The organism is Bacillus massilinigeriensis, from assembly GCF_900111815.1.
In the GTDB taxonomy this organism is placed as follows: Bacteria; Bacillota; Bacilli; order Bacillales; family Cytobacillaceae; genus Mesobacillus_C; species Mesobacillus_C mediterraneensis.
In genome coordinates, this window is the sequence record NZ_LT630004.1 from 1,224,325 (window position 1) to 1,281,995 (window position 57,671).

Annotated in this window: 58 protein-coding genes, 1 tRNA gene and 2 pseudogenes (1 of these 61 running past the window's edge); 50 read left to right on the forward strand and 11 right to left on the reverse strand. The window is 41.7% G+C overall.

Going from position 1 to position 57,671, the window contains the following annotated elements; genetic code table 11:
* The first annotated feature begins 44 nt into the window (after nucleotides 1-44).
* The 29 genes from BQ5796_RS06515 (at nucleotide 45) to BQ5796_RS06645 (ending at nucleotide 32,021) form a co-directional block, all read left to right on the forward strand.
* Entirely contained in the window at nucleotides 45-1,142 is a 1,098-nt protein-coding gene (locus BQ5796_RS06515; protein ID WP_071459503.1) for a BMP family lipoprotein, read from the forward strand.
* 116 nt (nucleotides 1,143-1,258) lie between these two features.
* Nucleotides 1,259-2,788, forward strand: coding sequence for an ABC transporter ATP-binding protein (locus tag BQ5796_RS06520; RefSeq protein ID WP_071459504.1), 1,530 nt, complete (start codon nucleotides 1,259-1,261; stop codon nucleotides 2,786-2,788).
* Entirely contained in the window at nucleotides 2,788-3,846 is a 1,059-nt protein-coding gene (locus tag BQ5796_RS06525) for an ABC transporter permease (RefSeq protein WP_071461178.1), read from the forward strand. Before BQ5796_RS06520 ends, BQ5796_RS06525 begins: the two co-directional genes overlap by 1 nt.
* Before the next feature lie 3 nt (nucleotides 3,847-3,849).
* Entirely contained in the window at nucleotides 3,850-4,809 is a 960-nt protein-coding gene (locus tag BQ5796_RS06530; RefSeq protein WP_071459505.1) for an ABC transporter permease, read from the forward strand.
* A 136-nt stretch (nucleotides 4,810-4,945) separates the two neighbouring features.
* Entirely contained in the window at nucleotides 4,946-6,034 is a 1,089-nt protein-coding gene (locus BQ5796_RS06535; protein ID WP_071459506.1) for a GGDEF domain-containing protein, read from the forward strand.
* Between the two features lie 246 nt (nucleotides 6,035-6,280).
* Complete coding sequence (gene yfmF, locus BQ5796_RS06540) at nucleotides 6,281-7,558, forward strand: EF-P 5-aminopentanol modification-associated protein YfmF (protein WP_071459507.1); 1,278 nt, start codon at nucleotides 6,281-6,283, stop codon at nucleotides 7,556-7,558.
* Nucleotides 7,558-8,847 carry an EF-P 5-aminopentanol modification-associated protein YfmH gene (yfmH, locus tag BQ5796_RS06545; RefSeq protein ID WP_071459508.1) on the forward strand — a complete coding sequence of 430 codons (1,290 nt, stop codon included), beginning with the start codon at nucleotides 7,558-7,560 and terminating at the stop codon, nucleotides 8,845-8,847. Before yfmF ends, yfmH begins: the two co-directional genes overlap by 1 nt.
* A 46-nt stretch (nucleotides 8,848-8,893) precedes the next feature.
* On the forward strand, nucleotides 8,894-9,616 hold the full coding sequence (gene ymfI, locus BQ5796_RS06550; protein WP_071459509.1) for an elongation factor P 5-aminopentanone reductase: 723 nt from the start codon (nucleotides 8,894-8,896) through the stop codon (nucleotides 9,614-9,616).
* Between the two features lie 203 nt (nucleotides 9,617-9,819).
* Nucleotides 9,820-10,071 carry a DUF3243 domain-containing protein gene (locus BQ5796_RS06555; protein WP_071459510.1) on the forward strand — a complete coding sequence of 84 codons (252 nt, stop codon included), beginning with the start codon at nucleotides 9,820-9,822 and terminating at the stop codon, nucleotides 10,069-10,071.
* A gap of 222 nt (nucleotides 10,072-10,293) precedes the next feature.
* Nucleotides 10,294-11,085: a DUF3388 domain-containing protein gene (locus tag BQ5796_RS06560; RefSeq protein WP_071459511.1), complete on the forward strand. Its 792-nt coding sequence runs from the start codon at nucleotides 10,294-10,296 to the stop codon at nucleotides 11,083-11,085.
* A gap of 20 nt (nucleotides 11,086-11,105) precedes the next feature.
* Nucleotides 11,106-12,002: a helix-turn-helix domain-containing protein gene (locus BQ5796_RS06565; RefSeq protein ID WP_071461179.1), complete on the forward strand. Its 897-nt coding sequence runs from the start codon at nucleotides 11,106-11,108 to the stop codon at nucleotides 12,000-12,002.
* A 97-nt stretch (nucleotides 12,003-12,099) separates the two neighbouring features.
* Nucleotides 12,100-12,678: a CDP-diacylglycerol--glycerol-3-phosphate 3-phosphatidyltransferase gene (gene pgsA / locus BQ5796_RS06570; protein ID WP_071459512.1), complete on the forward strand. Its 579-nt coding sequence runs from the start codon at nucleotides 12,100-12,102 to the stop codon at nucleotides 12,676-12,678.
* A gap of 27 nt (nucleotides 12,679-12,705) precedes the next feature.
* Entirely contained in the window at nucleotides 12,706-13,953 is a 1,248-nt protein-coding gene (locus BQ5796_RS06575) for a competence/damage-inducible protein A (RefSeq protein ID WP_071459513.1), read from the forward strand.
* Nucleotides 13,954-14,216: 263 nt separating this feature from the next.
* On the forward strand, nucleotides 14,217-15,260 hold the full coding sequence (gene recA / locus BQ5796_RS06580; RefSeq protein WP_071459514.1) for a recombinase RecA: 1,044 nt from the start codon (nucleotides 14,217-14,219) through the stop codon (nucleotides 15,258-15,260).
* A 250-nt stretch (nucleotides 15,261-15,510) separates the two neighbouring features.
* Nucleotides 15,511-17,067, forward strand: a complete 1,557-nt coding sequence (gene rny, locus BQ5796_RS06585) for a ribonuclease Y (protein ID WP_071459515.1) — start codon at nucleotides 15,511-15,513, stop codon at nucleotides 17,065-17,067.
* Between the two features lie 108 nt (nucleotides 17,068-17,175).
* Nucleotides 17,176-17,973: a TIGR00282 family metallophosphoesterase gene (locus BQ5796_RS06590; protein WP_071459516.1), complete on the forward strand. Its 798-nt coding sequence runs from the start codon at nucleotides 17,176-17,178 to the stop codon at nucleotides 17,971-17,973.
* Between the two features lie 133 nt (nucleotides 17,974-18,106).
* Nucleotides 18,107-18,367 carry a stage V sporulation protein SpoVS gene (gene spoVS, locus BQ5796_RS06595; RefSeq protein ID WP_029281188.1) on the forward strand — a complete coding sequence of 87 codons (261 nt, stop codon included), beginning with the start codon at nucleotides 18,107-18,109 and terminating at the stop codon, nucleotides 18,365-18,367.
* Between the two features lie 439 nt (nucleotides 18,368-18,806).
* Nucleotides 18,807-20,543 carry a 2-oxoacid:acceptor oxidoreductase subunit alpha gene (locus BQ5796_RS06600; RefSeq protein ID WP_071459517.1) on the forward strand — a complete coding sequence of 579 codons (1,737 nt, stop codon included), beginning with the start codon at nucleotides 18,807-18,809 and terminating at the stop codon, nucleotides 20,541-20,543.
* A gap of 1 nt (nucleotide 20,544) precedes the next feature.
* A complete protein-coding gene (locus BQ5796_RS06605) occupies nucleotides 20,545-21,411 on the forward strand; it encodes a 2-oxoacid:ferredoxin oxidoreductase subunit beta (protein WP_071459518.1) in 867 nt (288 codons plus the stop codon).
* A 233-nt stretch (nucleotides 21,412-21,644) separates the two neighbouring features.
* A complete protein-coding gene (locus BQ5796_RS18650) occupies nucleotides 21,645-21,767 on the forward strand; it encodes a hypothetical protein (RefSeq protein WP_282956851.1) in 123 nt (40 codons plus the stop codon).
* A gap of 168 nt (nucleotides 21,768-21,935) precedes the next feature.
* Nucleotides 21,936-23,480: a tRNA (N6-isopentenyl adenosine(37)-C2)-methylthiotransferase MiaB gene (gene miaB / locus BQ5796_RS06610; protein WP_071459519.1), complete on the forward strand. Its 1,545-nt coding sequence runs from the start codon at nucleotides 21,936-21,938 to the stop codon at nucleotides 23,478-23,480.
* A gap of 2 nt (nucleotides 23,481-23,482) precedes the next feature.
* Nucleotides 23,483-23,917, forward strand: a complete 435-nt coding sequence (locus tag BQ5796_RS06615) for a YlbF/YmcA family competence regulator (RefSeq protein WP_071459520.1) — start codon at nucleotides 23,483-23,485, stop codon at nucleotides 23,915-23,917.
* Nucleotides 23,918-24,125: 208 nt separating this feature from the next.
* Nucleotides 24,126-24,674, forward strand: coding sequence for an outer spore coat protein CotE (locus tag BQ5796_RS06620; protein WP_071459521.1), 549 nt, complete (start codon nucleotides 24,126-24,128; stop codon nucleotides 24,672-24,674).
* A 62-nt stretch (nucleotides 24,675-24,736) separates the two neighbouring features.
* Nucleotides 24,737-24,922 (forward strand): hypothetical protein, encoded by a 186-nt coding sequence (locus BQ5796_RS17945; protein ID WP_141769927.1) that lies wholly within the window; start codon nucleotides 24,737-24,739, stop codon nucleotides 24,920-24,922.
* A gap of 195 nt (nucleotides 24,923-25,117) precedes the next feature.
* Complete coding sequence (locus BQ5796_RS06625; RefSeq protein WP_071459522.1) at nucleotides 25,118-26,122, forward strand: sensor histidine kinase; 1,005 nt, start codon at nucleotides 25,118-25,120, stop codon at nucleotides 26,120-26,122.
* A 17-nt stretch (nucleotides 26,123-26,139) separates the two neighbouring features.
* Nucleotides 26,140-26,763, forward strand: coding sequence for a response regulator (locus BQ5796_RS06630; protein WP_071459523.1), 624 nt, complete (start codon nucleotides 26,140-26,142; stop codon nucleotides 26,761-26,763).
* A 116-nt stretch (nucleotides 26,764-26,879) separates the two neighbouring features.
* Nucleotides 26,880-29,492 (forward strand): DNA mismatch repair protein MutS, encoded by a 2,613-nt coding sequence (gene mutS, locus BQ5796_RS06635; RefSeq protein WP_071459524.1) that lies wholly within the window; start codon nucleotides 26,880-26,882, stop codon nucleotides 29,490-29,492.
* 18 nt (nucleotides 29,493-29,510) lie between these two features.
* Nucleotides 29,511-31,433, forward strand: a complete 1,923-nt coding sequence (gene mutL, locus BQ5796_RS06640) for a DNA mismatch repair endonuclease MutL (RefSeq protein ID WP_071459525.1) — start codon at nucleotides 29,511-29,513, stop codon at nucleotides 31,431-31,433.
* A gap of 129 nt (nucleotides 31,434-31,562) precedes the next feature.
* The gene (locus tag BQ5796_RS06645; protein ID WP_071459526.1) at nucleotides 31,563-32,021 is read left to right on the forward strand and encodes a hypothetical protein; all 459 of its coding nucleotides are present in this window, start codon (nucleotides 31,563-31,565) and stop codon (nucleotides 32,019-32,021) included.
* Nucleotides 32,022-32,074: 53 nt separating this feature from the next.
* Here the strand turns inward: BQ5796_RS06645 and mreBH are convergent, their stop codons facing one another.
* Entirely contained in the window at nucleotides 32,075-33,082 is a 1,008-nt protein-coding gene (gene mreBH, locus BQ5796_RS06650) for a rod-share determining protein MreBH (RefSeq protein ID WP_071459527.1), read from the reverse strand.
* A 296-nt stretch (nucleotides 33,083-33,378) separates the two neighbouring features.
* Between mreBH and miaA the strand changes: the two genes are divergently transcribed.
* The 7 genes from miaA (at nucleotide 33,379) to glnA (ending at nucleotide 40,359) form a co-directional block, all read left to right on the forward strand.
* Entirely contained in the window at nucleotides 33,379-34,332 is a 954-nt protein-coding gene (gene miaA, locus BQ5796_RS06655; protein WP_071461180.1) for a tRNA (adenosine(37)-N6)-dimethylallyltransferase MiaA, read from the forward strand.
* A gap of 25 nt (nucleotides 34,333-34,357) precedes the next feature.
* Nucleotides 34,358-34,588, forward strand: coding sequence for an RNA chaperone Hfq (hfq, locus tag BQ5796_RS06660; protein ID WP_071459528.1), 231 nt, complete (start codon nucleotides 34,358-34,360; stop codon nucleotides 34,586-34,588).
* A 165-nt stretch (nucleotides 34,589-34,753) separates the two neighbouring features.
* Nucleotides 34,754-35,701 (forward strand): stage V sporulation protein K, encoded by a 948-nt coding sequence (gene spoVK / locus BQ5796_RS06665; protein WP_071461181.1) that lies wholly within the window; start codon nucleotides 34,754-34,756, stop codon nucleotides 35,699-35,701.
* Nucleotides 35,702-35,899: 198 nt separating this feature from the next.
* Entirely contained in the window at nucleotides 35,900-37,159 is a 1,260-nt protein-coding gene (gene hflX / locus BQ5796_RS06670; RefSeq protein WP_071461182.1) for a GTPase HflX, read from the forward strand.
* Between the two features lie 13 nt (nucleotides 37,160-37,172).
* Complete coding sequence (locus tag BQ5796_RS06675; protein ID WP_071459529.1) at nucleotides 37,173-38,444, forward strand: methionine gamma-lyase family protein; 1,272 nt, start codon at nucleotides 37,173-37,175, stop codon at nucleotides 38,442-38,444.
* Nucleotides 38,445-38,593: 149 nt separating this feature from the next.
* Nucleotides 38,594-38,995 (forward strand): MerR family transcriptional regulator, encoded by a 402-nt coding sequence (locus BQ5796_RS06680; RefSeq protein WP_071459530.1) that lies wholly within the window; start codon nucleotides 38,594-38,596, stop codon nucleotides 38,993-38,995.
* Between the two features lie 26 nt (nucleotides 38,996-39,021).
* Nucleotides 39,022-40,359: a type I glutamate--ammonia ligase gene (gene glnA / locus BQ5796_RS06685; RefSeq protein WP_071459531.1), complete on the forward strand. Its 1,338-nt coding sequence runs from the start codon at nucleotides 39,022-39,024 to the stop codon at nucleotides 40,357-40,359.
* Nucleotides 40,360-40,434: 75 nt separating this feature from the next.
* On the opposite strand, the gene BQ5796_RS18655 is transcribed toward glnA, so the two are convergent.
* The 3 genes from BQ5796_RS18655 to lexA all read right to left on the reverse strand — a co-directional run bounded on the left by BQ5796_RS18655 (nucleotide 40,435) and on the right by lexA (nucleotide 42,000).
* Nucleotides 40,435-40,557: a hypothetical protein gene (locus tag BQ5796_RS18655; protein ID WP_282956852.1), complete on the reverse strand. Its 123-nt coding sequence runs from the start codon at nucleotides 40,555-40,557 to the stop codon at nucleotides 40,435-40,437.
* Between the two features lie 243 nt (nucleotides 40,558-40,800).
* On the reverse strand, nucleotides 40,801-41,136 hold the full coding sequence (locus BQ5796_RS06690; protein ID WP_071459532.1) for a DUF4257 domain-containing protein: 336 nt from the start codon (nucleotides 41,134-41,136) through the stop codon (nucleotides 40,801-40,803).
* A 237-nt stretch (nucleotides 41,137-41,373) separates the two neighbouring features.
* The gene (lexA, locus tag BQ5796_RS06695; RefSeq protein ID WP_071459533.1) at nucleotides 41,374-42,000 is read right to left on the reverse strand and encodes a transcriptional repressor LexA; all 627 of its coding nucleotides are present in this window, start codon (nucleotides 41,998-42,000) and stop codon (nucleotides 41,374-41,376) included.
* Nucleotides 42,001-42,156: 156 nt separating this feature from the next.
* Between lexA and yneA the strand changes: the two genes are divergently transcribed.
* The 7 genes from yneA (at nucleotide 42,157) to BQ5796_RS06730 (ending at nucleotide 47,798) form a co-directional block, all read left to right on the forward strand.
* On the forward strand, nucleotides 42,157-42,471 hold the full coding sequence (gene yneA / locus BQ5796_RS06700; RefSeq protein WP_071459534.1) for a cell division suppressor protein YneA: 315 nt from the start codon (nucleotides 42,157-42,159) through the stop codon (nucleotides 42,469-42,471).
* A 32-nt stretch (nucleotides 42,472-42,503) separates the two neighbouring features.
* Entirely contained in the window at nucleotides 42,504-43,154 is a 651-nt protein-coding gene (locus BQ5796_RS06705) for a YneB family resolvase-like protein (protein WP_071459535.1), read from the forward strand.
* A gap of 104 nt (nucleotides 43,155-43,258) precedes the next feature.
* On the forward strand, nucleotides 43,259-43,492 hold the full coding sequence (locus BQ5796_RS06710; RefSeq protein ID WP_071459536.1) for a DUF896 domain-containing protein: 234 nt from the start codon (nucleotides 43,259-43,261) through the stop codon (nucleotides 43,490-43,492).
* A 225-nt stretch (nucleotides 43,493-43,717) separates the two neighbouring features.
* Complete coding sequence (tkt, locus tag BQ5796_RS06715) at nucleotides 43,718-45,721, forward strand: transketolase (RefSeq protein ID WP_071459537.1); 2,004 nt, start codon at nucleotides 43,718-43,720, stop codon at nucleotides 45,719-45,721.
* A gap of 201 nt (nucleotides 45,722-45,922) precedes the next feature.
* On the forward strand, nucleotides 45,923-46,363 hold the full coding sequence (gene sirA, locus BQ5796_RS06720) for a sporulation inhibitor of replication protein SirA (RefSeq protein ID WP_071459538.1): 441 nt from the start codon (nucleotides 45,923-45,925) through the stop codon (nucleotides 46,361-46,363).
* An 87-nt stretch (nucleotides 46,364-46,450) separates the two neighbouring features.
* Nucleotides 46,451-46,663: a YneF family protein gene (locus BQ5796_RS06725; protein WP_071459539.1), complete on the forward strand. Its 213-nt coding sequence runs from the start codon at nucleotides 46,451-46,453 to the stop codon at nucleotides 46,661-46,663.
* A 421-nt stretch (nucleotides 46,664-47,084) separates the two neighbouring features.
* Nucleotides 47,085-47,798: a tyrosine-type recombinase/integrase gene (locus BQ5796_RS06730; RefSeq protein WP_234969315.1), complete on the forward strand. Its 714-nt coding sequence runs from the start codon at nucleotides 47,085-47,087 to the stop codon at nucleotides 47,796-47,798.
* A gap of 18 nt (nucleotides 47,799-47,816) precedes the next feature.
* On the opposite strand, the gene istB is transcribed toward BQ5796_RS06730, so the two are convergent.
* On the reverse strand, nucleotides 47,817-48,536 hold the full coding sequence (gene istB, locus BQ5796_RS06735) for an IS21-like element helper ATPase IstB (protein ID WP_071459540.1): 720 nt from the start codon (nucleotides 48,534-48,536) through the stop codon (nucleotides 47,817-47,819).
* Nucleotides 48,536-50,038 (reverse strand): IS21 family transposase, encoded by a 1,503-nt coding sequence (gene istA, locus BQ5796_RS06740; protein WP_071459541.1) that lies wholly within the window; start codon nucleotides 50,036-50,038, stop codon nucleotides 48,536-48,538. The genes istB and istA overlap by 1 nt, the downstream gene beginning before the upstream one ends.
* Nucleotides 50,039-50,428: 390 nt before the next feature.
* Here istA and BQ5796_RS06745 point away from each other — a divergent pair, with 390 nt between their 5' ends.
* Nucleotides 50,429-50,869, forward strand: a complete 441-nt coding sequence (locus tag BQ5796_RS06745; protein WP_083413055.1) for a hypothetical protein — start codon at nucleotides 50,429-50,431, stop codon at nucleotides 50,867-50,869.
* Between the two features lie 662 nt (nucleotides 50,870-51,531).
* Here the strand turns inward: BQ5796_RS06745 and BQ5796_RS06750 are convergent.
* Nucleotides 51,532-51,840 carry a hypothetical protein gene (locus tag BQ5796_RS06750; RefSeq protein ID WP_071459542.1) on the reverse strand — a complete coding sequence of 103 codons (309 nt, stop codon included), beginning with the start codon at nucleotides 51,838-51,840 and terminating at the stop codon, nucleotides 51,532-51,534.
* A 68-nt stretch (nucleotides 51,841-51,908) separates the two neighbouring features.
* Between BQ5796_RS06750 and BQ5796_RS06755 the strand changes: the two genes are divergently transcribed.
* Nucleotides 51,909-52,961 (forward strand): hypothetical protein, encoded by a 1,053-nt coding sequence (locus BQ5796_RS06755; protein WP_071459543.1) that lies wholly within the window; start codon nucleotides 51,909-51,911, stop codon nucleotides 52,959-52,961.
* Nucleotides 52,958-53,299, forward strand: coding sequence for a hypothetical protein (locus tag BQ5796_RS06760; RefSeq protein ID WP_071459544.1), 342 nt, complete (start codon nucleotides 52,958-52,960; stop codon nucleotides 53,297-53,299). Before BQ5796_RS06755 ends, BQ5796_RS06760 begins: the two co-directional genes overlap by 4 nt.
* A 128-nt stretch (nucleotides 53,300-53,427) precedes the next feature.
* Here the strand turns inward: BQ5796_RS06760 and tnpC are convergent.
* Together tnpC and BQ5796_RS17320 are read right to left on the reverse strand one after the other, a co-directional pair.
* A pseudogene (gene tnpC / locus BQ5796_RS18660) lies at nucleotides 53,428-54,434 on the reverse strand (IS66 family transposase); the annotation flags it as partial.
* 217 nt (nucleotides 54,435-54,651) lie between these two features.
* Entirely contained in the window at nucleotides 54,652-54,825 is a 174-nt protein-coding gene (locus BQ5796_RS17320) for an aspartyl-phosphate phosphatase Spo0E family protein (protein WP_074033913.1), read from the reverse strand.
* 294 nt (nucleotides 54,826-55,119) lie between these two features.
* Here BQ5796_RS17320 and BQ5796_RS06770 point away from each other — a divergent pair, with 294 nt between their 5' ends.
* The 3 genes from BQ5796_RS06770 (at nucleotide 55,120) to BQ5796_RS06780 (ending at nucleotide 56,924) form a co-directional block, all read left to right on the forward strand.
* On the forward strand, nucleotides 55,120-55,827 hold the full coding sequence (locus BQ5796_RS06770) for a cytochrome c biogenesis CcdA family protein (protein ID WP_071459545.1): 708 nt from the start codon (nucleotides 55,120-55,122) through the stop codon (nucleotides 55,825-55,827).
* A gap of 171 nt (nucleotides 55,828-55,998) precedes the next feature.
* Nucleotides 55,999-56,355: a response regulator gene (locus BQ5796_RS06775; protein WP_071459546.1), complete on the forward strand. Its 357-nt coding sequence runs from the start codon at nucleotides 55,999-56,001 to the stop codon at nucleotides 56,353-56,355.
* A gap of 80 nt (nucleotides 56,356-56,435) precedes the next feature.
* Nucleotides 56,436-56,924 carry a CcdC family protein gene (locus tag BQ5796_RS06780; protein ID WP_071459547.1) on the forward strand — a complete coding sequence of 163 codons (489 nt, stop codon included), beginning with the start codon at nucleotides 56,436-56,438 and terminating at the stop codon, nucleotides 56,922-56,924.
* 66 nt (nucleotides 56,925-56,990) lie between these two features.
* Here the strand turns inward: BQ5796_RS06780 and BQ5796_RS06785 are convergent, their stop codons facing one another.
* A complete protein-coding gene (locus BQ5796_RS06785) occupies nucleotides 56,991-57,416 on the reverse strand; it encodes a DUF2621 domain-containing protein (protein WP_071459548.1) in 426 nt (141 codons plus the stop codon).
* Nucleotides 57,417-57,562: 146 nt separating this feature from the next.
* Here BQ5796_RS06785 and BQ5796_RS18070 point away from each other — a divergent pair.
* A tRNA-Sec gene (locus tag BQ5796_RS18070) sits at nucleotides 57,563-57,659 on the forward strand.
* A gap of 6 nt (nucleotides 57,660-57,665) precedes the next feature.
* Here the strand turns inward: BQ5796_RS18070 and BQ5796_RS06790 are convergent.
* A pseudogene (locus tag BQ5796_RS06790) lies at nucleotides 57,666-57,671 on the reverse strand (ATP-binding protein); its annotated part runs 506 nt beyond the window's last position; the annotation flags it as partial.

A 57,671-nucleotide genomic window follows, 5' to 3' on the forward strand; every position in this document is an offset into this window, starting at 1 on the left:
ATCATTTCTATTTAATCTATTATGAAATTGTAGGGGGTACAATCATGAAGAAGCGTAAAATTGGAATGGCGCTTTCACTAGTATTGGCTGCAGGCACGATCCTTGGAGCATGCGGGTCGAACGAAGGCGACAAAAAAGAAGGAACGGATAAGAAAGCTGAAAACTTCAAAGTTGGCCTTGTTACAGACACTGGCGGTGTCGATGACAAATCCTTCAACCAATCTTCATGGGAAGGCCTGAAAAAATTCGGTAAAGAATTCGGATTGGAAGAGGGTAAAGGCTACCGCTATCTGCAATCTGAAAAAGAAGCAGAATATATTCCAAACCTAGGTAAGTTCGCTGACGGCGGTTACAACTTGACTTTTGCAGCAGGCTTCCTTCTTGAAGATGCTGTTCAGACAGCTGCAGAGCAAAATACAGGTACAAACTTTGCCCTTATCGATAGCCTGCTAATGAACGAAAAATTTGAACCTGTGTTCCTTGACAATGTAGCAGCAGTTACTTTTGAAGAACATCAAGGGTCTTTCCTGGTCGGGGCTGTTGCGGCTAAGCAATCGAAGACGGGTAAAGTTGGATTCATCGGTGGAGTGGATTCCCCACTTATCAAGAAGTTTGAAAATGGCTTCAAAGCTGGTGTTAAGTCCGTTAACCCTGATATTGAAGTAATTGCTCAATATGCTGGTGATTTCAATAAACCAGAAAAAGGATCCAGCATCGCTTCTACAATGTACACTAAAGGCGCTGACATCATCTATCATGCTGCCGGCGGTACTGGAAACGGCGTATTCACTGAAGCTAAAAACCGTAAAAAGAATGGCGAAGATGTTTGGGTAATCGGTGTTGACCGTGACCAGCATGAAGAAGGTATGCCTGAGAATGTTACCCTTACTTCCATGGTAAAACGCGTTGATGTTGCAGTTTATGAAATTTCTAAAATGGCGATGGACGGAAAATTCCCTGGTGGAAAAGAATCTGTTTTTGGTCTTAAGGAAAATGCTGTAGGTATCGCTGAAACCAAAGACAACGTGAGCAAAGAGTCAATTGAACTTGTAAAGCAGTACCAAGATAAGATTCTAAAAGGCGAAATCAAAGTTCCGAAAACGGATGATGAGTTTGCTGCGTTCGAAAAAACTTTAAAATAAGGGTAATGAAGGCTAGTGTTTAAGCTAGCCTTCGCTTTCTCTAAACTGAAAAAACTTTTACATTAGGCAGCAAACGGCATGACCGATTTTACCTTTGCGATTTGGGAGTGATAGGAATGCAAGATTATGTAATTGAAATGAATAACATTCGCAAAGAATTTCCGGGAATCGTAGCTAACGATAATATAACCCTACAAGTGAAAAAAGGCGAAATACACGCGCTTCTTGGAGAAAACGGGGCCGGAAAATCTACCCTTATGAATGTGCTGTTTGGGCTTTATCAGCCTGAAAAAGGCGAGATTAAAGTAAAGGGCAAGCAGGTTAAAATAACCGATCCCAATGTCGCAAACCGCCTTGGAATCGGGATGGTGCACCAACACTTCATGCTAGTACACAACTTTACTGTTACCGAAAATATTATTCTTGGTAGTGAGCCGACAAAAGGCGGGAAAATAAACATTGAAGGTGCAGCTCAAAAAGTAGCAGAGCTATCGCAAAGATACGGCCTTTCTGTTGATCCGCACGCTAAAATAGAAGATATTTCAGTCGGAATGCAACAGAGAGTAGAGATTTTGAAAACGTTATACAGGGGAGCAGAAATCCTCATTTTTGATGAGCCAACTGCTGTTTTGACTCCCCAGGAAATACACGAACTCATTCAAATAATGCATAAACTCGTCGATGAAGGAAAATCCATTATTCTTATTACACACAAATTAAAAGAAATTATGGAAGTTTGTGACCGTTGTACTGTCATCAGAAAAGGCGTAGGCATCGGAACAGTGAATGTTGCCGAAACAAATCCTGATCAGCTGGCTGCCCTAATGGTTGGGCGTGAAGTGCACTTTAAAGTAGAGAAAAAAGAAGCAACACCGAAAGATGTTGTTTTAGAAATAGATCAGCTCGTTGTACATGACGCAAGGGACATTCCTAGTGTAAATGGATTAAATCTGCAGGTTAAAGCAGGTGAGATCCTTGGTATAGCCGGAGTGGATGGGAATGGCCAGACAGAGTTAATTGAGGGAATAACTGGACTTAGAAAGGTGAAGTCTGGCAGCATTAAAATTAACGGCAAGGACATTACGAACCTTCCTGCACGGAAGATCACCGAAACAGGGATTGGACATATTCCGCAAGACAGGCATAAGCATGGACTCGTCCTTGATTATTCAATCGGAGCGAATATGGTGCTTCAAACGTATTATCAAAAGCCGTTCTCAAACTCTGGAATTCTGAATTATAACAGAATCTATGAAAAAGCGAAGGCTTTAATTGCAGAGTATGACGTTAGGACGCCATCCGAATATACTCCTGCGAGAGCGTTATCCGGAGGAAACCAGCAAAAAGCTATCATCGCAAGGGAAGTGGATAGGAGTCCAGACATTTTAATTGCTGCACAACCAACTAGGGGTCTAGATGTTGGGGCAATCGAATTTATTCACTCAAGGCTGATTGAAGAACGAGACAAAGGCAAGGCTGTCCTCTTAATTTCATTTGAATTGGAAGAAGTTATGAATGTTAGTGACCGTATTGCCGTAATTTATGAAGGCCGAATTGTCGCCATTGTAAATCCAAAAGAAACAACCGAGCAGGAGCTTGGTTTGCTTATGGCTGGTGGCAAGCGGGAAAGAGAAGGTGTGAAATGATGCAGAATATCTGGAAAAATGAAAGACTATTCAATGTTCTTGTCCCAGTCATTTCCGCTGTGCTAGGTATGCTTGCGGGTGCTATTATCATGGTGCTTGGTAATTATGACCCGGTTGTTGGGTTTGAAGCGCTATTCAATGGAATGTTCGGATCCCCGAAAGCAATTGGTGAAACAATACGTGCTGCTTCTCCGTTAATCTTGTCTGGTTTGGCAGTTGGGTTTGCTTTTAAAACCGGTTTGTTTAATATCGGAGTAGAAGGACAACTGCTAGTCGGCTGGCTTGCATCAGTATGGGTAGGATATGCTTTTGACTTGCCAGGTGTTCTTCATGTGATTGTTTCTATTCTAGCTGCGGCGATTGCCGGTGGTTTCTGGGGGATGATACCAGGTTACTTAAAGGCAAAATTTAAAGTGCATGAAGTTATTGTAACCATCATGCTAAACTATGTTGCTCTGTATGTTACTGCAGATCTTATTAAAAGATATTTATACGCAGGCAATGAGAAATCATACCGTATTAAAGAAACTGCTTCCCTATCCTCTTCCTTCCTATCGGAAATTACCGAGGGGTCACGACTTCATTGGGGTATTGCAGTAGCAATCATTGCAGCCATTATTATGTGGTTCATTCTGGAGAAAACGGCGATGGGTTATGAATTAAAATCAGTTGGATACAATCAACACGCTTCGATGTATGCTGGCATGAATGTATCTAAAAACGTGGTTTTATCTATGACCATTTCTGGAGCTTTTGCAGGAATCGCTGGGGCGATGGAAGGGTTGGGAACTTTCCAGAACATGACAGTTCTCTCCTCTTTTACGGGTACCGGATTTGATGGAATTGCTGTTGCATTGCTTGGAGCAAATAATGCTTTTGGGATTATTTTATCTTCCCTTTTATTTGGCGGTCTTAACACAGCGGCTCCACAAATGAACTTTGATGCAAATGTACCTTCTGAGCTTATTAAGATTATCATTTCTTTGATTATCTTCTTTGTGGCCTCGGGGTATATTATCCGAGTCATCGCTGAGCGTTTCAGCAAGGAGGGGAAATAAACCATGAGTTTTTTGGACGTGTTGGCAATTATTATACCAGCAGCATTATATACAGCTGCCCCTCTCATCTATACTGCTTTAGGCGGAGTATTTAGTGAGCGTTCAGGAGTAGTTAATATTGGCTTGGAAGGACTTATGTTGTTTGGTGCTTTTACAGGTGTTGTGACAACGCTGACCATTCAGGATAGCATGGGTGCAGCATCGCCTTGGATTGCGATTCTTGTTGCAGCAGTTGGCGCGGGTATCTTTTCCTTGCTACATGCGGTCGCTAGTATTACCTTGAGAGCTGATCAAACTGTGAGTGGGGTAGCAATCAACTTTTTGGCTGCCGGGCTTTCTCTTTTTCTTATCAAGAAAATGTATGGAAAAGGACAAACAGATTTTGTTGACTTCCGCATTAATAAATCGGACGTACCCGGACTTTCAGATATTCCAGTGATAGGGGATATTTTCTTCTCAAGGATTCCTTATACTTCGTATCTTGCTATTTTAGCAGCAATTGTTGTATGGTATATCATTTACAAAACGCCATTTGGCCTACGGCTCCGTTCAGTCGGGGAACATCCAATGGCAGCAGATACGATGGGTATCAACGTTACAAGAATGCGCTACATTGGAGTTGTTCTTTCAGGGGTGTTTGCAGGAATTGGCGGTTCTATTTATGCACTATCCATTTCAGGGAACTTTACGGGAGGAACTATTTCAGGGCAGGGTTTCCTTGCGCTTGCTGCGATGATATTTGGTAAATGGCATCCACTTGGAGCAATGGGTGCAGCACTATTTTTCGGATTTGCACAGTCGCTTAGTATTACAGGCGCACAAATACCTTTCTTAAAGGATATTCCTTCGGTCTATCTGATAATTGCTCCATATGTTCTCACGATTCTAGCCTTGACAGGATTCGTAGGACGGGCAGATGCACCGAAAGCATCAGGTATCCCTTATGTTAAAGGAAAAAGGTAAGAAAAAGATACCCGGAACAAAAATGTTCCGGGATTTTCTTGTTTTAAAAGATAAATATCATATAACTTATTTCTGCTTGCTGTGATAAAATGGGAATAAAGAGGGATTAATTAAGGACTAAGAGGAGGATAGGCATATGAAGATTTCCTTATACATGGATGACCTTGAGACAGAAAGAATGTTTTCCTATTTAAGATGGCTCTTCCTTCTGCTTAGCATTTGTCTTTTTTACTCTCCCTCGCTAGCTGTCCTTTTTGGATTTCAACGAGAAACGTACCCTTTCCTTTTTGGAATTGGAATCGTTTACATGACAGCTGCACAAATTGCTCTCTGCAAAAAAAACTTTAAGCTTCATTATTTTCCTTTTGTTGCAAAAGCAGGAATTCTATTTGACTATATAGCAGTAATTTGGCTTCTTGCCATAAGTGGAGGTACAGGCAGTCCGCTGTTTCCGTTGTCTTTTCTAGTCATTATGCATTCAACGATATATTGGAGAACAAAAGGGGCAATCCTTTCATCTGCTGCTTTCACCGTTGGCATGGCGAGTCTTTTTATGACATCTGATCTATCTATTGAAAAGTTTTCAGGTTTAATGCTGGAATTGCTTTTTATTTGGACAGTTGGTGTTCTTGGGTCCATGATCGTTATAAGGGAGAGGCAACATAACTACCAAAAATTATTATACAAGCAACAGCTTTCAACAGACTACTTAACAGGATTATACAATCACAGGCATTTTCAGGAAGAACTGCGGAGTGCTTTCTCGGAAAACTCTGGGTTTGTCCTTATTTTCGGGGATATAGACCACTTCAAGTTTATCAATGATCGATATGGTCATATGGTGGGTGATGAAGTTTTGAAAGGGATTGGGGAAATATTCAAGGGGGTTGCTTCAGATTATGGTGGCCAGGCTTTTCGCTATGGAGGAGAAGAATTTGCTTTTATGCTTCCTCAAACAAATGATGCGGTTATTGGCCAATTCTTCGTTGATTTGTATGGAAGGTTATCGAGAAAAGTATTCACTCAGGACTTTCAGACCATTACAATGAGTTTTGGGGCTGCTTGGAGCAGGCAGACTGAACACCCAGATGATATATTACGTAAAGCTGATGAATTGCTGTATGCAGCAAAATCGTCCGGAAAGAACAGAGCATGTTTTGAAGATGGTTTTGTCTACTGCAACGGAAATTATAGCCAATCTCTCTCTGATGCTAATCATTTATGAACCCTCGTTTGATCACAAGCGGGGGTTCTTGCTTGGAATTTGAGATGACCTTGCTTGAAACAAGATCATCTTGAAAGGTATATTAAGAATATGCGATTTGTTTAAGGGGAAAAATAGAAAGTGCGGGGCTAGAAATTTTTAATTTTCTCCGAAACAGATACCTTGCCTAAACAATACATAAAATTAGTTTAAGAAGATTTATGAGCATGGAAGATTAGAGGAACTGCCAAAATTAGGAGGTTGCATATGTCGTTGATAAATGTTGCAGAGAAAAGACTCGAAGGTTTTAAGCTTCACATTGTAAAGACAAAGAAGTTCAAAACTAATACGATTGTTTGGCGAATGAAAACGCCGCTGAAAAAAGAAACTGCCACGCTCAGGGCACTTCTTCCGTATGTGCTACAAAGCAGCTGCAGAAAATTTCCAGAAACACCTGCATTAAGGTCTTATCTTGATGATCTGTACGGAGCGAGTCTGCATGTTGATGTTGCTAAAAAAGGGGAGTACCAGGTCATAAGTTTTACCCTTGAGATTGCAAATGAAAAATTCCTTGGACAACAAGATCCTCTCCTAAAGAAAGGAATGGAATTGCTCGCGAACATTATTATGGAACCGCTTGCTGTGAACGGTGCTTTTGACTCTTCAACAGTAGAAAAAGAAAAACGGACGCTCGAACAAAGAATTCATTCTGCCTATGACGACAAGATGAGATACTCAAGCTTGAGACTTATAGAGGAAATGTGTGAGGGAGAACCATATGCCATCAATGTCAATGGTTCCCTCAAAGATATCGGAAGGATTAGTGGTGTTAATCTTTATGAATATTATTTACAAGCCTTTTCTAGTGATGAAATGGATTTATATGTGGTAGGGGATATAGAAGAAGAGGAAGTAGAATCTCTCTCCAAGAAGCTATTTATCTTTAATGACAGAAACCCGGAAAGAATAGAAACATCATTAACAGAAAATAAGAAAGAGCAAGTTGTAAAAGAAGAACAGGATGTAAAGCAAGGGAAATTGAATATTGGCTGCCGTACCCATATCGCGTATGGCGACCCTGACTATGCAGCTTTGCAAGTTTTTAACGGAATTTTTGGTGGTTTTTCTCATTCAAAGCTCTTTTTAAACGTGAGAGAAAAAGAGAGCCTTGCTTATTACGCTGCCAGCAGGCTTGAAAGCCATAAAGGGATTATGATGATCATGGCTGGAATTGAATCGGATAAGTATAACCGTACTGTCGAGATTATTAAAGAACAGCTTGAGGAAATGAAACAAGGTTCCTTTAATGACGAGGAAATATCTCAGACAAAGCTTGTTATTGAAAATCAGATGCTCGAGACGATGGATACAGCAAGAGGAATTGTCGATATTTTGTATCACAGCGTGATTGCTGCCAAAGATGTTACAGCTGATGAATGGTTAAAAGCGATGGAAACGGTTAGCCGTAATGAAATCATTGCTGCAGCTAAAAAAATCGATCTCGATACGATTTATTTTTTAACGGGAAAAGAAGGTGATCAATAATGGAAAAGTTAATCTTTAGCCAACTTGATGAAAATTTGTTCCATGAACGCATGGATAACGGATTGGAAGTATATATTCTCCCTAAAAAAGGGTTTAATAAAACGTATGCCACTTTCACTACTAAATATGGTTCGATCGACAATACATTTAAACCCCTAGGCAAAGAAGAATATGTCCAAGTTCCTGATGGAATTGCTCATTTTCTTGAACATAAACTTTTTGAGAAGGCAGATGGGGACGTTTTTCAGCAGTTTAGTCGCCAAGGTGCGTCCGCTAACGCCTTTACCTCCTTTACTAGAACAGCGTATTTATTTTCCAGCACTTCAAATGTAGAGCGCAATCTTGAAACCTTAATTGATTTTGTTCAGGAGCCGTATTTTACCGAAAAGACGGTCGAAAAGGAAAAAGGCATCATTGGCCAGGAAATAAACATGTACGATGATAACCCTGACTGGCGACTTTATTTTGGGCTCATAGAAAATATGTATCATAGTCACCCTGTGAAAATTGATATTGCTGGAACAAATGAATCTATCGCAAGTATAACCAAAGACATGCTCTATGAGTGCTATGAGACGTTCTATCACCCAAGCAATATGTTGCTGTTTGTTGTTGGACCGGTCAATCCTGAAAAAATAATGGAACAGGTTAGGGAGAACCAAGCACAAAAGAATTACAAAGAAATGCCTGATATACAAAGAAAGTTTGAAAATGAAACTGTAGAGGTTGCTGAAAAGAAAAAAATATTAAAAATGAATGTCCAAACACCGAAATGCCTTATTGGAGTAAAAGCAGAAAACACGGAAATACAAGGACCTGAAATGCTAAAGCAAGAGCTAGCTGTAAACTTGGTACTTGATGTTCTGTTTGGAAAAAGTTCTGCAAATTACACCGAGCTTTATAACGAAGGTTTAATCGATGACTCTTTTTCTTATGATTATACACAAGAGAAAGGATTCGGGTTTGCTATGGTTGGTGGAGACACTAGAAATCCTGACAAGCTCGCGGAAAGGCTGAAAGCCAAAATGCTTGAAGCAAAGGATAGATCTGTTTTTTATGAGGAAAACTTGAACAGAGCGAGAAAAAAGAAAATTGGGACTTTTCTTCGTGCAGTTAATTCACCAGAGTATATTGCTAACCAGTTTACTCGCTTTGCATTCAACGGAATGGATTTATTCGAGGTTGTGCCGGTGCTAGAAGGAATGACCGTGCAGGATATGAAACAGGCAGCATCGCAATTAATTGCAGAGGAAAGAATAACAGTATGCAAAGTTTTACCAAAAAAATAACGCTGCAAATCAATAACTAAGGATAAAAAGACGAAAGTGAGAGAAAATGAAACAGTATGCTTTAATTACAGGGGCAAGCGGGGGAATAGGGAGATGCATCGCAATAAAGCTTGCGAAGGTTGGATATTCTCTTTATCTTCATTATAATAAAAATGAAATTGCGGTAAACCAGCTGGTACAAGGATTAAAGATGTTTGGTGGTGAATACATCCCAATACAAGCGAATCTAGCAGAAAAGGACGGATACAAAACATTAGCATCACAGATATTTGAACTGGATGCGATTGTCCATAATGCTGGGCATTCTGTGTCCGGGCTGTTAGAAGATCTCGAGGAGCAGGAAGCGGAGAAGCTCATACAGGTTCATGTAACTTCTCCGTTATTGTTAACCAAATTGCTTATTCCAAAGCTAATTAGAAAAAAAACAGGAGCAATTGTAACCATTTCATCAATATGGGGGGAAACGGGAGCATCATGTGAAACTGCCTATTCCATGGTAAAGGGAGCTCAGATTTCCTTCGTTAAAGCATTGAGTAAGGAGCTTGCGCTATCCGGCATTAGGGTGAACGCTATAACACCGGGTGCTGTTTCTACAAGGATGATGGAAGGGTTCACCGAAGAGGAGCTTTCCCAAATCTCGGAGGATATCCCTTTGGGACGCCTCGGACTGCCGGAAGAAATAGCGGACGGGGTTGAGTTCTTGTTGTCCCAAAGGTCCTCCTACATTACCGGACACATTTTAGCTATTAATGGCGGCTGGTATATGTAGCGGAAATATCATTGTCTTATTAACTAAAAGGCAAGAGTTTTCTTCCCATGCACCCGCAGGGCTTTTCGCGCCTTCCACTACAATCAGCAAAAATAATGTGTGGTGCTTATGAAAAAACATTTCTGATTTCATTTTTCTAATGCATATTTTTATCTCCCATCATGCATGCTAACGGTGTACTAATGAAAAGGAGGCTGAAAAATTTGTCTGTACTGGATAATTGGAACCAATGGAAAGAGTTCCTTGGCTCAAGACTTGGCCAAGCAGAAAATGATGGAATGAATAGGGAAGTCATCGGGGATATGGCATATCAAATTGGCGATTACCTGGCGAAAAATGTTGATCCGAAAAACGAGCAGGAACGAGTGTTAGCGGATCTTTGGTCAGTAGCAACAGAAGAAGAGCAGCACGCCATTGCAAACATGATGGTCCGCCTCGTCCAAAAAAAAGGTTAATACATTGTTATATCGTTCACTCTGCCGGGAAACCCCGGCAGTTTTTTTGCTTTTTTTCCAATTCTGCATCCCATCCTATAAGAGCTAAAAACTGTACCTTGTTTTTCCTTTCATCTTCTCCGGAAATCATATATTATAGTAGCTAGATGAATTCTGTTTTAGACTATAGAAGTGGCATGGGAAAACAGTCTTGGAATTGAAGGGATTGGAGGATTGGTTTTATTGGAGAAGAAAGAGTGGTACTTGGAATATGAAATTCAAAAGAACCGGCCCGGTCTGTTAGGAGATATTTCTTCCCTTCTTGGAATGCTTGCTATAAATATTGTGACGATTAACGGGGTGCACGAAGGCAGGAGAGGTCTCCTGATAAAAGCAAAGGATGATGAACAAATCGTGCGCCTTGAATCAATTTTAAATACAATGGATACGATTAAAGTATTAAAACTGCGAGAGCCTAAGCTTCGGGACCGCCTCGCTGTCCGCCATGGGCGTTACATTATGAGGGATGAAGATGACAAAAAAACGTTCCGGTTTGTTAGAGATGAGCTTGGACTTCTTGTCGACTTCATGGCTGAATTGTTTAAACAGGAAGGTCATAAACTCATCGGCATTAGGGGAATGCCGCGGGTGGGCAAGACTGAATCTGTTGTTGCCTCAAGCGTTTGTGCGAGCAAGAGATGGCTTTTCGTCTCATCGACACTATTGAAGCAAACAATCCGAAATCAGTTAATCGAGGATGAATATCATGTCGATAATCTTTATATTATTGACGGAATTGTTTCCACAAGGAGAGCGAATGAGCGGCATTGGCAGCTTGTCAGGGAGATTATGCGAATGCCGTCTGTGAAGGTCGTTGAACATCCGGATGTGTTCGTCCAGAATACAGAATATACACTCGATGACTTTGATTATATTATTGAACTCCGTAATGAACATGGAGAGGAAATATTATATGACATTGTAAACCAGAACACCATGTTCTCCGACTCCGATTTTGGAGGTTTTGATTTTTAACAGTATTGGAAGGTGTTATCGTGAGCGAACTAGGAATGAGATTGAAAGAGGCCCGGGAAGCCAGAGGGATGAGTCTCGATGAACTGCAGGAGGTAACGAAAATCCAGAAACGCTACTTAATTGGCATCGAGGATGGCAATTACAGCATGATGCCCGGTAAATTTTATGTCAGGGCATTTATCAAGCAATATGCAGAAGCAGTAGGGCTAGACCCGGAGGAAGTGTTCGAACAGTATAAAAATGAAATACCAGCTACATATAATGAAGATATCCCTGAACAGTTGTCGAGGGTTCAATCTAGAAAGAGCTTTTCTCCGAACTCTTCTAAGATGATGGAGATGCTCCCGAAAGTGTTGATCGCTCTTGCAGCAATCGGCGTTGGTGTTCTTATTTGGTGGTTCATCGCCAGCATGAATGGTAACGACCAAGCAAAAGAGCCAGCGGACAGCAAGAATAAGAGCGTAAAGTATGAAGAGACGGAAGATATCGTCGATAAAGCCCCATCTAAAGGAGAAGACAGCGAGAAAGAATCCAGGAAGAATAATGAAAAAGAAAAGAAAAAAGACAAGGCAGCTTCCGGCCAAATGCTCGAAGCGGTTGAAACAAATGCCAATAACGCTGTCTATGAACTTAAAAACACGGAGAAATTCGAATTGAAACTTGCTACAACGAAAGCCTCGTGGGTAAGCATCTCAAATGCCGCAGGCAAAAACATTTATAAGGGAACGCTTGATATAGCTAACGGCAACGAAAGCCAAACCTTCGATTTGAGTGGAGAATCTGAAATCAAGATTATAGCCGGCTTTTCCCCTGCAACCGAACTATATATCAATGGTGAAAAAGTGGAAGAGGCTTTCCCTCAAGAAAATACAGGGAGACAGGATGTAACCATTAAATTTATAAAGGGAGGAGAATAGTCATCGTTGATGATGGCTATTTTTCTCGCGCAATAGAAAAAGGCTTTTACGCAGTGGAGTACTGCTTCGATAGCCACAATTTTTGGAGGAACGTGCTATGAACTTGCCTAATAAAATAACTATTTCCCGCATATTTATGATTCCTGTTTTCATGGTTGTAATGCTAGCGGATTTCAATTGGGGAGATATTTCGCTTCTTGGCGCAGTTATGCCTGTCACCCATTTTGTTGGAGCGATTATTTTCATAATTGCTAGTACGACAGACTGGGTTGATGGTTACTATGCCAGAAAATATAATCTTGTTACCAATCTTGGTAAATTTCTTGATCCTCTTGCCGATAAGCTTCTTGTATCGGCAGCGCTTGTCATCCTTGTCGGAATAGACGCAGCTCCTTCTTGGATTGTCATCGTCATCATCAGTCGTGAATTTGCTGTAACTGGTTTGCGCCTTGTCCTAGCAGGCGGAGGCGAAGTGGTTGCCGCTAATCAGCTTGGCAAGATCAAGACTTGGACACAAATTATTGCCATTTCAGCATTGCTGCTTCATAATATCCTTTTTGAATTGTTTTCCATACCATTTGCTGACATTGCACTATGGGTTGCGCTATTTTTCACGATTTGGTCTGGATGGGATTATTTTAATAAAAACAAGCATGTTTTTACTGATTCAAAGTAAGATAGGTGCAAGATTGGCGGGGTAGGAATGAATGCAGAAATCATAGCAGTAGGTTCCGAGCTTTTGCTCGGTCAGATCAGCAACACAAATGCACGGTTTATATCCGAGCAGCTTGCCGGGATAGGGGTGAATGTATACTACCATACTGTCGTGGGGGATAATCCGGGCAGGCTCAAAAAAGCCTTGGAAATCGCAGAATCACGATCTGATTCAATCATTCTTACAGGCGGCCTTGGACCGACAAAGGATGACTTGACAAAAGAAACAATTAGTCGGCATCTAGGTGCCCGACTGGTAATGGACATTGATGCGATGGGTTCCATTGAAACTTTTTTTAAGCAGGCTAACCGGACTATGACAGAAAATAACAGAAAACAGGCATTGGTACTTGAAGGGGCTAAGATTCTCAAAAATGAGCACGGTATGGCTCCAGGTATGCTTTATGATAGCGGAGAGCGAACCTATTTGCTATTGCCTGGACCTCCTTCGGAAATGCAGCCAATGTTTTCTAAGTATGGACTGCCTGCCCTTTCTGAAAAGATGGATGGGAGATCAAAAATCTTTTCTAAGGTGCTTCGGTTTTTCGGTATCGGGGAAGCTGCGCTCGAGGCTATGCTGGAACATTTAATTGACCAACAGTCTAATCCTACAATTGCGCCGCTTGCCGGTGAAGGGGAAGTATTAATTAGGATTACTGCGAGGGCGGAATCCAATGAAGAGGCACGAAGTTTGATTGATGCAGTAGAGTCAGAGGTAATGGAAATTGCTGGCGCATATTTTTACGGCTATAACGACACCTCGCTTATGAAAGAGCTTTACCACCTTCTTCATGCGAGAAATCTTACCATAGCAGCTGCTGAAAGCCTTACTGGCGGTAAATTTCAGGAACAGTTAACAGCTCTTCCAGGAGCAAGCAGCATATACAAAGGGGGGGTTGTTTGCTACAGTAATGAAGCAAAAATGAAAGTTGTCGGCGTCCGTGAGGAAACGATCATAAATGATGGCGCGGTCAGTGAACAATGTGCAATTGAACTCGCTGCTAATGCTGCAAGAATTCTTGGTTCTGATATAGGAATTAGTTTTACTGGCGTGGCTGGACCTGATGAACTTGAAGGACATCTGCCGGGAACAGTCTATATAGGAATTTTCGCAGGGGGGCGCAAGTGGGCCCATAAATTAAATATCGGGGGCTCAAGGGAAACCATTAGGCTACGGAGCGTGAAGAACGGTTGTCATTTACTAATTAAGTTTTTGAAAGAATCGCAGGATAGTTAATCTCCTGCGATTTTTTAATTGAAAGATAATGATTGCTTTTGCCATTTTTGAAGACTTTTTTATGCAGAGTGAACAGTTTCACCTAATAGAAAGACTATTTTAATAGGAAACCCGCAAGAGAAAAAAACGAATAAATGTTCGATTTTTTGCTGTACAAATGACAGAAAAAACGGTATAGTAATGATAGGTTTTCAATATATGAAGCTGGCGGAACGGCGAAGAGATAAAGCCGCACCGTTTTGATATAAAAGGAGGATAATGCATTGAGTGACCGTCAAGCTGCCTTAGATATGGCATTGAAGCAAATAGAGAAACAATTTGGCAAAGGCTCGATCATGAAACTGGGGGAGCAAACTGATACGAGGGTTTCCACTGTACCAAGCGGCTCGCTTGCCTTGGATGTTGTATTGGGAATTGGAGGGTATCCACGAGGTCGTGTAATCGAGATTTATGGACCTGAAAGTTCTGGTAAGACGACTGTTGCGCTGCATGCAATTGCAGAAGTTCAGGCTTCCGGCGGACAAGCTGCTTTTATTGATGCAGAACATGCACTTGACCCTGTTTATGCTCAGAAGCTAGGTGTGAATATCGATGAACTGCTTCTTTCTCAGCCAGATACAGGAGAGCAAGCATTGGAAATTGCTGAAGCTCTTGTCCGGAGTGGTGCAATTGACATCATCGTCATTGACTCTGTTGCAGCACTTGTACCTAAAGCTGAAATTGAAGGGGAAATGGGAGACTCACACGTTGGTCTTCAAGCCCGCCTAATGTCACAGGCGCTAAGAAAGCTGTCTGGTGCTATTAATAAGTCCAAAACAATTGCCATTTTTATTAACCAAATTAGGGAAAAAGTTGGAGTTATGTTTGGGAACCCTGAAACAACTCCCGGTGGAAGGGCATTGAAATTCTACTCGAGCGTGAGACTTGAAGTTCGTCGTGCTGAAACCCTAAAACAAGGGAATGAAATGGTCGGAAATAAAACGAAAATCAAAGTCGTGAAAAATAAAGTTGCGCCACCGTTCCGAGTAGCTGAAGTCGATATCATGTACGGCGAAGGCATTTCTAAGGAAGGCGAGATCATTGATATGGGTTCCGAACTTGATATCGTTCAAAAGAGCGGTTCATGGTATTCCTATAACGATGAACGTCTTGGACAAGGACGGGAGAACGCGAAGCTGTTCTTGAAGGAAAACCCATCTATCCGTCTCGAAATCCAGCAAAAGATTCGTGAGCATTATGGACTTGATGGAGAGAAGGTTGTTACGGAACAAGAAGAAGATCAAAAAGAGTTTGATCTCCTCGACTAGTCAGAAGAGCAAAGCCCTTTGTCGGCTTTGCTCTTCTTGTGTAAGAAAAGGGGGCTTTTCCGCTACATTGAAGGACAAACCCTTGACAATGAAAGGTGTCACAATTACAATTAAATATGTATATTTTTACTTTTTACAGCAATTAGTGCCTTTGAAAGTTAGTGCTGTATGTTGATGCTTGAACAATATACATGCCGACATGTAAAAATCACAAGTTTAAAAAAGTTCATAGCAAGAGGAGGTGAAAATGATGGAAAAATTGATCATCTCCATTTTGCTTGGCCTAATCGTCGGTGCAGTTGTTGGCTATTTTTATCGTAAATCCGTTGCGGAAGCAAAAATAGCAGGGGCGAAAAATGCCGCAGAACAAATTCTTGAGGATGCAAAACGCGACGCTGACGCATTGAAGAAGGAATCCCTGCTTGAGGCAAAGGATGAGATTCACAAGGTTCGAACTGAAGCGGAACGTGAAGTTCGCGAGCGAAGACACGAACTGCAAAAACAGGAAAATCGTTTGCTGCAAAAGGAGGAGAATCTTGATCGGAAGGACGAATCATTGAATAAACGTGAAATCCTTCTGGAGAAAAAAGATGACTCTCTAAACCAAAGACAACAGCATATTGAACAGATGGAAAGCAAAGTGGACGAGATGGTAAAGTCACAGCAGGCAGAAATGGAGCGCATCTCGGGCCTGTCGCGTGAAGAGGCAAAATCCATCATTTTAGAACGTACTGAACAGGAACTCGCACATGACACCGCTGTCATGATAAAAGAAAGTGAGAACCGAGCAAAAGAAGAAGCGGACAAGAAAGCAAAAGAAGTCCTATCACTGGCTATACAGCGCTGTGCTGCAGACCATGTAGCAGAAACTACGGTATCAGTAGTCAACCTTCCAAATGATGAAATGAAGGGACGAATCATTGGACGCGAAGGCCGCAACATTCGGACACTTGAAACATTAACAGGAATTGATTTAATTATCGATGATACTCCAGAAGCAGTAATTCTTTCTGGGTTTGATCCAATCAGGCGTGAAACGGCAAGGCTTGCGCTTGAAAAACTTGTTCAGGATGGACGTATCCACCCGGCAAGGATTGAAGAAATGGTAGAAAAATCAAGGCGAGAAGTGGATGAACATATCCGTGAAGTAGGGGAGCAAACCACATTTGAGGTAGGTGTCCACGGCCTCCATCCTGATTTGATCAAGATTCTCGGACGCTTGAAGTATCGCACAAGCTATGGCCAAAATGTGTTAAAGCATTCTATGGAAGTAGCTCAACTGTCAGGGCTGCTTGCGGCTGAACTTGGGGAAGATGAGACGCTTGCAAGGCGGGCGGGTCTTCTCCATGATATCGGTAAAGCAATCGACCATGAGGTTGAAGGCAGCCATGTTGAAATTGGCGTAGAATTGGCGACTAAGTATAAAGAGCATCCTGTTGTGATTAACAGCATCGCTTCCCACCATGGTGATACGGAACCGACTTCAATCATTGCGGTATTGGTAGCGGCAGCAGATGCCCTTTCTGCGGCAAGACCAGGTGCAAGGAGCGAGGCGCTTGAAAACTATATTCGTCGCCTTGAAAGACTTGAAGAAATATCTGAGTCTTATGAAGGTGTTGAAAAGTCGTTCGCTATACAGGCCGGAAGAGAAATACGGATTATGGTGAAACCTGATCAAATTGATGATCTTCAGGCACATCGTTTAGCCCGCGATATTCGGAAGAAGATTGAGGATGAACTCGATTATCCGGGACATATAAAAGTAACAGTCATCAGAGAAACGAGAGCAGTAGAATATGCGAAGTAAAGCGGTGCATCTTGCACCGCTTTTTTATCTTCTTAAAGGGGTAGCGCAAGATATGCTACAATGAGTTACATTGGTTATAAAATATAGAAGGACGGGAATGTGAATTGAATGAAGATTTTATTTATCGGTGATGTAGTTGGTTCTCCGGGACGAAATATGGTAAAGGAATACCTGCCTAAACTTAAGGAAAAATATAGACCAACAGTGACAATAGTTAACGGAGAAAATGCGGCAGGCGGCAAAGGGATTAATGAAAAAATTTATCGCCAGTTTCTTGAATGGGGTGCACAGGCAGTGACCTTAGGCAATCATGCATGGGATAACAGGGATATATTCGAGTTTATTGATGATGCCAAATATCTCGTGAGGCCGGCAAATTTCCCGCAAGAAACACCTGGGAATGGCATTGTGTATTTGAAAGTCAATGAAGATTTGCTTGCAGTAATCAATCTTCAAGGCAGGGCGTTTTTGCCAGCAATCGATTGCCCTTTCCGCAAGGCGGATGAATTAATTGAAGAAGCATCGAAAAAAACACAAAATATCTTTGTGGATTTTCATGCAGAAGCAACAAGTGAAAAACTAGCAATGGGCTGGTATCTGGACGGCAGGGTCACTTTTGTAGCAGGAACGCATACCCATGTTCCAACAGCGGACGCACGCATTTTCCCAGGAGGGACAGCATATATCACAGACGTAGGGATGACAGGTCCTTATGATGGTATACTTGGTGTCAATAAAGAAGCGGTCTTGAAACGCTTTCTGACATCTTTACCTGTGCGGTTTGAAATAACAGAAGAAGGCGGAAGCCAGCTTTGCGGAGCAATCGTGGAATTTAATCAAAAGACCGGTAAAGCTCAAAAAATAGAAACCATTTTGATCAATGATGATCACCCTTTCTATGGATAATGGGTAGCGAAGGCAAAATTTGAAACGAGCCGGCATATAGAAGGCATCCTCCGAATATAGTAGAGTGGAACGAACTAACCTGAAGGGTATCAGAATCGCCAATCCAGGGTGGACATATAAGGAGGAGCCAGGAATGGAAATATTAAAGGTTTCAGCAAAATCTAACCCAAATTCTGTAGCTGGTGCGCTTGCAGGAGTATTGCGTGAAAGAGGGGCAGCAGAAATTCAGGCAATCGGGGCCGGTGCTCTTAACCAGGCTGTTAAGGCGGTTGCAATTGCGCGTGGGTTTGTGGCACCGAGCGGTGTAGATTTGATCTGTATCCCAGCATTTACGGATATCCTTATCGATGGAGAGGAACGGACTGCCATTAAGCTGATTATCGAACCAAGATAATAGTGAACGCAGCCATTCTTTCTAGTGAAAGAGAAAGAAGGCCTACTTACCCTACTAGGGTAAGTAGGCCTTCTTTTAATGACAATGATAAATTAAGTTACAGATTTACTATTAAAGATACATAACGATTGTTTTGAATAGATATTTACAATTTTCGGCCGGAAATTTTTAGTATACAAAGGTTTGGACTGGCAGTTTCTTAAGAGAAAATGCAAGTCGGATATTAAATTCAGGAAAGTAAAAAAATATTCACCTTTTTGTTGATATTTCCTTGTAAAGGGTTGCATTTTTAATGGCATAGGTCTAGAATTGAAATCGTTTAGTACCATCCTATTTCCACGCCACTGCAACCCATCTTCGTTGATGGTAAATAGGGAAAGTGCTAAAGAAAGAGAAACGGTTTACATATACTTTTAACGTACCTAAAGGGGTGTAGTAAATGATCAATCAACTTTCATGGAAAGTTGGAGGCCAGCAAGGAGAAGGAATAGAGAGTACTGGCGAGATATTTTCGATTGCCTTGAACAGGCTTGGCTATTATCTATATGGATATCGCCATTTTTCTTCCAGAATCAAAGGCGGCCATACAAATAATAAAATCCGCGTAAGCACTACTCAAGTCCGTTCCATTTCAGATGATTTGGATATTCTTGTGGCATTTGACCAAGAAACAATCGATGTAAACTACCGCGAATTAAATGATCATGGAATCATTATGGCTGATTCCAAGTTTGATCCGAAAAGCCCAGAGGATTACAAAGCAGCAATGTATGCGGTTCCATTTACGGAAATTGCAACAGAGCTAGGTACTTCTTTGATGAAAAATATGGTGGCAATCGGTGCGACTAGTGCGGTACTTGACCTGGATATCAGCGTATTTGAAGAAGTAGTCAATGAAATCTTCGGACGAAAAGGTCAGCAAGTTGTCGAGAAAAACATGGAAGCCATCAAGTCCGGCTATGAATATATGAAAGAAAAGCTTGACGGAAACATTCAGACAATGCAGCTTGAAAAGGCGGATGGCAAAAAGCGCTTGTTCATGATCGGAAACGATGCAATCGCATTAGGTGCTCTAGCAGGCGGCTGCCGTTTTATGGCTGCTTATCCAATTACACCTGCATCCGAGATTATGGAATACCTCATTAAGAAGTTACCTGCTCTAGGCGGCTCTGTCATTCAGACAGAAGATGAAATTGCAGCTGTTACCATGGCAATTGGCGCTAATTACGGTGGTGTTAGGGCTCTAACTGCATCAGCAGGTCCTGGCCTTTCTTTGAAGATGGAAGCAATCGGTCTTTCAGGGATTACAGAGACTCCGCTTGTCATTGTTGATACTCAGCGTGGAGGCCCTTCTACAGGACTTCCGACAAAGCAGGAACAGTCTGACCTGATGGCGATGATCTATGGAACACATGGTGAAATTCCTAAAATTGTTATGGCTCCAAGCACAGTACAGGAAGCATTCTATGATACAGCTGAAGCTTTCAACCTTGCCGAAGAATATCAATGCCCTGTCATTGTACTATCAGATCTTCAACTTTCCCTCGGAAAACAGACGGTAGAACCACTAGAGTATGATAAAGTAGAAATCCGCCGCGGCAAGCTTCAAACCGATGAATTGCCTGAAATTGAAGGAAAAGGCTACTTCAAACGATATGAAGTAACAGAGGATGGTGTCTCTCCACGAGTCATCCCAGGCATGAAAAATGGCATTCACCATGTTACAGGTGTAGAGCACGATGAAACAGGTAAGCCTTCTGAATCCGCCGCAAACAGGATTGCTCAAATGGATAAGCGGTTTAGGAAGATTAGCAATATCAATTTCAAAACACCAGTGTATAAAAACGCTCCGCATGAAGAAGCAGACTTGTTGATTGTTGGTTTTAACTCGACAAGAGGTGCGATTGAAGAAGCTATGGAACGCCTGGAGAAAGACGGATTGAAGGTAAACCACGCGCATGTTCGCCTGATCCATCCTTTCCCGGTCGAAGAAATACTGCCGCTTGTTAAGTCTGCTATAAAAATCGTAGTGGTAGAAAACAATGCAACAGGCCAGTTGGCTAACATCATGAAAATGAACGTCGGACACGCAGAGAAAATCACCAAACTGCTGAAATACGACGGAAACCCTTTCTTGCCGCATGAAATCCACTCGAAATGCAAGGAGTTGTTCTAAAATGGCTACATTTAAAGACTTCCGTAACAGTGTCAAACCGAACTGGTGCCCTGGTTGTGGCGATTTTTCCGTGCAGGCTGCGATTCAGCGTGCCGCTGCTAATGTTGGCTTGGAACCGGAAAACCTTGCTGTCATTTCAGGGATTGGCTGTTCTGGTCGGATATCTGGTTATATCAATTCATATGGCTTCCATGGAATCCATGGCCGTTCACTTCCAATTGCACAAGGTGTCAAGATGGCAAACAGGGATTTGACTGTCATTGCTTCCGGTGGAGACGGTGATGGTTTTGCAATTGGAATGGGGCATACTATTCATGCGATCAGAAGGAATATCAATGTCACATACATTGTAATGGATAATCAGATATATGGACTGACGAAGGGGCAGACTTCACCTCGGTCCGCTGCTGGATTTAAAACAAAATCCACGCCAATGGGATCTGTGGAACAAGCTATTTCTCCGATGGAAATGGCGCTAACTGCTGGCGCAACTTTTGTTGCACAAAGCTTCTCTACCGATCTTAAAGATTTAACTGCGTTGATTGAAGCGGGAATCAAGCACGAAGGATTTTCCCTAATCAACGTATTCAGCCCTTGTGTCACATACAACAAGGTCAATACGTATGATTGGTTTAAGGAAAACCTGACAAAATTAAGTGATATTGAGGGATATGACCCTTCCAACCGAGGAAATGCAATGCAAACTCTTATGAAACATAACAGCCTGGTTACAGGTCTTATTTACCAGGATACTGAACGAAAGTCCTATCAGCAGCTGATCAGCGGATATTCCGAATCCCCGCTAACAAAGGCTGATCTCTCACTAGATCAAGAATACTTCGATAAGCTAGTAACCGAATTTATATAAGAAAAGCGGATGCGCCCGTTCAGCATCGCAGAGCCTGGAGGCACCCGACTGAGATAAAGGAAACACGATGAGCGAAGCGAATCGATGTTGACTTATCATAGGGAGGGGCCGAAGGCTGCAAGATGCTGGGCGCAGTAGCTGGACAAGAAGAAAAGCGGATGCGCCCGTTCAGCATCGCAGAGCCTGGAGGCACCCGACTGAGATAAAGGAAACACGATGAGCGAAGCGAATCGATGTTGACTTATCATAGGGAGGAGGCCGAAGGCTGCAAGATGCTGGGCGCAGTAGCTGGACGAGAAGAAAAGCGGATGCGCCCGTTCAGCATCGCAGAGCCTGGAGGCACCCGACTGAGATAAAAGCCAGTGCGGCTAATAATGAAAGTCCCCAAACAACTGGGGACTTTTATTTTTCCGTGGCAACGTAAACTATCTCTAATATTGTTTGTCTGGGTAATAGCGTTTATAATTAATAATTGTAGTTTTGTTATAGATAAGAAATTGAGTTCCTTGAAAGGAGATACATCGATGAATGAAAAACAGCGGCTCGAAAGTCAGCAAGTGAAGTCTGCTAATCCTTCGGACAAAAAATCCGCAAAAGATTATAGCACATACTTCGAAACGGTATATACGCCGCCGTCCTTAAAAGAAGCAAAAAAACGGGGAAAAGAAGACGTTTCCTATCATAAAGACTTCGAAATTCCAGAACAATTCAATGGGATGGGAAGAGGAAGGAAATTTTACATTCGCACATATGGGTGCCAGATGAATGAGCATGATACCGAGGTGATGGCAGGTATATTCATAGGTCTCGGGTACGAACCCGCAGAAACGCCCGAAGATGCCAATGTAATTCTATTAAATACTTGTGCTATCAGGGAAAATGCTGAAAATAAAGTGTTCGGTGAAATTGGACATCTGAAAGCAATGAAGAAGGAAAAGCCCGATCTTCTCCTAGGTGTATGCGGCTGTATGTCCCAGGAAGAATCGGTGGTAAATCGTATACTGCAGAAGCATCAGCATGTAGACATGATTTTTGGAACACATAATATTCATCGCCTTCCCAACATCCTCCAAGAAGCATATATGGCTAAAGAGATGGTGGTAGAAGTATGGTCCAAGGAAGGCGACGTTATTGAAAATCTTCCAAAGGTAAGAAGGGGCAACATAAAAGGGTGGGTCAATATTATGTATGGCTGCGACAAGTTCTGCACCTACTGTATTGTTCCATATACACGCGGTAAGGAGCGCAGCCGCAGGCCGGAAGATATCATCCAGGAAGTTCGGCAGCTTGCTGCACAGGGTTACAAGGAAATAACTCTTCTGGGCCAGAATGTAAATGCATATGGCAAGGACTTTACTGACATAAAATACGGTCTTGGAGATCTGATGGATGAAGTGAGAAAAATAGATATTCCGCGTATCCGTTTTACGACAAGTCATCCGCGTGACTTTGATGATCATTTGATTGAAGTGTTGGCTAAGGGTGGGAACTTAATGTCTCATATCCATTTGCCGGTTCAGTCGGGTTCGAGTGAAGTGCTGAAGATAATGGCAAGAAAATATACGAGAGAACAGTATTTGGAGCTTGTTAATAAAATCAAAGCAGCTATTCCAGATGTTACGCTTACGACCGATATAATTGTCGGTTATCCAAATGAAACGGAAGAACAATTTGAAGAGACGCTCTCTCTTTATAGCGAAGTAGGCTTTGAATCTGCTTATACCTTCATCTATTCTCCAAGGGAAGGGACACCTGCAGCGAAGATGGTGGACAATGTTCCAATGAGTGTAAAAAAAGAAAGGCTGCAGAGACTGAATGCTGTTGTAAATGAGCGTTCAGCAAAAGCGCTAAAACAATATGAAGGCAAAATTGTAAACGTTCTGGTTGAAGGGGAAAGTAAGAACAACCCGGACGTGCTAGCTGGTTATACGGAAAAAAGCAAGTTAGTTAATTTTATCGGACCGAAGACAGCAATCGGAAAAATTGTTAAAGTAAAAATTAACGATGCAAAAACATGGTCCCTTAAAGGGGAAATGATTGAAGAACTACAAACAGCAGAGGTGGAATAACGGTGGCTAAATATACTAAAGAAGATATTATTTTACGAGCACAGGATCTAGCACGAATGATTGCTGAGACAGAAGAAGTAGATTTCTTCAAAAAAGCAGAGGCGCAAATCCATGGAAATGAGAAGGTAAAGATGTTGATTTCTTCCATTAAAGGATTGCAAAAGCAAGCGGTTAACTTTCAGCACTACGGAAAGACAGAAGCCTTGAAAAAAACAGAAGAAAAAATTTCTTCCCTTGAAGCAGAGCTTGATGAGATTCCTGTTGTTCAAGAGTTCAAGCAATCGCAAATGGAGGTAAATGAATTGCTTCAAATGATTGCCTCTGCTATTTCCAACACGGTAACGGATGAAGTCATCGAAACTACCGGTGGCGATGTATTGCGCGGCGAGACAGGAGCAGCCATCCAAAATGGCGGCAGCAGCTGTCATAGTCACTAATAAGTATCATTATAAAAGCATGGCACAACGCCATGCTTTTTTCTTTGCTCTTCCTATATCCGTCCTTCTCTTTCGCACCAATTTTCTTTCATGGGCATAGAATGGATTATCACTTTTATTACCGCCGAGTACCCGAAAAATAATCGCACACTAGTCTAATGACCCGCATAGGATGAAATGAAAATGATTGAGGAGGTTCGCTAAATCAATGGGAATATACAGAGAGATTATTACGAAGGCCGTCGTAGCGAAAGGGCGTAAGTTCACACAGTCCCACCATACGATTTGCCCTGAGCACCATCCATGCAGCATCCTTGGCTGCTGGGTGATAAATCACAAATATAAAGCCAGGAAATCCGGGAAGACTGTGGAGATTCATGGATCGTATGAAATCAACGTATGGCACTCTTATGATGATAACACAAAGACGGAAGTTGTGACCGAAAAGGTGACATACACGGATATCATCAAACTGAAGTACCGTGATCCTGACTGCATCGATGATCAGGAAGTAATTGCGCAAGTGCTTCAGCAGCCAAGCTGCATTGAAGCAGTGATTTCACCGAATGGAAACAAGATTATCGTGGAAGTAGAAAGAGAGTTCCTTGTTGAAGTAATCGGGGAAACAAAGGTTTGTGTCGCCGTTCACCCTGAAGGGTGTGAGTGCGACGAGGAAGAAGAGTGGGGAATGGATGTCTCCGATGAGGAGTTTGAAGAATTGAATCCCGACTTCCTGCTCGAAGCGGAAGAAGAATGATTGGAAACTAGGAGGGTGTCCTTCTAGTTTTTTTTATCCGGCAAGAATATGCTTGCCGGATTGTGACAGAATCAATCGAGCTTTATCACGATAAAAAAATGACATCTACTGCTTCAGGAGTAACGTTGGCTGCAACAGGTCAAAAAGGAATTGGAAGCATCGTTGTGGCGGAAGCTTCTGTTCTTACAGGCGGATTCATCTTGCGCTTTCTTCTTTTAGCCGCAGCTGTTCCAGTACCTTTCCTGTAACTGATTTAAGTTTGCAATATTTGTAAGAAACGAGACAAATCTATAATTATATCAACTTTCATAAAGCCGGCTCAAACTTCCAAGTGGAAATAGAGCCGGCTTTCCCTATTTCACGCAATGTTTGAAATCCTAAGGATTTTCATATTAGGAAAGAAGTTAAAATAAAGAAAGAACGATATTTGTGAGGTATATAAAATGGATTTTTCCGCTGAATTTTACAAAGAGGTAATTGGGACTCTTCCAGAAGGCGTTCTCATACTAGATTCTTCACGGAAGATTCTATTGATAAACAAGTCTGCTGCTGAAATGACGGGATGGAGCATTGGAGAACGTGTCCCTTATTGTACATATTGTCAACAGCGGAAGATTGGAATGGAGGAAGATTGCTGCATCATGGCGGCGGACGATCCTGTACCTTTTTTCTATTCGAACCTCGCTGTTTCATCAGGAGAAGAGGAATTCGAGATGGCACTGAAGAAAATCAAAATGGATGACGGATTTGTCTTTATCCTGCGGCTTCAGCGCCCGGTGAAAAATGAAAACAGTGAGCGAGCAAGATTCCATGAACTTCTTGTACAAGAGACCATGCTTGCACAGGAAGCAGAAAGAAAGAGAATTGCAAGGGATTTACATGATCATATAGGTCAAAGTGTATACAGCCTTTTTCTTGGGTTAGAAGGAATTAGAAACCATCTTGACCACGAGAGGTACGAGAAACATCTCGATCGTATGATTGAAGTAATGGACGGGACCCTTTCTGACATTAAACGGATGACGAAAGCATTGCGGTCGGAAACGTTCTACCAGTTATCGCTGAAAGATGCCCTGCGAAAAGCAGCTGTAGATTGGATGGAATTATACAAAGTCGAAATTGAACTAGATATGGAGATAACGGAAGAGGATGCCTTTGACCGAGAAAAATCCTTCCACTTCTACCGCATCCTCCAGGAAGGGGTTAGGAACGCTGTAATGCACGGTCATGCAAGCAGTCTCACCATAACGGTAAAAAACGTTGGTCTTCGTTTGGTTTTTCAAATCCTAGATAACGGTACAGGATTTGAAACGGAAAATTTGGCAAAGGGAGGACTCGGATTGCGTCATATGTACGAGCGGTGCCGTATCCTCGGCGGGGATATAAGGTGGACGAGCAAGATTGGCGGACCGACAAGAGTGGATGGCTATCTAGTAATAGGAAAATAGAAAAAGGGGTTGAGGGTATGAATTTATTAATAGTGGATGATCATGAGATTGTTCGAGATGGGTTATCGCTTCTTTTGGAGCAGTCTTATTGCATTGATTCTCTCCTTTATGCCTCAGATGGCTATGAAGCATTAAAGCTTGCCGAAAATTTTCGTGCAGATTTAGTACTGCTCGATGTGTCCATGCCAGGAGGTCGTGACGGCTTAACGACTTTGGAGAAAATGAGAAAGCTTCTCCCTGAAGCAAAAATTGCGATATTTTCCATGCATGATGATATTGGTTTTCAACGGGAGGCTTTTGAAAAAGGAGCGGATGGGTATCTTGTAAAAGTATTGAAACGGGAAGAACTGACTTATTCCCTTGATCAAATCCTTGCCGGAAGGAAGGTTTTTAGCAGGACTATTCTTGATGAAGAGTGTGTTGGGAGCTTTCTTGAACTTGATCTTCCAATCACAAAAAGAGAAAAGGAAGTATTCACGTTGACTGTAATGGGCTATTCTCAAAAGGATATTGCTGAAAAGTTAGATATTTCCGTCAAAACAGTTGAAAACCACCGCCATAATATTGGCGAAAAGCTGGGTACCCATAAGCGCTATGACTGGGTGGATACAGCGAGGAAATACCGGGTGTTCACGATGTAAGTAAGCGCAGGGAATTATCTCCTGCGTTTTTTTGTACCCCGGTGAAATAGGACAATTATGTTATAATAGATTTTTAGATACTAGCATACATACAGATTCAATGGAGGCTTTAAAACATGGCAGCTTACACGCCGATGATGATGCAATACTTACAGATCAAGGCAGACTATCAGGATGCCTTTTTATTTTTCAGGCTCGGGGATTTTTATGAAATGTTTTTTGAAGATGCGATCAAGGCATCACAAGAGCTAGAAATTACCTTGACAAGCCGGGAAGGAGGCGGAACTGAAAAGATACCGATGTGCGGTGTACCTTATCATTCCGCATCGGGCTATATCGATCTTCTCATCGCGAAAGGATATAAAGTAGCTATTTGCGAACAAACCGAAGACCCTAAAGCAACAAAAGGTGTTGTTCGCAGGGAAGTAGTCCAGCTGATCACTCCTGGGACGATGATGGAAGGGCGCGGTTTGAATGAAAAAGAGAACAACTTCATTGCAACCGTTACAGACTTTCTTGATGGTACTTTTGGATTCGGGACGACAGATTTATCAACAGGGGAAAGCAGAATGGTTCTCTTAGAAAGTGTGGAAGATTTGCTTAACGAACTTTCCACATCAGGAGCAAGAGAAGTGGTGCTGTCTTCTCAAATGAAAGAGAGTATCCTTGAAAAAATGAAGGCTCGCGGTGCCATTGCGTTTTCAATAGAGGATGAGACGAGTATAAAGAACTTCAATAGCAGTATCTTATCCGGTTTGGAAGAGAGACTTCAACAAACAGCAGCAAGGCTGCTGAACTATCTTCACAGGACTCAGAAACGCAGTCTGGAGCATTTGCAGCCTGTTGTCGCTTACGAAGTCCGACAATTTATGAAAATTGATTACTATTCAAAACGTAATCTTGAACTGACAGAAACAATCCGCAATACTGCTAAGAAAGGCTCGCTTCTTTGGCTTCTAGATGAAACAAAGACGGCAATGGGTGCTAGGCTCTTAAAGCAGATGATCAACAGGCCTCTATTGAGTTTGAGAGAAATTCATCGCAGGCAAAATATTGTAGAACTGTTTCTTCGTAATTATTTTGAACGGGGTGACTTACGGGAACGCCTTCGCGAGGTTTACGACTTAGAACGTCTGGCAGGAAGAGTTGCTTTTGGGAACGTGAATGCTAGGGATCTCGTTCAGTTGAAAAAGTCTCTTCTGCAAATTCCGGGAATAAAAGAGATTCTCGCTTCTTTGGATGATAGCGAAGCAACAAAACTATCAAATAATTTGGATTCTTGTGAAGAACTGGCAGACCTCCTGGAACAGGCAATTGTAGAAAATCCGCCTATATCCATTAAAGAAGGAAATATTATCCTTGACGGGTACGATGAAGAGTTAGATCGTTATCGTGATGCCAGCAGAAATGGTAAGGCATGGTTAGCAGAACTGGAACAGAAAGAGCGGGTAAAAACAGGTGTAAAATCTCTGAAAATAGGCTATAATCGGGTTTTTGGCTATTATATCGAGGTAACTAAAGCTAACTTGCACCTGCTCGAAGAAGGAAGGTACGAGAGAAAGCAAACACTATCCAATGCAGAGCGGTTTATTACTCCTGAGCTGAAGGAGAAGGAGGCTTTGATTCTGCAGGCAGAAGAGAAGATTGTCGATTTAGAGTACAATATATTCGTCTCGGTAAGGGAACAGGTAAAAGAGTATATTCCCCGTTTGCAGGCTTTGGCAAAGGCAGTAAGTGAACTCGATGTCCTGCTCGGCTTTGCTGAACTGAGCGAGCAGCGGCATTATACGAGGCCGTCATTTTCAACAGATCGTACGCTCACATTAAGAGATGGGCGCCATCCGGTTGTAGAAAAGGTAATGAATGCACAACAATACGTTCCCAATGACTGTATGATGGACAGCGAAAAAGAACTGCTGTTAATAACTGGTCCTAACATGTCTGGTAAAAGCACTTATATGCGGCAAGTTGCTCTTACTGCCATCATGGCTCAAATAGGCTGCTTTGTTCCTGCTGAAGAAGCGGTTCTTCCGGTTTTTGACCAAGTGTTTACGAGAATAGGTGCAGCAGATGACCTTATATCCGGGCAGAGCACTTTCATGGTCGAAATGCTAGAAGCGAATAATGCGATAACCAATGCGACGGAAAACAGTCTTATATTGTTTGATGAAATAGGAAGAGGGACATCTACTTATGATGGCATGGCACTGGCGCAGGCTATCATCGAATATATTCATGAAAAGATTGGGGCGAAAACTTTGTTTTCCACTCATTATCACGAATTGACAGTCCTTGATGAGAAGCTGGAAAAATTGAGAAATGTTCACGTCAGTGCAATCGAACAAAACGGGAAGGTTGTTTTCCTCCATAAAATTAAGGAAGGCGCAGCAGATAAAAGCTACGGTATTCATGTAGCAAAACTCGCTGAGCTTCCAGATTCGCTAATCGAACGAGCCGATGAAATCTTAGCAGAGCTTGAATCAAATAAAGATGCTTCTGTAAAGTCAATTGGTGAAAAGGAGGAAAAACTCCGTCCTTCAAATGTCATAAAGGATGTGCAATTGTCTTTCTTTAATGAAGAAACTACTTCCGATACCGGAAAGAGGGAACAGATAAATAGCAAGGAGAAGCGAGTTCTTGGAATGCTGAACAGCTTACATATATTAGAAATGACACCGCTAGAGGCGATGAATAGGTTGTATGAGCTGCAAAAAACGCTTCGCAAGTAAGACGAAAGAGGTGGAAGTATGGGGAAGATCAGACAGCTTGATGATTGTTTGTCGAACAAAATAGCGGCTGGCGAGGTGGTGGAGCGGCCGGCTTCTGTTGTCAAGGAACTGGCTGAAAACTCCATTGATGCAGGAAGCACAATCGTGGAAATCGATGTGGAAGAAGCAGGCTTGGCAAAAATCAGGATTACAGATAATGGCGACGGAATGATGGAGGAAGATGTACTGCGTGCTTTCGAACGCCATGCAACAAGTAAAATTAAGGATGAAAACGACCTTTTCAGAATCCGGACACTGGGTTTCCGTGGGGAAGCACTGCCGAGTATCGCCTCCGTATCAAGACTCGAAATGAAAACTTCAACAGGAGAGACCGCTGGAAACCGAGTTGTGATTGAAGGCGGAAAAGTGACTGCTTATGAGAAAGCGGACAGTAGGAAAGGTACGGATATCCTCATCACGGACCTTTTTTATAACACTCCTGCGCGGCTTAAGTATATGAAAACCGTACACACGGAGCTAGGGAACATTACTGATGTCGTAAACCGACTTTCCCTCGCCCATCCTGGAGTGGCTTTCCGGCTTATTCACAATGGACGCCGTCTGTTGCAAACAAATGGAAGTGGCGATGTCCGCCAAGTACTTGCGGCGATTTACGGTATCAATATTGCGAAGAAAATGGTCCCGGTAATGGCAGAATCGCTTGATTTTTCCCTTACTGGCTATATTACACTGCCTGAAGTAACGAGAGCATCGCGCAACTATATCACGACAATGGTAAACGGGCGGTTCATCCGTAATTATGCGCTTGTTAAGGCGATACAGGAAGGCTGTCACACCCTTCTCCCAATTAGCCGGTATCCTGTAGCAATGCTGGATATCAAGATGGATCCTATCCTTGTAGATGTGAACGTCCACCCTGCCAAGCTTGAAGTCAGGCTGAGTAAGGAACAGGAATTGACGAAGCTGGTCGCACAAGCCATTTCTTCCGCATTTAAAAAACAAGAACTGATTCCGTCTGGAACTATTTCAAGGCCGATAGAAAAAGTAAAATCAGAGCAGGCATACCTTGAGTTGGATCATGAAAACCAAATGGAAGATAAAAAGGATAAGAGGATTCAGGGAGAAATTAAGATGTCAGAAAAAGTAACTCCTTCACGAGGAATAATAAATGTCCCCGATATTCAGAAGCAAGAGAGGGGATCATTGGAGGTTAGGGAGTTTCCTTCTGCTTTCGAAAAAACAGAAGAAGTAGTCTTGAAAGAGGACAACTGTCTAGATCAAGAGGAGGTTTTGCCATGGGATGACGACGGTAAGGGTGAGTCTTTCGTTCATATGGGACAGGATGCAGCTTTGCCTTCACGCGTACCGCCGCTTTACCCTATCGGACAGATGCACGGCACCTATATCCTTGCTCAGAATGAGCGAGGTCTTTACCTCATTGACCAGCATGCGGCACAAGAGCGGATTAAATATGAATTTTTTCGTGAAAAAGTGGGTGTTGTGGCGGATGAACTTCAAGATCTGCTTGTCCCGCTCACTTTTGAATATTCTGCAGATGAATGCCTGAGAATCAATGAATATAAGAGTGAACTGGAGAGAGTAGGGGTTTTCTTAGAATCATTCGGGCACAACGCGTACATCGTAAGAGCACATCCTCAGTGGCTTCCTTGTGGAAAAGAAAAGGAAATCATTGAAGAGATGATTGAACAGCTTCTTTCAATGAAGAGAGTCGATATACATAAACTTCGTGAGGAAGCGGCAATTATGATGAGCTGCAAAGCTTCGATTAAGGCGAATCGCCACTTGCGTAATGATGAGATACAAGCGCTGCTCGACGAACTTCGCAAGTCATCAGATCCTTTCACTTGCCCGCATGGAAGACCAATCATTGTCCATTACTCCACATACGAGCTGGAGAAAATGTTCAAGAGAATCATGTAAATAAATGCTCGGCCCACAAAGAAAGGGTTGCCCAGAAAGTTTTACTTTTGGGGCAGCTCTTTTTTGCAAGGGAATAAAAATGCTTTCTATGGCGTGAGGTTGGGAGTATATTTAAATTAGGAGGGAGGGATGGTTTTGATTGCGCTGACATTATTAACATCATTTTTACCAATGGTTATTATTATCTTCATCGTATTTTATGCAGTAAAAAACAAACAAAAAGGGGGAGAGGTTGTCGTGAGGCATATATATACGTACCTCGTTTTATTCGCAACGCTGATGATGGTGATTGGGGGAGGCATTTCCATATTCATGGCTGCAGCAGACCTTGTTAGTCCTGGAGCATACTACCAAAGCTATGAAGAATATAAAATGAATTACCAATATGAAGAAAAAGGAAAAGTAGAGAGAAAAAATCGAAGTGAGAAAGAAATCAGGAAGGAATATGAAGAGATAATTAAAGGAGAAAAAGAGCAAACAAAAGAAAATGCAAAGAACCAGCTTGTGAAGAGTCTTGGATTTATCATTATCCCGCTCCCTGTTTTCCTAAGTTTCAACAGACAGAGAAAACAGATGCAAAACGAGTAGTAGTTTATTATAAATATGCCCGGTGCTTATTGGGAGCACCGGGCTAGTTCTTTTTATCTAGCAAGTAAAGGGAGGCGGTCGATGTAAGCTAAAGCTTTGCCGGTACCGATGGCGACGGACTCCAAAGGATTTGGAGCAAGGTGAACAGGTACGACTATTTCTTCACTGAGCCAATCCTGTATTCCATTCAAAAGTGCGCCGCCGCCGCTTAGGATTACTCCACGGTCAACAATGTCACCGCTTAGTTCCGCAGGGCACTCTTCCAGCGTAGCTCTAATCGCTTCAAGAATATGTAAGAGCGATTCTTTTATTGCTTCCTGTATTTCGTAAGAATGAAGGTTAACAGTTTTAGGAAGACCAGTAACAAGGTCGCGGCCCCGAATCTCAATATCTATTCGTTCGTGATCTAGTAATGCATAGCCAATTTCCATTTTAATACGCTCGGCGGTACGTTCGCCGATTAGCACATTATACTCTTTCCGAACATATTGAATAATATCTTCGTCCAATCTGTCTCCTGCAACGCGTATGGAATGAGCAGCAACAATACCACCATAGGAAATAATGGCGACTTCTGTAGTCCCGCCCCCAATGTCAACCACCACATTCGCAACAGGCTCATCAACCGGAAGCCCTGCCCCAATGGCAGCAGCAACAGGTTCTTCAATGACATGCACCTTTTTTGCTCCTGCATTGCGAACAGCATCAATGATAGCCCTTCGTTCCACACTTGTAGCTCCAGAGGGAGTGCAAACAACAACGTTTGGTTTCCTAATAGTGAAACCAGCTTTTTTCGAGGCTTTTTTCATAATTTGCAGCAGCATGTCGGTGGTTACGTCAAAATCAGCAATGACACCGTCTTTTAAAGGACGAATGGCAACGATTTTACCGGGTGTCTTCCCAATCATTTCCTTTGCGTCTTTTCCGACTGCAAGGACTTTTTTTGTTTCCGTATCAATAGCCACAACGGATGGCTCGTTCAAGGCGACACCTTTATTTTTGCTGTAGACGAGTGTATTGGCAGTTCCAAGGTCAATTCCAATTTCAGATTGAGATAACATGATTTCACCCTATTCTGTTTCAAGATAACTAACATCATAATCTTCTTAAAAACCTATCATACTTCTGGGGGTGGAATGTCGATTGTTATCGAATCGTTAAACTATTGTAAAATCCATGGTAATAATTATATAGTTCGGTAACCAAGTGGTAATATTGTGAAGTATAGGAATGGAAAGATATAAAATAGGTTATGATGGGGTTAATAGATGTTGCTTTTATTGATAACAGGAATAGGCTACAATGATAGAAAGAGCCTTAGCGGCAATTGCAAAATAAAAAAGGCAGTGAGAATGGTTTGGCAGAAAAACAAAAATTAATCGTATTAATTGGTCCTACTGCTGTAGGCAAGACCAGTTTGAGCATCATGCTTGGAAAAAAGTATTCCGCAGAAATTATCAGCGGAGACTCTATGCAAGTATATCGGGGATTAGATATCGGGACAGCGAAAATATATCCAGAAGAAACGGAAAATATTCCACATCACCTTATTGATATCAAAGATCCGAAAGACTCCTTTTCAGCAGCAGAGTTTCAATCGCTTGTCAGGGAAAAAATAACCGAAATAGCTAGTCGTGGCAATTTACCGATGATTGTTGGAGGAACTGGACTATACATTGCTTCTGCCATTACGGATTATGCCTTCACTGAAGCACCGGGTAATCCAGAATTTCGTAAAATGCTTGAAAACGAGGCGGAGAAATTCGGAAATAACGTCTTACATAAAAAACTGTGTCAAATTGACCCAGAGGGTGCTGGAAACATACATCCCAATAATGTTCGAAGGGTAATAAGGGCGTTGGAAATTTATCATGAAACTGGCATGACTGCAGGTGAATACCGAAGCAGGCAAGAACCTGAACCGCTATACGATACTGCGTTAATCGGCCTCGATATGGATCGGTCGCTGTTATATGAGAGGATCGACAGCCGGGTCGATATGATGGTAGAAGAAGGATTGATAGAGGAAGTCCGTAAGTTATACGAATCGGGCCTGAAAGATTGCCAATCCATTCAAGCTATTGGTTATAAGGAATTATACGAGTATTTTGAAGGGAAAGTCAGTTTTGATGAGGCGATCAGCAATTTGAAACAGAACTCACGCAGATATGCCAAAAGACAGTTAACATGGTTTCGAAACAAAATGGATGTGGAATGGTTTGATATGTCTCAACAGGACATTGAAAAAAAATTCGCCGAAATTTCTATTTATATTGAAGGAAAGCTACAAATTAAGGCGAATACATTATAAACAGAGATAAAAAGGAGGACTTGAAATGAAACAGATCAATATCCAGGACCAATATTTAAACCAGCTGCGGAAAGATGGCACAAATGTGACAGTCTTCTTGCTGAATGGATTCCAGCTCCGCGGTATGATCAAAGGCTTTGATAATTTCACGGTGCTGTTTGAATCCGAAGGAAAGCAGCAGCTTGTATACAAACACGCTATTTCTACATTTGCCCCGCAAAAGAACGTTCAAATCGATCTTGATGCCCAACAGTAATCCTTTTAATAATCGGAAGATGCAGTCTGCTCTTATGAGCAGACTTTTCCATTTTCACCGAAGCATTCAAGCGGCATTCCCTGCATATTAATATAGGAGTCTGCCATCGTTGGAGATGGAAAGACAAAGGAGTCTGTGGGCAGTGTTTGGAACCGAGGTGAAAGAATGGACCAACCGATACGCATGAAAAATAACGGCCAGATTAGCATTGTTTTAAATGGTGAGAAAAGAAGAGAAATTAAGCGGGAAATTCCGGGATTGAATACGATTCCCGTGTCGGATGTAACAGAACATGCTGCCTTGAAGGATATAGAGGAAGAGTTGGGAACGCTCGTAGGCATGGAAGAAATGAAACGGATGATCAAAGAAATTTATGCATGGATTTATGTTAACAAGAAGCGGGAAGAGATGGGTCTTAAAGCTCAAAAGCAAGCATTGCACATGATGTTTAAGGGAAATCCAGGTACAGGAAAGACAACGGTTGCAAGGCTGATCGGAAAGCTGTTTCAAAAAATGAACGTGCTCTCTAAAGGACATCTAATCGAAGCAGAAAGAGCAGACCTTGTTGGGGAATACATTGGACATACTGCGCAAAAGACGAGAGACCTTATAAAAAAATCGCTTGGTGGAATATTGTTTATTGATGAAGCTTATTCCTTAGGACGGGGAGGAGAGAAAGACTTCGGCAAGGAAGCCATTGATACCCTTGTCAAGCATATGGAAGATAAGCAGCATGAGTTTATTCTCATTCTTGCTGGCTATTCAAGAGAAATGGAGTATTTTCTTTCCTTGAACCCTGGACTTCAATCGAGATTTCCTCTGGTCATAGACTTCCCTGATTATACAATTGACCAATTAATGGAGATTGGCAGACGGATGTTAAAAGACAGGGAATATACACTTAGTCATGAGGCCGAACGGAAGCTCGTGGAGCACCTTGGACTAGTTAAAGCAACGCTGGGTCCTGCAGGTTTCTCAAATGGCCGATATATTCGCAATGTAATCGAAAAGTCTATCAGAGCTCAGGCAATGCGTTTGTTGCTGCAAAACGAGTTCGACCGCCATGATTTAGTCACGATTCGGAGTAATGACCTTGTTATCATGGATAATTAGCATGTCAGCATGATAGCTGACATGCTTATAAATTTATATTATACGTAAATGGGTATATAAACAAGAAAGACTAAGATGCTCCTAATGGCTCCTGTAACGGGGCCTTTTTTCATTATAAATCGTTCATTTCTCAGACATTTTAGTTCAGAGAAAATTTTTGGTATGATTGTTTATAAGACAAATGAAGGGCGGGGTTTGATGGATCAGCAGAACGACCGCGAAAAAGCAATACTAGTAGGGTGCCAAACATATGACAATGATGATCTTAGGTTCCAATATTCGATGGAGGAGCTTGGCTCACTGACAGAGACGGCTCAAGGTAATGTGCTAATTTCTGTTATCCAAAAAAGGGATCGAATCCATCCTTCTACTTATATTGGAAAAGGGAAGGTCGATGAACTGAAGCAATTAATTGAAGAGTTCGAGGCGGAATTGCTCATCTTTAACGATGAATTATCACCAAGTCAAATCCGAAACCTTTCAAGGGAATTGGAAATAAGAATCATTGACAGAACCCAACTTATACTTGATATTTTTGCCCGTCGTGCTCGTTCTAAGGAGGGGAAGCTGCAGGTTGAGCTTGCGCAGCTCCAATATCTCCTTCCTAGGTTAATGGGGCAAGGGACAGCTATGTCTCGTTTAGGTGCGGGGATTGGAACAAGAGGTCCAGGAGAAACGAAATTAGAATCAGATAGAAGACATATCCGTAGGAGGATTGATGAAATCAAAGGGCAGCTTGAGACAATTGTTCATCATAGAGACCGATATAGGGAAAGGCGAAAAAAGAACAAAGCTTTTCAAATAGCGCTTGTCGGTTACACAAATGCCGGGAAGTCAACGCTCTTCAACAGGCTGACAGAAGCGGACTCCTTTGAAGAGAATCAGCTATTCGCAACACTTGATCCTATGACAAGAAAAATGGTGTTACCGAGCGGCTTTGTAGCATTGATGACAGACACAGTTGGATTCATCCAGGATCTTCCCACCGCGTTGATTGCAGCCTTCCGGTCTACCTTGGAAGAAGTAAGGGAAGCTGATTTGCTGTTGCATGTAGTGGATATGTCAAATCCAGATTATTTTTCACATGAAAAAACGGTAAATAAGCTGTTAGAAGACTTGGAAGTACAGCATATACCGCAGCTAACACTATATAATAAGCGGGATATTGGCCATGCTGATTTTGTTCCAACCGCAAAGAATCCTTCTATCTTTATCAGTGCATTCCAGGAAGGAGACAGAAGTGCCTTGAAACAAAAGCTGGAGGAAACAGCAATTAGCATGATGGCACCATTTCATGTTATTGTTCCTGCTGGAGAAGGCAAGTTTCTTTCACAGTTGAAAAATGAAACAATACTTCGTCAGTTGTCTTTTGACGAAAATAAAAATGCGTATGTTTGCAACGGGTTTAGCATGCGGGATCATCATATATCGGGCCAAATCAAGAAATTCACAGTATGATAGGAGCAGAACTATGTTTAAAGAACTAAAAAATGGTCTCGCTTTAGAGTCGATCACGAAAGAGATAGAAGTGAAGATCAGTACTGTTCATAAAGAAATAGACAAGCGTGTTGACAGGAATCAATTCAAGGTTTTGAGGAGCTTTCAAAAGCACCGGGTCAGCGATTCTCATTTTAACCCGACAACAGGGTATGGCTATGATGACATTGGGCGGGACACGCTTGAAAAAATTTATAGTGATGTATTTGGAGCAGAAGCAGGACTTGTTCGTCCACAAATCATTTCTGGGACACATGCCATTTCAATTGCGCTCTTTGGCGTATTGCGACCTGGTGATGAATTGCTATACATAACCGGTCAGCCATACGATACTCTCCAAGAAATCGTGGGAACGAGCGGGAGTGGAAACGGTTCGCTTAAGGAATTCGGCATTTCTTACGGTCAAGTGGAACTTACTGATGCTGGAAGACCGGATTTTGAAGGGATAAAAAAAGCGATTAAGCCCAACACAAAAGTTATTGGGATCCAGCGTTCAAAAGGGTATGGAGACAGACCTTCTTTTACAGTAGACGAGATAGGCGAAATGATTTCATATGTCAAAGAGATTAAGCCAGACGTCATAGTGTTTGTTGATAATTGCTACGGAGAGTTTGCGGAAGATAAGGAACCGTGTGAAGTTGGTGCGGATTTGATGGCAGGTTCGCTAATAAAAAATCCTGGTGGAGGACTGGCGAAGACTGGCGGATATATTGTTGGACGCAGTGACTTAGTGGAATCCTGTTCCTATCGTATGACTTCCCCGGGGATTGGGGCGGAAGCCGGTGCTACACTTTATTCCCTCCAGGAAATGTACCAGGGATTTTTCATGGCACCTCATACTGTGGGGCAAGCGATAAAAGGTGCAGTCTTTACTGCTGCTATGTTAGAATACTTTGGCATGGATTCTTTCCCATCCTGGAAGGAACCGCGAACAGATTTAATTCAGGCTGTTCGATTTGGTAACCTAAACAGGATGGTCGAGTTCTGCCAGGCAATCCAATTTGCATCGCCAATTAACTCTCATGTTACTCCGTATCCGGCTTATATGCCAGGATATGAGGATGATGTCATCATGGCCGCTGGAACGTTCATCCAGGGTGCAAGTATTGAACTAACAGCAGATGGCCCAGCGAGACCACCGTACACAGCATATGTTCAAGGCGGATTGACATACTCGCATGTGAAAATGGCGGTTTGCATCGCTTTAGATAGATTGCTGGAAAAAGGTTTAATCGAATTAAAATAGGATACTATAAAACAGGATGGCTGCCCTAAGGTCACCTGTTTTTCTTTTTCGGTTTTTTATGTAAGGAAACCTAACATGTGTTTGACAATTTACCTTACACAAAATATAATAAAGGTAATTCATCGGGAAGGAAAAGGAGGAGAAATCTTATGGGTGGGAGTGATATCCGCCGGAGCATGCCTTTGTTATCTATCGGAAGCGTCACGATGCTGACGGATCTTTCAGCTCGACAAATCCGTTATTATGAAGAGCATGGCTTGATTTCTCCGGCAAGAACGGAAGGTAACAAACGCCTTTTTTCCTTGAACGATATTGATAAGCTTCTCGAAATAAAAGACCTGGTGGGTCAAGGTGTCAACATGGCGGGCATTAAGCAAATTTACCAGGTTAGGCAGCAGGCAAAGGCAGAAGAGGATTCAAGACTAGCCCGCAGGAATCAAAAAGAATTGTCCGATTCTGAACTGCGCAAACTGCTGCGTAAAGAACTGCTGCAAGCTGGCCGGTTTCACCGGAACAATCAGCATGGAGACATAAATAGATTTTTTCATTAAGAAATAGAAATCAGGAGGAGAAGAAGTTGGCAAAATATACAAAAGAAGATATTTTTCAATTGGCTAAGGAAAAAAATGTAAAGTTCATCAGGCTTCAGTTTACAGATATTCTCGGGACGATAAAAAACGTGGAAATTCCCGTCAGCCAGCTTGGAAAGGCACTAGACAATAAAATGATGTTTGATGGTTCTTCCATTGAGGGTTTTGTTCGAATCGAAGAATCTGATATGTATTTATTTCCTGACCTTGATACGTGGGTTGTATTTCCATGGACTGCTGAAAAGGGAAAGGTTGCACGCCTTATCTGTGACATATACAATGCCGATGGTACTCCATTTGAGGGGGATCCACGAAACAATCTTAAACGCATCTTAAAAGAAATGGAAGAAATGGGTTTCACGAACTTCAATCTTGGACCTGAACCGGAATTTTTCCTTTTTAAATTAGATGTAAACGGAGAGCCAACACTCGAATTGAACGATAATGGCGGCTATTTTGACCTTGCACCAACCGATCTAGGCGAAAACTGCCGACGTGATATCGTCCTTGAACTAGAAGAAATGGGTTTTGAAATTGAAGCATCTCACCACGAGGTAGCTCCTGGGCAACACGAAATTGATTTTAAATATGCTGATGCACTCGCCGCTTGCGATGATATCCAAACATTCAAGCTTGTCGTAAAGACGATTGCTCGTAAGCACGGCTTGCATGCCACTTTTATGCCAAAGCCTCTCTTTGGAGTTAGTGGTTCGGGGATGCATTGCAACCTATCTCTTTTCAGAAATGGAGAGAATGCTTTCTATGATACTTCCGACAAAGTACTTGAACTGAGTGAAACAGCTTATCAATTCATTGCAGGGATTATTAAACATGCTGAAGGCTTCACTGCTGTAACGAATCCGACAGTTAACTCATATAAGCGTCTTGTGCCAGGCTATGAAGCGCCTTGTTATGTAGCGTGGTCAGCGAGAAATCGCTCACCTCTTGTTCGGATTCCGTCATCCCGTGGACTGAGCACGCGAGTGGAAGTCAGAAGTGTTGATCCTGCTGCAAACCCTTATCTTGCAATGGCTGTTCTTTTGAAAGCTGGCCTAGATGGCATCAAGAACAAGCTAACACCACCTGCGGCCGTTGACAGGAATATTTATGTTATGGATAAAGAAGAACGGGAAGAAGCAGGTATTACAGACCTGCCACCAACCCTTGCTGCTGCATTGGATGCCTTGAAAAAAGATGAAGTCGTTACAGCAGCGCTAGGTGGCCATATACTTGAACATTTTCTTGAAGCAAAGGAAATTGAATGGGATATGTTCCGTACACAAGTACATCCATGGGAACGCGAACAATATATGCAAATGTATTAAAATGAAAAATCCCCCTCCGTCAAATGGAAGGGGATTTTTCGTTATGTGAAAAACTAAGAATTGAAGTTAGAAGAATTAATCTGTAGATTTACCCCGTTTTTTTGGGATGGTATATCCAGGTTTTTGGGAGAGTGCCCAAAGCATTGCAGCGAACGAAACGCCTAGAACGCTTGGGATAATCCATGCAAGCGAATCCATAATACATTCCTCCTTCTTGCTGTTTTATCCATTATATGCAGAGAGTGATATTATCCAATACCCATGAAAACTTGGGTTCAAACGCAACTTGAGAAAAGTTGAAAATAGGGTAGAAATGCGGCGGGAGTGTTTACCTGGAAATGAGATTAGGATAGACGAAAGCGTTTTTGTGGAATAGGGACAAAAGAAAATCAAGCACATCGAAGCTGCTTGAAGGCGGAAGCAATCTTCTGGGGGTGTTAATCATAATTGTGCAGACTTTTTATTTTCTTCTTCATTCGGTTGTTCAGTAGGAGGTGGGGGCGTTCCTGTCCGTAGCAGTTCAAGTCCCCTGAGTACGGCATCACCGCCAAATCCTGCGGTTACAGCAAGCAATACGACTCTTAAGGTGGAATCTGTATCGGCCGCAAGAACCAGCAAAACTGCAGCGAGTGCTGCCATAAGAATATCTTCAAGGCATCCTAGATAAATGAACTGTTTTGTTTTTCTTGGTTTTACAATTTTCCCCCTTTTCCGAACGTGGCCAGCCAATCCGACAATCGAACCAATCAGAAAAGCGCATATAATATTCGTCAGCATATTCTCACTCTCCTAAAGTCGAATTATTGGTTGGAGCGACTTCAGGTTGAATCTAGGTGTGATACTATTATATAAAAAAAAGTGATGGAATAGTATAGGATATTTCACAGAAATTTCAATTCTTGTCCATTGCTATTCTAGAAATAACTTTTTTAGGAAATTTTCCCAACAATACAAATAAAGAAAGCAAGCGTTGTTATGCCTGCTTTCCGATAACCTCGAAAATCCTCAAATTATTTAATGCATATGGCGGTATACACCGATAACTTTTCCCAAGATCGATACATTTCGCAGAATGATGGGATCCATCGTCGGATTTTCAGGCTGCAGCCGGACAAACTCTCTTTCTTTGAAAAAGCGTTTTACCGTTGCTTCGTCTTCTTCTGTCATCGCGACAACGATTTCGCCATTGTTGGCTGTCTTTTGTTGTTTTACAATTACATAATCTCCGTCAAGAATTCCTGCATCGATCATACTATCCCCCATCACCTCGAGCATAAAAACCTGCTCGTCAGATGGTACTAATCTGTCGGGCAACGGAAAGTACTCTTCGACATTTTCTATTGCGGTAATCGGCTGGCCCGCAGTAACCTTCCCGACCACTGGCACGTTTATTACATTATATTTCGGAATGATGCTGTCTTGCTGCTGAATATCAAGAATTTCAATTGCTCTTGGTTTAGTCGGGTCACGTCTAATTAATCCTTTGCTTTCAAGCCGGGCAAGATGCCCGTGTACAGTAGAGCTTGAAGCAAGTCCTACCGCTTCCCCAATCTCTCTCACTGAAGGTGGATAACCTTTTTTTCTTACTTCTTCTTTAATGAACTCAAGAATATCTTGCTGCCGTTTCGATAGCTTAGCCATAATTTAAGCACCTCGTCTGTTTTCTTTGTTCAATTATAACACGTATGTTCGCATGGTACAAACATAAGTTCGAATTTTCAATTGACAACAAACGAGTGTTCGCTTTATAATGAACTTGGATAGAGCGAACATATATTCGGGAAGAGGTTATGGAAAATGAAACGATTTATGGAATCTTACTCTTTTGCTATTATACTATTAGCCGTAAGTCTGATTTTTGTCCTAGTATTTGCTGTTCAGGCAGATAGCAAAGAATGCTATGTCACCGTGACAGTCGAAGAAGGGGAAACGCTTTGGAACATTGCACAACAATACTCGGAAGGTCACAATCTTACTACCGGAGATTTTGTCAAATTGATTGAAACCGAGAATGGAATAGCTGGTGGAATCATTCGCGCAGGCGATAAACTGGTGGTACCTGTTCAACTTGAAGAGACAGAAGGACAGATGGCTGGTTCTGATTCAAAATAAAAAGCATTTCAATGAAAAGCAGGGATGTCAACATGCAGGCAGCGATATATTGCCGTGTCAGTACAAATAAAGAAACTCAGGAAACATCTCTCGTTAGGCAAGAAGAAGAACTTACTGCACTTGCAACTTCCTATGGATTCGAAGTTGTAAGCATCATTAGGGAACAGGCTAGTGGTTATGACTTGGAGAGAGAGGGAATCCTGGAGTTGCTATCATTAATCAAGAATGAGGAAATCCAGATTGTACTAATTCAAGATGAAACTAGACTTGGGAGAGGGAATGCGCGGGTAGCCCTGCTGCATTGCATCCGGAAAGAAGGAGTAAAGCTATACAGCATTTCCAGCCAAGGAGAATTACAGTTATCAGAAGCTGACTCCATGATACTTCAGATTGTATCAATGGTGGAGGAGTATCAGCGCAAGCTGCATAATATTAAGATTAAGCGAGGCATGCGCAGGGCCGTCAGTCAGGGGTATAGGCCAGAACGTAATTTAAAAAACAAAGGTGAAAATGCCGGAAGAGAACGGAAGGAAGCTCCCGTACAGGAAATTGTTCGTTTGCGAAGCAACGGGTTAACCTTCGCGGAGATTGCTACAACACTCTGTGGGTTTGGTTATAATGTCTCCAAGGCAACTGTTCACCGCAGGTTCAAGGAATACATAGAGAAAGAAGAAAAGGAATAAGCTTTACGATTTTTTTGTAAAAACGGCAGCAAGGATTCTTGAAATAATGATTGAACTTTAGTAATATGGCACTTGTCAAACAATCAATGGAAAGGAGCCGGAAGATGCTGCCGAAACATAAGATAGCAAGAATTAATGAGCTGGCACGTAAGGCGAAACAATCTGCCTTAACAGAGGAAGAAGCGAAGGAACAGACGAAATTACGCGCAGAGTATCTTAGAAATTTTCGGTCTTCCATGCTGAATACACTAAAGGGCGTCACGGTTGTCGATCCTTTAGGGAACGATGTGACACCGGAAAAACTAAAGCAATATAATGGGAAAAATAATCTTCATTAAGTTTGGATGGATAGAAAATGAGGAATACATCATTGTGTGTATCCTTTTTTTGTTGTTGCGGCACGGAAACATTACACTCATATGATTGAATAGCTTCATGTTATTGTGTCAAAATAAAGAACAGACTTGCTTTTTTTGTCTGTGTTAGGTACATTTTGATGTATATCTTTTACTGTCACAATAATATTAATGTTGTAGTCAGTTCATTAAGAAAGGATGTTTTGCATGTTTGATAAAATTGATACACTTTCCATTGACAGTATTCGTACTCTGTCTATAGATGCGATTGAGAAAGCTAATTCCGGTCACCCTGGAATGCCAATGGGCGCTGCTCCAATGGCGTATACTTTATGGACTCGTTTTATGAAACATAACCCTAAAAATCCAGATTGGTTTAATCGTGATCGCTTTGTTCTCTCCGCGGGGCATGGTTCTGCACTCCTCTACAGCCTTCTTCATCTCTCAGGTTATGGCCTTTCGATTGAGGACCTGAAGGAATTCCGCCAATGGGGTAGTAAAACACCCGGACATCCTGAATTCCGCCATACTGTAGGCGTGGAAGCGACAACAGGACCACTTGGTCAAGGTATCGCGATGGCAGTCGGTATGGCTATGGCCGAGCGACATATGGCCGCAGTATACAATAAAGAAAAATACGAATTAATAAACCATTTTACATATAGCATTTGTGGTGATGGGGATCTAATGGAAGGTGTTTCTGCCGAGGCAGCATCACTTGCTGGACATTTGAAACTCGGACGCCTTGTTGTTCTTTATGACTCAAACGATATTTCACTTGATGGTGACCTCGACAGGTCCTTCTCAGAAAGTGTAGCAAACCGCTTTGAGTCTTATGGATGGCAATATATTCGCGTGGAAGATGGAAATAATTTGGATGAGATTGCAAAAGCTTTGCAAGAAGCACAGTCTGATCTTGACCGTCCGACCATGATTGAAGTTAAAACGGTTATTGGCTATGGATCTCCAAACCTTGCTGGAAAATCAGATGTACATGGTGCTCCACTGGGAAAAGAAGAACTTATGCTGACTAAAGAAGCATATAAGTGGACTTTTGAAGAGGACTTCTATGTTCCTGAGGAGGTGTATAGCCATTTCCACAGCCAGATAGTTGAAAAAGGGCAAACTGTTGAAAAAGAGTGGAATGAACTGTTTGCAAGCTATAAGAAAGAACATCCACAGCTTGCAACAGAATTGGAAGCTGCAATCAAGGGCGAACTTCCTGATGGGTGGGAACAGAGTCTTCCAGTATACGAAGAAGGGAAAAGCCTTGCGAGCCGTGCTTCATCGGGAGAAGCAATTAATGCAGTAGCAAATGCTGTTCCATTTTTCGTTGGGGGTTCTGCTGACCTGGCAGGATCCAACAAAACATCGATTAAAGGAAGCGGTGACTTCTTCCCAGGTTCCTTTGAAGGCCGTAATATTTGGTTCGGGGTCCGTGAATTCGCAATGGGTGCAGCAATGAATGGTATGGCACTTCACGGTGGAGTGAAAGTATTTGGCGGTACATTCTTTGTGTTCTCCGATTATTTACGCCCAGCAATTCGCTTGGCCGCCCTGATGGGCCTTCCTGTCACTTATGTTTTCACGCATGACAGTATTGCTGTTGGTGAGGATGGACCTACTCACGAACCAATCGAACAGCTTCCTGCCTTGCGTGCAATGCCAAATCTCTCGGTTATTCGTCCGGCAGATGGCAATGAAACAGCTGCAGCTTGGAGATTGGCGGTTGAATCGAAGGATAAGCCGACAGCACTAGTACTAACTCGCCAAAACTTGCCTACTATTAAAGATACTGATAAAAATGCATATGAGGGTGTATCTAAGGGGGCTTATGTTATTTCACCATCTGGCAAGGAAACTGCTGATGCCCTGCTCCTTGCTGCTGGTTCTGAAGTAGGACTTGCAGTAAAAGCTCAGGAAACTTTAGCTGCTGAAGGCATCCATGTATCTGTTGTCAGCATGCCTTCATGGGATCGTTTTGAAGCTCAATCACAAGAATATAAGGAAAGTGTTATTCCAAAAACTGTTAAGAAGCGACTTGGTATTGAGATGGCAGCACCTCTTGGCTGGCACAGATATGTTGGCGATGAAGGTGAAGTACTTGCCATTAATACATTTGGAGCGTCTGCCCCAGGAGAGAAAATCATGGCGGAATATGGCTTCACTGTTGAAAATGTCGTAGCACGAGTAAAAGCTTTGCTTTCTTAATTAGGATATAAAAGGGTAGGCGAATGCCTATCCTTTTTTTATAGGTTAAAAATCCTAGCTTCCTGTATACAAGCTAAAAATAAACCTTAGAAAAGTTTGAATTTGACAAAATAAGTCTCTTTTTTTAACAGCTTTAGACACAAGTCCAGCTATGTTTTTTTTATAATGGTAATAATAGTTGTCTAAAGAGGAGGGATCAGGATGAGATCCTACCAGCTTTACTTAATTGAAGAGGAGTTTGCTGCACATTATTTTGGTAGAGAAAGAATGTTTTTTACACTGTTCAAGGAGCATTTCCATGCAGAAGGAGAAAGGAGATTGATCCTTGAGAAGCAAATAGACTATATAACGAAGCCTATACCTGTACTTATGGTCCACCAACAGATTCATCAGAATCTAGAAAAAACAAAAGGATTTACTGTGAAAAAGGGCATCTATCACTATGAGAAAGAGAAGCCGTCCAGCAGTGCAGAAATGGTAGTCAGGGACAAATCCATTCGGATTGATTCGAAAGGAAATGAATTTGCTGAAACAGTGTTTTTCGAAGAGTTAAGAAAGGTGGAGACTTCTTTTTTGGCAATAGACACAGAAACGCAAAAATTTGGGTGGCTGAAACCGATAAAAGAAAGAAAATTTGTCTAAAAATCAGGCAAATACTATCAAGATATTGTATAATAACGATTGGTTTAGTACACTGTATGATAGACAACATGAAGGAGGAAGTATTGTATGTGGCAGCTTATTCTAGTTGGTATACTGGCACTCCTTGCCGGTGTAGCACTAGGATTTTTCATTGCTCGTAAATATATGATGAGCTACTTGAAGAAAAATCCACCAATCAATGAACAAATGCTTAAAATGATGATGATGCAGATGGGTATGAAGCCATCCCAGAAGAAAATCAATCAAATGATGCAAGCAATGAACAAGCAGATGAAATAGTATCTGAAAAAAACCCTTATTGCACTAGGGTTTCCGCTTGCTTGAGACAATGATATGGTGGAATCTTCACAAACCAATTGTTTGTAGGGTGAATCTTTCACCGGAAATTTATCTCGAATTTGGTCAAAATCTTTCATCAGCCTAACAGAAACCATTTTTTCCGTTGGAACCTTAACCAAAGGAAAAGGTGGTTTTTATTATGGATTTTAAGATGTGCTGGGGGAGTATCTATGTCATTGTCAGGCAAAAGGATTTACCGTTAAGACCATGAAGAATAAGCGCCAGGAGTATAAACAGCTTAAACAATTTCTCAATGAAAAGAGAGCAATTACTGAATTGGAAAGTATCACAACTTTACGATCTAAAAGCATATGTAAGGTTCAAGCGTAATGAGGGATTACAACCACAGAGCGTGGTCTCCATGTTTAAAATGATAAGAGCGTTCTTTTCTTGGTGTGAGAGAGAAGAGTATTTAAAAGAAAACATTGCAAAGAAGGTCGAAGTTCCAAAAGTACCGAAGAAGATCCTTAGTGGTTTTACGGTAAAAGAAGTACAGAGCATGATAGAGGCTTTTTCTTATAAAACCTACATCGAGGCTAGGAACAAGGCAATAATATCCATGCTGGCTGACTGTGGGCTTCGTGCGATGGAGTTGTGGGGATTACTACTAGTGAATGTGAAAGAATCCTCTGTCTTAGTTAATGGTAAAGGAAATAAAGAGAGAATTGTCTTCATTAGTCCAGCATTAAAGAGAATCCTTATTAAGTATGAGCGGGCAAGAAAGCAATATTTCAAAGATAAAGATACATCAGGTCATTATTTTCTTTCCTATGTAGGGAAAGACATCTCTCATGTTGCTCTGGATAATATTGTTAAAGAAGCGGGGAAGCGAGCAAGAATAAAAAATAAACGGTGTAGTCCGCACACCTTCCGACATTTTTTTAGTGTTCAGTGTATTAGAAATGGTAATGACATATATACATTATCGAAGTTGCTAGGGCATTCAGAAATTAGTACGACTCAAGCTTACTTTAGTTCCTTAGAGGATATTGAGTTAATTGAAAAAGCAACCCCGACCAGTCCTCTTATGTATTTGGCAAGCAAAAAATGTATGAAACGGCAGTTAAAAATGTAGCCACCTGCCAACCGTTTTCTAATTTTGTAATAATGACTCCTTATAGCGATGACTATCTCCATTAAATACCACCAGATGAGAGTTATGGATCAGTCGGTCAATGACTGCTTCCGTTAATATTGGATCTCCAAAGACGTGGTTCCACTGACCGAACTGAAGATTGGTCGTAATAATAATACTCTTGGACTCATAACACATTGAAATAATTTGGAATAATAGTTCTCCACCTTGCTTGTGCAGTGGAATATACCCCAGTTCATCAAGGATTAATAAATCCAGCTTTTCTATTTGCTTGAACAATTTCGGCAAAGTACCCTTTTCATTTGCTTCTAGAAGCCGGTTTACTAACCCTGCCACTGTGTAGAACTTAACTGTTTTACCAAACCTATGTATGGCATTCAAACCAATTAAGGTCGCTAGATAGGTCTTTCCAACACCTACCCCTCCGTAAAATATCGCATTCTCTTGTCTTTCCATGAACTCTCCATTTAATAGGGATTCCTTTGTCAATCCTGCTGGAACCTGGACTTCACCCCAATCAAACGGTTTTCCTTTCACTTTTGGAAGTGTAGCCTGTGTTAAAAGGAGATTCATCCTGCGCTCCTCACGCTGCTGGATTTCAGCTTCAAAAAGCTTAAGTAGATATTCTTGATTACTTGTAGCTTCCACTTCATCAAAATGCTCCTTGATCCAGCTCAACTTCAGTCGTTTTGCATAAGACTTAACTAGGTCGTTCATTATGACTCCACTCCTTTATGGAGCCTGTCATAATGTCCTAGCCCTCGTGTCGCATCTGGTAGTTGAGGCAAAGACGACCTCGGCTTTATGTCACTTCGGATTCCTCGTCCATTAATAAGTTGATAGAATACTTGTTTAATCGCATCCACGGAGGGATGCCCACGTTCAGAGGCCATGACCAGTGCTTTAGTAATCATGAGGAAATCATGGTCCTTTAAGATCGTTGATAATAGTTTCAGTGCCTCCGGCTTTTCTGCCACTGTACATGCTTCAAAATAGTTCTTCCATTCTTCCGGAAGTTGATCATAAAACCCTGTATATTTAAGTGCCGTAGGCCGTTTGGCCATCAAGTTCAGATAAGGCTGCCATTTCATGGACTTTCTATACTGGCCATAAAGCCGGGAATGACGGACGACAAGCTGGTGATTATCATTCAAGATATCCACCTTGTCATATGAAATTTTCACCAGTACCTTGCTTTGCGCATATCGGGGAGAAGTGGAGTACAGATTAAGATCCAACTTGATATACCCATACTTATCAGCTTTCAGGGTTTCATACCTGACACACTCGTACTCTTTAGACGGTAATGTGAGGAAGGCGGACTTATCCTCTTCAAAGAGTTCTGAAATCATCTTCTCCTTCTGGTAATGCTTCCTATCACGGTCTTTCTCTGCCATAGCCCATAATTCCTTATTTAGCTCGTCCAGGTTGATGACATGAAGTCCTGGGAGGAGGAAATTATTTCTGATATACTTGACCATTGCTTCCACATGGCCCTTTTCATTTCCACTATTAGGATTGCAGAATTCACACTCGAAACCGTAGTGAAGGACGAAGTTCTGGAACTCGTCCGTTAGTTGCCTTTCACCATTTGGCAAAACTTTCTTAACGGCAGGAGTAAGGTTATCAAACCTAATAGCCTTGGGTACTCCACCCATATGGTGAAATACTCTTTTCATCCCCTCAAGGAAACACTCCTTATTTTGGGATGGGAAAGCCTGAAAATAAAAGCCGTTACTGGAAGGGAAGGACATTACTAGGAACGGTAATACAATTTCTTCTCCTCCATAGATAAATGGAGCTTCACCAAAATCCACTTGGGCGGTTCCTGGAATGGATTTGAGTGGAAGAGCAGCCTCATCCGTCTCGTTAAGGAAGTCTTTTTTTCTTGTGGAAACATAATCCCTGACCGTTCGGTCGGATCCTTTAAATCCATGATGATCTTTCAATAGTTCCCACATTCTCTTGGCTGTTCTACGAAACTTCTTTTTCTTTTTCAGATCCTCCCTAATCCATTCATCTAGTATGGCTTTCACTGGATCTAATACAGGTGCTGTTCTTGTCTGTTTCTTTTTAGGCTTTTCGTTGAAATCTTCCAAGTTCGCATACTTCTTAATTGTCCTTGGATCTTTCCCCATTCTTTTAGCTACATTTGCATATCCGCAACCTTTATTGTTAACTTCATGTCTGATATACTTAATCTCGGCCACAGCCAACATCTCCTTAATACCTCCTGCACGTTTTGTACCCAACAGGAAGTGTATGTGTATTTTGGAATGTTGACAAGTGGCTTTTTTTAATTTGTGCAGTCCCCTCGGGGCCTGCACAAATTAAATGCCATAACCTACATTTTTATGATGCCATAAACAGTCCTCTTATGAATGTTTGTGCTTCTTATATACTTATATAGTATTTAAGTAAACAAGAAAAATATTATTTAATAGGTATAAATCTCCACCATTATATTGGAGAAATTATTAACACAACCAATTAAGGAGGATTCTGTATGACTTTGATGTATACAAAAGTTAAGAAAAGAAAGAAATGGAGTTGCTGGCAACGACCCAGAAGAATGGAAGGGTACATATACTGCCGATGAGAACGGCAAGTTGTATGTTAACCAATCATATATATTCGCAACTTTAAGAGAAGCAGCAAAATATACAAAATGTGGACGTGGTTCTATTCAACCCAAGATCACAGCTACTCTACAGGTATTAACAAATCGGATATATTTTAATCGGTATATGCCTGCAGAGATTTCAAGGGATGAAAATGAACTAGTATATCTAGACATACGTGGAGTTAAAAATCCAAATACAAAAGGAAGAAATGTTCGCTATAGAGTGGCTTTGAAACCTGGATGGGAAGCAGAGTTTGAAATCTTGTGGGATAATACTTTAGTAACAAGCAGTCAAATAGAAGCAGTTCTATATGACGGAGGTACGATAGTTGGTCTTGCTTATGGACGTAATATTGGGTTTGGGAGGTTTGATGTTATTTCAATTGAAACAATCTCATATGAAGACTATAAAAGCGGAATAGCTTGATGCCGAAGAAACGACAATCTAGAGAAATTTGGAATGTTACGAGAAAAAAATTTGGCTAAGAGATCAAAAAAAGTGTATACGCTGTAAAAAACGGCTTGAGTTAAGTAAAATCGCAAAAGCTTTAGCAGATGACATCATTCCTCCTAATTGGAGAAGTTTAGTTTGGGAAGATTGATTGTGGTATTAACAATGAAACATGGAGATTAACGTTTCTATGTCTAGTAGGTATTTGTCCACCCTGCTACTGATGAGTATGGGACAAAGAGGTTAGGAGCGGTAAGGAGTAGTTCGAAACGGTAAGGTGAGGTTGTGATCGGCTTAGTACGGTATGGATGAAATAAAAACAGTTATGAAGGAAAGATTGCTCGAAATTTTGGAGTGAGTGCAGATACTTTATCCATTTAGATATTACGCTAGTATTGGAAAAGTGGTAAAACAATTAGTCTTTCTTTGCTCGCAGCAAAGTATTACTTCAACTTCTTCATCATCCTTGTCGCACCCTGGTAGTCCAATAATCATTGTCAAATCAATCATTATTTTTTACATATTGAAGATTTAAATCAGTAAAAAAGCTAAATGGAATAAAACTAATAGCTTGTGGATGAATAGTGGAGCTTTCTCAAGAAAAGAAGGGTGTCAAGCACCCTTCTAAGCTATAAATATCAATCCTTTTTCCTGTCATATCCAATAGACCCTACTTCATAGTCGCTATCGCTGTCACCATCACCATAATGGACTGCCACACTCATTTTTGTATCAGGATCTTCCTTACAATACCCATGAACAAACACCGTACCGCGACCGATGGCAGATGTGAATTCAGAACCTTCTACAACATACGTCATATTATCCTCTTTTTTTATAAACTCCACAGCCACTTTCTCTGCTTTTTCCTTAATTTCATCATCTTTATTGTTACAACCTGATAATCCAGCTATTATTGTCAACGCAATCAACATCCTTTTTATCACTTTATCGCCTCATTATTGGAAATTTTACCTAAAAACAGTATAATATATATGGGGGAGGGAATCAAATAATGAGTAATCATATAGAGGATAAGGTTTATCGTGAACTTAGCGAGCATGTTTACGGCATTCGCGAAGAAGCAAGAATAATAATTAACGGAAAGAGCGAATTTTGGACTCCCGTAGATAAGATGAGTGATCCCGAGACTGGATTTGACGCTGTCGCTTATAGAAATGGAGACAGAATCATTATCGCATATAGGGGAACCGAAGGAGGAGAAATCTTCGGCAGAGGCTGGGAGGATATTGAGACGGATATATACCATGTCGCCCTGAAAGAAGATGTGTGGAGTGGGAAGAAAAATCAGTTCACCCAAAGCGTAGCATTTGCCCAAAGTGTAAGAGATAAATTCCCTAACCTCTATATTTCTACAACTGGTCACTCCCTCGGAGGAGCAGACGCACAATTTGCTTCGGCAATGCTGGGCTTGCCGGGAGTTGGATATAGTGCGCCGCCAGTAACCGATCTTTTGCCACAGGCGATACGACAGAAGGTTTTAGATGGTGAAATGGATGGGAAATTTGTTAACTTCATTCATCAAAAAGACCCTGTTGGAGCAGGGGCATTGAAACCATGGGAACAGCGTCATGTCGGTTCTACCTATGCCATAGGCGGCATGTATAGCTTAGAGAATATCGACAGAGGACTTTTAACCCGACTGCAAGAGTTAACTTGGCACCATTCTCTGGAAAGATATAAGTTTGATAAACACGGAAATATTAAAGGAAAGTTATTTACAAATATTCAAACTGGAGAAGAAATATACAAGTCTCCACGTTTAATAGGGAGCGCAGAAGCTGGCACCATTCAAATAACTCCTGAAATCCTTTTGCAGAAAGCAGACGAATTAAAGCATACTATCCGAAGAATCGAAGAAGAGCATGAATATGCGAAAGGTAAACTACTTTCTGTCTCCCATATATCAGTAGCGGAACATATTGAACTCATGCTTCACCATAATATGAGTGAATTTATCAACTGGTACGGGGAAAGCACTACGGAGTTTGAACATATATTAAGAGAAACGGCTAAATTATTTGTGGAGGCTGACACGCTGAAATGATTGGAACTTCACTTGCATTAGTTAAAGAATATTCATCCGAGATAGAAAAGCTATATAGGACGGAGCGTAATCTTGAAGAGTATATTGATTTATTGAGGAAGGAAAAGAGGACGCTCCACGACTTCTTCACCGCTGTTTTATCATCCAGCTGGAGATCAGGAAAAGCAAAGGAAAAGTTCCAGCGGTCAGTAGAAAGATACATGGATAAATTCTCTTACAGGATACAGATGTTAGAGGAAACACAGGTGGAGGTAATTAAAACAAGAAAAGAAGTAAATATCCTACATAAGAAGGCAATAATTCAATCTTCCGCAGAAATTGCAAAAGGAGTAATGTGACTATTACTCCTTTTTTCTTCCTCTAAATGTTCAGTTGAGAGTAAGACCGAATTATAAAAAAAGAACGCACCATCCGGTACGCATCACAAATAGCCGTAAATTCTGATTCTTTGAATCGAATTACGGCTTTATTTACGACATTCTAGCTGTATCTTCTTTGACCAGGGCAAGTACTGATCCAAAATTCCAGGATCTTGATGGATACCGAGATTCGGTAGATCGGTGAAAAGCTTCTTTATATATTCGTAGAAATCAATGCCATTACTTTTGGCTGTTTCTGCGATACTTAAACAAATGGCATTGGCTTTTGCACCTGCTTCAATCACGCTAAAGAGCCAATTTTTTCTCCCTATAACGTTGGGCCGGATGGCATTTTCAGCGGGGTTATTATCAATTTCAATGCGCCCATCATACAGGAATGCTTTGAGCCCCTTTGCCCTGTTCAGTGTGTATTCGGCTGCTATGGCAAGGGCATTTTTTCCGTAGAATGGCGATTTTTCAACCCATTCAAGGAATTTCTCAACAATCGGCTTCGAGTATTTTTGGCGTTTTTTTCTGCGCTTACTCGGAGACAACCGTTTAAATTTCCTTTCGAGTCGGTATAAATCGTCACAATAACTCACGCCAATCTGACCATTTTTGCTGTCCGCTTTCAGCCAATAGCGACGAACGTGCGCCCAACAGTTTGCAAAGGTAACGCCTTTCAACTTCCCATAGGCAGAATAGCCATCACAAATAATGGTCCCAGAAAAGCCTTCAGTGAAGCTTTCAAGGATTAGCGGGCCCGTGACAAAGCACTTTGAAAGAGAGTCATTGGCGGCCCTTGGCATGGCACACTTCGATACACCCAATTATACGCATTGGTTTGACCGGATTTCCCATCAGATCGATAGAGAATTTGTCCATACGTTTCATCGACGTGTAAAAGGGATTTCGTCATCATTAAATGCTTCATACGTTCATAAATGGGCAATAACCAATCGTGTGAGGCACGAATAACCCAATTCGAAAGGTTCTTATTGTTGGTATTCAGGCCATAACGGTCCCATTCTTTTACCTGACGGTAAAGGGGTAAGTATTGTGAGAATTTATCATATATGACTTTGGCAAGTACGCTAGGACTTGCGATACTACGTAAACCTTAACCAAAGGAAAAGGTGGTTTTTATTATGGATTTTGAAGATGTACTGGAGGAGTATCTATACCACTTCCAGGAAATAAAGCAGAATTTTTCTAACATCAGTCCAGCATTAAAAATGTTGAATTGAAGATTTAAATATCAGTATAAAAATTAAATTAAAATACAATAACTAAAAACCAGCCTTGAAGCATGGATGCTTTTGGCTGGTTTTTTAATTTACGGAAAGCTGCTGATGCACGCAGGCTCGATTATATTCGTTAAGCAGGCTGTCAAGCTCCTGGCTGTAGTGAATCGCTTGTTTGGAAGTGAATCCATACTGCGAGGCTACAGTGATGAGTTGTGCACGTTTTTTTTCGATTAGTACTATCAATTCTTGTTTAGACACGGAACTCGATTCCTTCCTTTGTTATAATTCATACAACATATATGTAAACTAATTTAAAAAATAGAAAATATTACAAGGTTACTGTCTAGTATAATAGAAGACATGTAAATATTCAAAAGATAATTACTAAATCCGCTAGTTTTTATGAATAAATTGTGAATTAGGTTAATAAATGATTAATAAATGATTAATAGTATAAACCTATAAAAATGTTCAGATTGTAAATTCATATCTTTTCTTTGCCAGTTTTGTTAGAATGGTAACGAATTGATGTAAATACAGGAGTTGTTACCAGTGACTGATTTTAATGTTTTCATTGCTTTTGGCGCAGGGATCCTTAGTTTTATATCTCCATGCTGCCTCCCGCTCTATCCAGCTTTTCTCTCATATATAACAGGGATGTCTGTCGGTGAACTTAAGAGCGAAAATGCAATGCTTCAGCGCCGGAGCATGCTGCATACGCTGTTTTTTTTAATCGGTTTTTCGCTAATTTTCGTGGCGCTCGGGTTTACCACGACCTTCGTCGGTCATTTTTTCAAAGAGTATAACGATCTCATCCGCCAGATTGGAGCTATTTTCATCGTTTTCTTCGGTCTAATGGTTGTAGGCTTTATTAAGCCGGAATGGCTGATGGCCGACCGCCGATTTGAATTTAAGAATCGTCCATCTGGCTACATAGGATCTATTTTAATAGGCATGGCGTTTGCCGCCGGATGGACACCATGTACTGGTCCAATTCTCGGGGCCGTATTTGCTCTCGCCAGTTCGAACCCTAGTTCAGGAATGGTTTATATGATTGCCTATACACTCGGGTTTGCGGTTCCCTTTTTCCTCTTGTCTTTTTTTATTGGCAAGATGGGATGGATTAGAAAAAATAATGTGAAGATCATGAAGTTTGGCGGCTATTTGATGATTGTCATGGGGGTACTTCTCTTCTTTGACATGATGACTGTTATCATTCAATTCTTCTCCTCTCTTACAGGAGATTTTAAAGGTTTTTAATCCGATATAGTGTTTCGTATTTTTTGGATTTTTTTTGGGGGCTTAAACTTTATAAATTTCCCAATTGCAGTTCGGGACTTAAGAGAATACAATTTAATTGCTATGCACTTATGGCCACTGCTAGGGAGGATTTAACTCTATCACTTTGGTGTGTTGTCAGGGGGATGCTGGATGGCCAGAATATTGATAGTTGATGACGCGAAATTTATGAGAGTCACTTTAAGTAAGATATTGAAGCAAGCAGGGCATGAAGTGGTCGGTGAAGCGGAAAATGGTAAAATTGCTGTGGAGTTATTTCGCGAACTAAAACCAGACATTGTAACGATGGATATCACGATGCCTGAAATGTGTGGGCTTGAGGCTGTAAAAGCGATCAGGGGAGAACACCCTGATGCAAAAATTATTATGTGCTCCGCAATGGGTCACCAGAAAATCATCGTTGAGGCAATAGAGGCGGGAGCGAAAGACTTTGTTGTGAAGCCATTTGTTGAATCAGTCGTGCTTGATTCCATTGACCGGGTACTGTAGAAGTGCGGGCAAACTGCTTTTCAACGTCAGAGATTTTCAGTATGTTTATAATGTAAAACTACATTAAGAAGGTTAAAATCATGAACTATGTTCTATTATCTACAATAGGGGCGGTTTTTATGGGAACGCTCGTAATGTTGCTAAGAGTGAAAGCTGCTAAAAAGCCCGCATCTGCAAAGAAGATTATCCTTCCGCCAATCTTTATGAGCACTGGTGCATTGATGTTCCTCTTCCCGCCTTTTCATGTGACGTTTGCGGAAGTCGTTGAGGCGGCGGGGGTGGGAATGGCATTTTCCATCCTCTTAATCAAGACGTCCAAATTTGAAATTCGAGACCAAGAGATTTATCTGAAGCGCTCTAAAGCATTCATGTTCATCCTTGTCGGATTGCTAGTTGTACGGCTTATAGGGAAGACGATTCTCAGCAGCAGTATTGATGTCGGGGAACTGAGCGGAATGTTCTGGATTTTAGCGTTTGGTATGATCGTTCCTTGGCGTATTGCCATGTACATGCAGTTTATGAAGCTAAAGCACGAAATGGCTAAATTTGAAAGTCCAAAAGTGGTATAAAAAAATCTCCCAGGCTGTTTGCAGCGAGGGAGTTTTTTTCGTAATGAGAGGCTGTAGTCGTGCAGACTAGAATAAATGTTCATACGGTTCAAGATTGATTTGGCTGTCCTGCAGTTTCTTGCGGAGGAATTTATGGTCACGCTTTGGAGTTGCTTGGATATAACCGCGGATGACGAGATCGCTTGTTATGGAAGGAGCTTTTTCTTCCAAAGCAATCTGGCCAATCTTCCCCGCGATCTTATGACGCGCCACATCACGGAAAAGCTCCGGCACAGGACTCACTAAATCCTCGAGGAAAGCTTTTTCCTCCTCCGGCCAAAGTGCCCTTGTTTCCTTGACATAATACTCTTCCCAGTCCATGTCCGAACGGCCATCCTCTTTCGGAAGCTTCTTCAGAAACTTTCGAAACATGAAATATCCACCAATCGCAAAAAGTCCGAACATCACGACGACCCAGAACAATATAAATACCAAAAACCAGCCTTCAAGCATCGCATTCACCCATTCGTAACAATTATCTTAATCTATTATAGTATCAGCTCACATAATAAGACAAGCAACGTGTTTAAAGGACCTTCCCAAACCACCTTGAAAAAAATTCGAAAAAGAGTATAATGAAGAAGTCCTAAAATCAATACGGGGCTGGATGGAGTACTGGTGTCTTCCACGGTCTTCAAAACCGCTTGTGACCTGCGTGCCAGGTCAGGTGGGTTCGATTCCCACGCAGTCCCGCCAAACCAGTTGCTT

Excerpts from the sequence above, each read along its gene's own strand:
- BQ5796_RS06775 (WP_071459546.1), top strand. The coding sequence starts at position 55,999 with ATGGCCAGAATATTGATAGTTGATGACGCGAAATTTATGAGAGTCACT.
- BQ5796_RS06520 (WP_071459504.1), top strand. The coding sequence starts at position 1,259 with ATGCAAGATTATGTAATTGAAATGAATAACATTCGCAAAGAATTTCCG.
- BQ5796_RS06590 (WP_071459516.1), top strand. The coding sequence starts at position 17,176 with ATGAAGATTTTATTTATCGGTGATGTAGTTGGTTCTCCGGGACGAAAT.
- istA (WP_071459541.1), bottom strand. The coding sequence starts at position 50,038 with ATGTTGGCTGTGGCCGAGATTAAGTATATCAGACATGAAGTTAACAAT.
- hflX (WP_071461182.1), top strand. The coding sequence starts at position 35,900 with ATGGATCAGCAGAACGACCGCGAAAAAGCAATACTAGTAGGGTGCCAA.
- BQ5796_RS06605 (WP_071459518.1), top strand. The coding sequence starts at position 20,545 with ATGGCTACATTTAAAGACTTCCGTAACAGTGTCAAACCGAACTGGTGC.
- BQ5796_RS06710 (WP_071459536.1), top strand. The coding sequence starts at position 43,259 with ATGCTGCCGAAACATAAGATAGCAAGAATTAATGAGCTGGCACGTAAG.
- lexA (WP_071459533.1), bottom strand. The coding sequence starts at position 42,000 with ATGGCTAAGCTATCGAAACGGCAGCAAGATATTCTTGAGTTCATTAAA.
- BQ5796_RS06575 (WP_071459513.1), top strand. The coding sequence starts at position 12,706 with ATGAATGCAGAAATCATAGCAGTAGGTTCCGAGCTTTTGCTCGGTCAG.
- yfmF (WP_071459507.1), top strand. The coding sequence starts at position 6,281 with ATGTCGTTGATAAATGTTGCAGAGAAAAGACTCGAAGGTTTTAAGCTT.
- BQ5796_RS06675 (WP_071459529.1), top strand. The coding sequence starts at position 37,173 with ATGTTTAAAGAACTAAAAAATGGTCTCGCTTTAGAGTCGATCACGAAA.
- BQ5796_RS06705 (WP_071459535.1), top strand. The coding sequence starts at position 42,504 with ATGCAGGCAGCGATATATTGCCGTGTCAGTACAAATAAAGAAACTCAG.
- hfq (WP_071459528.1), top strand. The coding sequence starts at position 34,358 with ATGAAACAGATCAATATCCAGGACCAATATTTAAACCAGCTGCGGAAA.
- BQ5796_RS06620 (WP_071459521.1), top strand. The coding sequence starts at position 24,126 with ATGGGAATATACAGAGAGATTATTACGAAGGCCGTCGTAGCGAAAGGG.
- BQ5796_RS06760 (WP_071459544.1), top strand. The coding sequence starts at position 52,958 with ATGATTGGAACTTCACTTGCATTAGTTAAAGAATATTCATCCGAGATA.
- mreBH (WP_071459527.1), bottom strand. The coding sequence starts at position 33,082 with ATGTTATCTCAATCTGAAATTGGAATTGACCTTGGAACTGCCAATACA.
- yfmH (WP_071459508.1), top strand. The coding sequence starts at position 7,558 with ATGGAAAAGTTAATCTTTAGCCAACTTGATGAAAATTTGTTCCATGAA.
- BQ5796_RS06645 (WP_071459526.1), top strand. The coding sequence starts at position 31,563 with ATGGTTTTGATTGCGCTGACATTATTAACATCATTTTTACCAATGGTT.
- ymfI (WP_071459509.1), top strand. The coding sequence starts at position 8,894 with ATGAAACAGTATGCTTTAATTACAGGGGCAAGCGGGGGAATAGGGAGA.
- BQ5796_RS06680 (WP_071459530.1), top strand. The coding sequence starts at position 38,594 with ATGGGTGGGAGTGATATCCGCCGGAGCATGCCTTTGTTATCTATCGGA.
- mutL (WP_071459525.1), top strand. The coding sequence starts at position 29,511 with ATGGGGAAGATCAGACAGCTTGATGATTGTTTGTCGAACAAAATAGCG.
- BQ5796_RS06515 (WP_071459503.1), top strand. The coding sequence starts at position 45 with ATGAAGAAGCGTAAAATTGGAATGGCGCTTTCACTAGTATTGGCTGCA.
- BQ5796_RS06690 (WP_071459532.1), bottom strand. The coding sequence starts at position 41,136 with ATGCTGACGAATATTATATGCGCTTTTCTGATTGGTTCGATTGTCGGA.
- BQ5796_RS06625 (WP_071459522.1), top strand. The coding sequence starts at position 25,118 with ATGGATTTTTCCGCTGAATTTTACAAAGAGGTAATTGGGACTCTTCCA.
- BQ5796_RS06535 (WP_071459506.1), top strand. The coding sequence starts at position 4,946 with ATGAAGATTTCCTTATACATGGATGACCTTGAGACAGAAAGAATGTTT.
- yneA (WP_071459534.1), top strand. The coding sequence starts at position 42,157 with ATGAAACGATTTATGGAATCTTACTCTTTTGCTATTATACTATTAGCC.
- rny (WP_071459515.1), top strand. The coding sequence starts at position 15,511 with ATGGAAAAATTGATCATCTCCATTTTGCTTGGCCTAATCGTCGGTGCA.
- BQ5796_RS06755 (WP_071459543.1), top strand. The coding sequence starts at position 51,909 with ATGAGTAATCATATAGAGGATAAGGTTTATCGTGAACTTAGCGAGCAT.
- BQ5796_RS06780 (WP_071459547.1), top strand. The coding sequence starts at position 56,436 with ATGAACTATGTTCTATTATCTACAATAGGGGCGGTTTTTATGGGAACG.
- miaB (WP_071459519.1), top strand. The coding sequence starts at position 21,936 with ATGAATGAAAAACAGCGGCTCGAAAGTCAGCAAGTGAAGTCTGCTAAT.
- spoVK (WP_071461181.1), top strand. The coding sequence starts at position 34,754 with ATGGACCAACCGATACGCATGAAAAATAACGGCCAGATTAGCATTGTT.
- BQ5796_RS18650 (WP_282956851.1), top strand. The coding sequence starts at position 21,645 with ATGTTGACTTATCATAGGGAGGAGGCCGAAGGCTGCAAGATGCTGGGC.
- mutS (WP_071459524.1), top strand. The coding sequence starts at position 26,880 with ATGGCAGCTTACACGCCGATGATGATGCAATACTTACAGATCAAGGCA.
- BQ5796_RS06630 (WP_071459523.1), top strand. The coding sequence starts at position 26,140 with ATGAATTTATTAATAGTGGATGATCATGAGATTGTTCGAGATGGGTTA.
- sirA (WP_071459538.1), top strand. The coding sequence starts at position 45,923 with ATGAGATCCTACCAGCTTTACTTAATTGAAGAGGAGTTTGCTGCACAT.
- BQ5796_RS06530 (WP_071459505.1), top strand. The coding sequence starts at position 3,850 with ATGAGTTTTTTGGACGTGTTGGCAATTATTATACCAGCAGCATTATAT.
- pgsA (WP_071459512.1), top strand. The coding sequence starts at position 12,100 with ATGAACTTGCCTAATAAAATAACTATTTCCCGCATATTTATGATTCCT.
- BQ5796_RS06785 (WP_071459548.1), bottom strand. The coding sequence starts at position 57,416 with ATGCTTGAAGGCTGGTTTTTGGTATTTATATTGTTCTGGGTCGTCGTG.
- BQ5796_RS06525 (WP_071461178.1), top strand. The coding sequence starts at position 2,788 with ATGCAGAATATCTGGAAAAATGAAAGACTATTCAATGTTCTTGTCCCA.
- BQ5796_RS06730 (WP_234969315.1), top strand. The coding sequence starts at position 47,085 with ATGTTTAAAATGATAAGAGCGTTCTTTTCTTGGTGTGAGAGAGAAGAG.
- BQ5796_RS06725 (WP_071459539.1), top strand. The coding sequence starts at position 46,451 with ATGTGGCAGCTTATTCTAGTTGGTATACTGGCACTCCTTGCCGGTGTA.
- spoVS (WP_029281188.1), top strand. The coding sequence starts at position 18,107 with ATGGAAATATTAAAGGTTTCAGCAAAATCTAACCCAAATTCTGTAGCT.
- BQ5796_RS18655 (WP_282956852.1), bottom strand. The coding sequence starts at position 40,557 with ATGGATTCGCTTGCATGGATTATCCCAAGCGTTCTAGGCGTTTCGTTC.
- BQ5796_RS06600 (WP_071459517.1), top strand. The coding sequence starts at position 18,807 with ATGATCAATCAACTTTCATGGAAAGTTGGAGGCCAGCAAGGAGAAGGA.
- istB (WP_071459540.1), bottom strand. The coding sequence starts at position 48,536 with ATGAACGACCTAGTTAAGTCTTATGCAAAACGACTGAAGTTGAGCTGG.
- tkt (WP_071459537.1), top strand. The coding sequence starts at position 43,718 with ATGTTTGATAAAATTGATACACTTTCCATTGACAGTATTCGTACTCTG.